The organism is Corynebacterium pseudodiphtheriticum DSM 44287 (assembly GCF_000688415.1).
GTDB classification, from domain to species: domain Bacteria; phylum Actinomycetota; class Actinomycetes; order Mycobacteriales; family Mycobacteriaceae; genus Corynebacterium; species Corynebacterium pseudodiphtheriticum.
In genome coordinates this window covers 57,672-115,342 of the sequence record NZ_JIAH01000011.1, presented here as the reverse complement: position 1 = coordinate 115,342, position 57,671 = coordinate 57,672, and the positions used below count along the sequence as shown (strand labels likewise).

Genomic DNA, 57,671 nt, shown 5'->3' with positions numbered 1-57,671 from the left:
GGACGTTCTGATGAGGTTGACCGCCAGACCGTTACCGCGTTGCTGAATGACGCTTGGCAGACTTCCACCCTCGGTCGTCGTAAAGCACTGCAGGGGCTGCTTGGCGGCGCGGGTATCCTTGCAGGTCTTGTAGTGATTGCACCACTGGGCGGAGCTATCCGCAATCCTTGGAAGCCACGCCACGAGCTCAACTACAACGGAGACGGAACTCTGTGGACATCAGGGTGGACGCTTCACGATAAAGGCGTAAAGCTTTACCTTGCCCGGGATACCGGAGCGATTGCCGAATACCACGAAGGGCAGGCCGGGAACCACTGGGAGACTAAAGGCGTTACCCGCCTAGTCCGCGTTCGGCCCGAAGACCTGTCTGCAGCCGCGATGGAAACCGTTTTCCCATTGGCAGAAGACGATGTGAACGATGGAGATCGTTACGATCCACAGCGCGACGTATACGAAAACCATATGCATTCTATCCATGGACCACGTAACGCCGTTATGCTCATTCGTTTGCGCCATGACGATGCCAAAGCTGTTGTCGAGCGCGAAAACCAGGAAGATTTCCACTACGGCGATTACTACGCGTACTCCAAGATCTGTACGCACGTTGGTTGTCCAACCTCTCTATTTGAGGCACAGACTAACCGCATCCTGTGCCCGTGCCACCAATCGCAGTTCGACGCTATGCAATACGCAAAGCCTGTTTTCGGACCTGCGGCCCGTGCGTTGCCACAGTTGCCCATCACCGTTGACGAAGAGGGCTACCTCATCGCTCGCGGTAACTTCATCGAGCCAGTTGGCCCGGCTTTCTGGGAGCGTGAATCCTAATGAGCAATAAACTCGGACAAATAGCAGACAATGTTGATTCGCGCTACACCATCTCGGGGATGGTGCGCACCCAGATCAACAAAGTCTTCCCAACCCACTGGTCCTTCATGTTGGGTGAGATTGCCTTGTACAGCTTCATTATCTTGCTGCTTACAGGCGTGTACCTAACTCTGTTTTTCGACCCATCAATCACCAAAGTGATCTACGACGGTGGATACCTGCCGTTGAATGGCGTCGAGATGTCACGCGCATACGCAACCGCACTTGATATTTCTTTTGAGGTGCGCGGTGGCCTGTTCGTGCGTCAGATGCACCACTGGGCAGCGCTTATGTTCATGATGTCGATGGTTGCTCACATGCTCCGCGTGTTCTTCACTGGCGCATTCCGCCGCCCTCGTGAAGCTAACTGGATCATCGGTTGCGCATTGATCATGCTCGGCATGGTTGAAGGCTTCATGGGTTACTCTCTGCCGGATGACCTGCTCTCCGGTGTCGGTTTGCGCATTATGTCGGCCATCATCCTCGGTGTCCCTATCATCGGAACTTGGATCCACTGGGCCATCTTCGACGGGGACTTCCCATCGGACCTGATGCTAGACCGTTTCTATGTGCTGCACGTCCTTATTATCCCAGGAATTATTCTCGCGCTAATTGCTGCCCACTTGATGCTAGTTTGGTACCAAAAGCACACCCAATTACCTGGGCCGGGCCGCACTGAAAACAATGTTGTAGGCGTCCGCATTATGCCAGTATTCGCTACTAAGGCGATTGGCATGGGTTTGATCGTTGCCGGTGTTCTCGCATTGATGGCGGGGCTACTGACCATCAACGGTTTCTGGACTATTGGACCTTACAACCCATCTCAGGTGTCCGCAGGTTCGCAGCCTGACGTTTATATGTTGTGGACCGACGGCGTTGCCCGCATTATGCCAGCTTGGGAACTGTACATCGCTGGCTACACGATCCCATCAGCATTCTGGGTCGCGTTGATGTGTGGTGTGATGGTAATGCTGCTCTTCGCTTACCCTGCCTTGGAAAAGAAGGCAACTGGCGACGACGCGCACCATAACCTGCTGCAACGTCCACGCGACGTTCCAGCGCGAACCGCGATCGGCGCAATGGCGATCACGTTCTTCCTGCTGGTAACAATTTCCGGTGGTAACGACCACATCGCCCACTTCTTCAACATCTCGTTGAATGCCATGACCTGGTTCGGCCGCATCGGCTTGGTTGTGCTCCCACCGTTGGTTTACTTCTTGACCTACCGCATTTGTGTCTCGTTGCAGCGCTCTGACCGCGAGGTGCTGGAACACGGCATCGAAACCGGCACAATCAAGCAGCTGCCGAATGGTGCATTCATCGAAGTACACCAGCCACTTGGACCGGTCGACGATCATGGTCATCCTATTCCGCTGGAGTACGCCGGCGCGGCCGTGCCGAAACAGCTGAATAACTTGGGTTATGCCGATCAGAATGCGTCCGGCGTCTTTAGTCCGGATTCAGATGACGTAGCATCTCGTCGACGTCAGATCGAACATGACAACCATGCTGAAGAGGTTGAAATGCTGCGTCGCCTCAATGAGGCCAATCGCGAGGCTGACCGTCGCAAAGGCCACTTAGACTAAGGCAAAAGACACTTAGACCAAGTGAGCGCACAATCTGGCCTCGAAAGCTAGATGCGACGCCTTAATCAAGTAGCAAAGGCTCGGTATTGGATAAACCAGTACCGAGCCTTTGGCATTTCAAGGTGTAATCTTCTGGCCGCTAGGAGATCATTGGCTACGTAGGCCCAAGTCGATTTCTGGTTCCTGCCTAACATCGAGCACATCTAGAGTAGGTCCGTTGTCTAAGTGGGCCTCAATTAAGGATTCATCGTCGTTTCTGTCCCGGCTTAGTTTTAGCGTTGAGCTTTCCCAGCCCTGTGGTTTATGGGCGGGAATTTAGCAACCACCTGGTTCCTGTGTTTGATTTCACATATGACTAGTTTTTTCAGTCTCTGCTCGACTCCTAGGCGCTTGCGCTTTCACTGTAACGGGCATCCTTCCCTCTGAAACGCCAGGCAAGAGACGGTTTCTTGGGTGCTGTAGTGATCTTCATAGTATCGGCGGCTTGCGAACAAGTCGTTGATGTATATCTGACAACAGCAAGATAACGGGTAGATAACGGAAGTAATCACAGGCCTTGATTCGACAACGTTTGTTGTCATTTCGTAACCTATTTGAGACATTGCGTCGCACCAGTTGCATGAGTTCAGGCGGACTCGGTCGGTACGGGGCAAACTACGAAAACTGTAGTGCATACTCAATCTGATTTGGAGAAGATTTCGTGGCTAAACACCGTAAGCAGAATGTGTCCACCAAGCGCCGCGTCGCTGCAGCCTCCGCTGCTGTTGTTGGTTCGACGATGATGGCCCCGGGCATGGCGTCCGCAGCCCAATTCACAATTCCAAACACAAACTTCACCGTTGACGTTCCTGGCGTGGAAAACATCCCTGGGGCGGATCAACTACTCGGTAGCTCCCAGGCGCCCGCACCTCATGCAAACCCAGTACAGGTGGCTCACGCTCCCGTGGCATCGAAGGGACAGCAGATCGTAGATGCCGCTCGTTCAGCAATCGGCAGCCCTTACGCATGGGGAGCGGCAGGGCCAGGCTCTTTTGATTGCTCTGGTTTGACGAGTTGGGCTTACCAGCAGGCTGGCGTGAATATCCCGCGCACGTCACAAGCTCAGGCAGCTGGCGGTACGCGTGTGTCGCTCGACGCCTTGCAACCAGGCGATATTATTGCCTACTACGGCGGTGCATCTCACGTCGGAATCTACACTGGGCATGGCACTATCATTGACGCCCTAAACGCCGGCAGCCCAGTCGGTGAACGCCCACTGCATTTCCAGCCAATCCATTCTGCAGTCCGTTTTTAGCTCTTTTGGGGCAGGACTAGCCAATTCACTGTGTAGGGCGCTAGTATTGCCGTTGGTCTACTCGCTTCATCCAGAAAGTCATTTCCACGCATGTCTTCCGCCGCTTTTCGGTCGCGCCAGCGCTTCCTAGCTATCGTCACCTCCAGTGCACTTGTTTTTGGTGCGATTGGTGTCAACCCCTCCATTGCCTCGGCAGATGATGTTGAGATCGCTACTCAGCAGATTCAAGAGTCCGGCTTTGAGATGTCCCGTAAACACGAAGAGCTGAAGAATATCGAGGAGAAGCTGAATAAACGCGCCCAGAATGTTGCGCATCTCGACGTCCTCAGCACTGATGCCAACCACAAGGCTGCTAACGCAGCTGAAGCACGCGCGCAGCTGCAAGCCACCGTGGACCAATTAGCGAAAGCTCAGTACACCGGAACGGGCTTGGATAAAGCCGCCTCTGTCATGTCGTCGGGAAGCCCACAGGAGCTTATCGACCGGCAATCGTTCATGGGGGCGCTTTCTCGTGATGCCGAGGCTGATATCGTCCGTCTACAGCAGGAGGTCCGCGAGTCCGCTCGTGCAGCCAGCAAGGCGAATGCGTTGTTGCAAGAGGCGATCTTCCACAAAACCGATTTGGAAATTCAGCGCACTAAACTGCAGGAAGAACGTGACGCCCTTGAGGCAAAAATCGGCGACCTTGAAGCCCGCGTCGAAGCGCTAAGCGATGAGGAGCGCATTTCTTTGGCAGGCGGTGCTCCTGCGGACTTTGCTAAAATCGGCGATGCGTTGCTTAGCGCAGCGGGTTCAGGCGCTTCCGGTGCGGCCTTAACTCGGCTGGGTATGCCTTATAACTGGGGGGCTGCGGGGCCAGATTCCTTCGACTGCTCGGGTCTTATGCACTGGGCTTATCAGCAGCAAGGGAAGAGTATCCCGCGCACTTCACAAGCGCAGCTAGCCGGTGGCACTCCGGTTTCCCTGAATGCTTTGCAGCCCGGAGATATTATTGGTTATTACCCTGGCACCACTCACGTAGGTATGTACATCGGTGATGGCAAAGTAGTCCATGCTTCGACCTATGGCGTGCCCGTGCAGGTTGTCCCTTATGATTCGATGCCTATCACTGGTGCTTCTCGGTATTAAATAGCCGTCTACCGCACGGAACCCAACCCGCGTCTCAACATGAGCCGCGGGTTTACTGGTGCCATGCCTAACAACCAAAGCGATATTTAGTTCGGCGACCATAATTCAGGTGGCGGTAAAGCATTTCGGAACGCACCGTAGCATAGGCAAGTGGATGGAGTATAGTAACTACGTTATGTCTATTGCCCCTAATGCCTTGACGATCGGTGTGGATATTGGTGGCACCAATATGCGTGCGGCTGTCGTTGACACGCACGGTGAAATCCTCGATCGTGCAGCCACACTCACACCAAACAGTGAAGACGTTCTGGTCGACAAATTGGTCGCACTTGTCAACACCCTTCGGGACCGTCATGAAATTGCAGCTGTCGGACTGGCAGTCGCGGGCTTTTTGGACCCTGACTGCACTACCGTTCGCTTCGCACCGCATTTGCCTTGGCGCGATGCCCCTGTTCGAGAGATCATGACTGATCGTTTGCAACTTCCCGTGCGCTTAGAACACGATGCCAATTCTGCAGCGTGGGGAGAGTACGTTTTCGGCCAAGCACGGGAAGCCGGAACCTGGGTGTATTTTTCGGTAGGTACCGGTATCGGGGCAACAATTATGCACCGCGGAGAAATCTTCCGTGGTTCTTTTGGTATGGCGCCAGAATTCGGTCACGTCACGGTAGTGCCTGGTGGTAGGCAATGCTCGTGTGGGAAGCGGGGATGTCTGGAGCGTTATGCGTCCGGTACGGCATTGGCGGACACAGTCCTGGAACTCGCTGACGACTGCCCGGAGTATCGCAGAAGTCCTTTGCTGCATACCGCGTCAACAGGCGAAGAGATCATGAACGCCGCGCGTGATGGTGATGCGCTTGGGCAGGCGGTGGTTGGTGAGTTTGCACGTTGGCTTGGGATCGGCCTGTCGTTCGTTGCGGATGTCATTGACCCGGAATTAATTGTCCTCGGAGGTGGGGTAGTTGGTAATCACGATTTATTTTTGCCAGCTGCAGACCGGGTACTCAGACAATCAATGGTGGCTGCGACACATCGGCCACACCCAGAGGTTTCTGTCGCGAAACTAGGTTCTGCGGCAGGTATGGTCGGAGTTGCACATTTATCGCGTTATGCTGAGAATTTTCCTAATTAGGCGTCTCCATAAATCAAGCTAGGAAGGCTGGTTAAGGGCTGTGGCACACGTAGAAACCAAGAGCATGAACAACGGCTGGTACCACTTTTTCAAATACGTTTTGATTGGCCCATGGTTACGGTTGTGGAATCGCCCTTTTACGGAAGGTTTAGGCAATGTTCCGGAGCAAGGGGCTGCGATGGTCGTCTCGAATCACCAAGCGGTGATGGATTCATTCTATTTGCCCTTGGTTTGCTCTCGACAATTTACATTTCCGGCGAAAAAAGAGTACTTCACAGGTAAAGGAATTGTCGGTTCTCTGCAGCGTTTCTTTTTCACCTCTGTCGGCCAGGTCCCTATTGACCGTAAGGCGAAAGACGCGGGTGGAGCGCTCGTAGACACTGCAAAGAGCGTCTTTGCAAGGGGAGATCTACTAGGTATTTACCCAGAAGGTACCCGTAGTCCTGATGGCCGGGTGTACCGGGGCCGCACTGGCATGGCACGCATTGCTATGGAAACTGACGTGCCTGTTATCCCTGTCGCGATGATTAATGTCGCCAAAGCGAACCCCATCGGTACCTGGATTCCGCGCCCAGTTAAGGTCGGAGTTCGCTTTGGCACACCTGTTTCTCCCCACGAATGGGCGCGGAACCGTGGCTTAGACCCGAAAGAACACCAAACGATGCGTGATTTTACGGACTTCATCATGCATGAGCTTGCGGAATTAACCGGAGTTGAATACGTCGATCATTATGCCTCTGAGGTGAAAGAGTCGCTAGCTGCCGGAAATGGATACCCGGAAGGTGCCGAGCCAAACCAGACATAATTGCAGGAGTATCGTGGCGCAGCAAAGACTCAAGTGGCCCGATATCGCCCGGGGTGTATCGATTCTAGGCGTGATCATTCTGCACGTATCGCTGGCAGTTCCTGAGGCACGTGATACCTGGCTTTCTCAAGCAAATGAATTTCTGGATCCACTGCGCATGCCGCTATTCTTTTTAGTCAGCGGGTTGTTCTCGGCGAAAGTATTCCGGTTTAGTTTTCAACAACTTTTCACGCGTAGACTGTGGTTTCTCCTGGTCCCTTATATCTTTTGGGTGCCACTCGAACTAGCGGCATACCAGGTCGTACTCGTTAATGATTATGGTGCGGAGTGGCCACCTGCACAATACTTTCTCAAACAGGTAATCACAGGTTCAACTTTGATCTGGTTTTTGTACGCGTTGGTGCTTTTTAACATCGCTTTGTGGGCACTTCGCGCATTGCCAGGCTGGGTAGCAGTTCTAGTGTCTTTCATCGTGCCGGTGTTATTGCTTCCGTTTCACGAGCACTGGCATATGATCGCTAAGTCGGTTATATATCTGCCGGTATTCGTTTTTGCCGCATATTTTGCATCCTCCATCCACCGCTTTACCGCTCATGCGAAGCGCATTCCGGTGGTAATCAGTGCTCTGGTGGCTTATTTGCTTGGTTATGCCGGGGCACAGTTGTGGGAAAGCGTACGCGGTGAACAGGCTTACTGGAGTGGTCCGGGGTCTATTGAGTTTGGACCTTTTGAGTTGGATTTGTTCTTCCGCATTATCCAGCATGCGTTTTCTTTGCCTGCCGCGATAGTGTTGTCGGTATTACTGACCTATCTTCCGCGAGTCAGCACCGTGTTATTAAAACTTGGTCGGAATACTCTGCCACTGTATATCGGCCACCACTTCGGCATCATGGCGCTGTTTCACTATCAGCGCTTGTGGGTGGTGGATGTCGAATTGGAAGATATCACCCGCTTTGGCCGTTTTCCGTTTGAAAACTCTCTGTTCTGGGCATTTTGCGGTCTGCTCGGTGCTTTAGCTACGGGTGCGGTGCTGAAATATCTCACACGCGCCAAATTTTTGCGGTGGTTGTTATACCCGCCCCCGTTGTCAGCCCTAGGTAGGCGCGAGTAAGATCAGTGCCGAATGCGCAGGACGCTAAGCAGAAAGAAGCTTTTCGTGGATAAACTCACCATTTTTCGACTGGTTGCGGTCACTGCCAGTATCGTTGGCTACGTCGTTTTAGCATCGATTGGTGTAGACGCCACCATCGTCGGTCCCATCTCGGTGGTGTTGATTCTCCTGCTGTTGTTCGTTCCGTTACGCCGCCGTTGACTAGGCTGCCGTCGATATTGATTTAGGAAGAAGCAAGCATTTCGTGCGCTATTTTTATGACACCGAATTCATCGAAGACGGCACCACCATTCAGCTGGTCTCGATCGGCATTGTCTCAGAACGCGGTGAAGAATACTATGCCGTGTCTACAGATTTTGAACCGCAACGTGCAAATTCTTGGGTGCGTAAAAATGTTCTGAGTAAGTTGCCACCCCGCAACGCCAGTGTCTGGAAAACCAATTCGCAGATTCGTCGGGAGGTTCTTCAATTCCTTACTGCGGAGGGGCGCCCAGACCTTTGGGCGTGGGTCGGTGCGTATGATCATGTGGTGCTTGTGCAGTTATGGGGTGATATGAGTGGATTACCACAAGCAATTCCGAGGTTTACCCATGAGCTGAAACAGTTGTGGGAAATGGTCGGAAGGCCGAAATTACCGGATGTGCCGAAAGGTAACCATGACGCGCTTGTCGACGCCCGGCACAACCTGGAAAAATTCAAGGTTTGCCAAAAACTGGCCCGTTTAGATCGGGATAATCGAGGGCAAAGAATGCTATCTTAGCTCTCTTCAATTACTTCTGCTTTAATGGAAGTGTGAGTTGGACAGTAGATATCCCCAAAGACGCGCTACCTGATCTTCCACCGCTTCCGGATGGCATCCGTGAGCGGTTTGAAGATGTCATTGCTCGTCCAGCCTTTCAGCAGCCCACGTGGGACCGTGCGCAAGCCGATAACGTACGCAAAATTTTGGAATCGGTCCCACCGATTGTTCTGCCACCAGAGGTTTACAACCTGAAGTCGCAGTTGGCTCAGGTTGCTAACGGCGAAGCTTTCTTACTGCAGGGTGGAGACTGTGCGGAATCGTTTGAAACCAATACCGAACCGCATATCCGGGGCAATATCAAGACTTTGCTGCAAATGGCAGTGGTGCTGACTTATGGGGCCTCGACGCCCGTCGTCAAGCTTGCTCGTATTGCCGGCCAGTACGCCAAACCGCGTTCATCAGATCGAGACGGCAATGGTCTGCTGAATTATCGCGGTGACATCGTGAATGGCGTCGAGCCGACCGAAGAAGCTCGTAGGCACGACCCGGCTCGTATGATTCGCGCTTATGCTAACTCCTCAGCCGCGATGAACCTCGTTCGTTCACTTACTTCATCGGGGACCGCCGATCTGCACCGATTGAATGAATGGAACCGTAAGTTTGTCGCCACGTCTTCCGCCGGGGCACGTTACCAGGCTTTGGCAAACGAGATTTCGCGTGGTCTGCGTTTCATGGATGCGTGCGGCGTCAATGACAGTGTGCTGAAGACTGCCGATATCTACTGTTCGCACGAGGCTCTGCTTGTTGACTATGAACGTGGCATGCTGCGTTTGGGGCAAGACGAAAATGGCGAAACCAAGCTGTACGATTTATCGGCGCATCAGGTTTGGATCGGTGAGCGCACACGTGGCTTGAACGATTTCCACGTTAATTTCTGCTCGTTGATTGCGAACCCAGTGGGAATCAAGATCGGCCCATCGGTTACCCCAGAAGAGGCACTAGCTTATGCCGAGAAACTGGATCCGAATAAGGAACCAGGTCGGCTGACTTTCGTCGCACGCATGGGGCATGACAAGATTCGCAGCGTTTTGCCGGGTGTGATTAAGGCAGTGGAGGAAGCTGGACACAAGGTTGTTTGGCAGTCCGATCCGATGCATGGCAACACATTTACTTCTTCCAATGGCTATAAAACCCGCCATTTCGACAAAATCATTGACGAAGTGCAGGGATTTTTCGAAGTACACCGCGCGCTGGGGACTCACCCGGGCGGTATTCACATTGAGCTGACCGGCGAAGATGTCACCGAGTGTCTCGGTGGTGCAGAGGATATTACGGATGTCGATTTGCCTGGACGTTATGAATCAAAGGTTGATCCACGTCTGAATACGCAACAGTCTTTAGAGCTGGCGTTTCTGGTCGCTGAAATGCTTCGTAATTAGTACAAGCCGATCCCAACCAACATTAGATCTGGTTGGGATGTCTCCCTGCGTGCGTGCTGTAGGAGCGCGACGTGATACTGCTGCCGTGCTCCGTATTCGGCAACTAAAAGCAGGAATGTGTGTATTTGAGCTTCCATGGCGGAGCACAGCGCACCACGCGGAACGTCAGAGCCATAATTGCGGCATATAACCGTAGCCACCCGAACCAAACCACCAGCTGGCTACAGCGACGGCTCCGGTTGCCAATGCCATCAAGAAAACCACCAGAAACAGCTTTACTCGAGAGCGGTTGCTGAGCGGTTTTTCCTTTGGTGCAGGGCTTGCCGACGCAGGTGGTTGCATCGCCGGGGCTGCGGGCGGTCTTGGTCCAGTAACTGGTGCAATAGGTGCTGAAGGCGCTGCTGGTGTAGGCATTGCGATTGCTGGTTCAACGGCTCCCGGGTTAGCGGATACAGACGGAATGGCGATGTCGGCGGAGTCAGCAATGGTGCCGTCGGCTAGCGTTTCCGGTGCTTCTTCGCGCTCGGAATCGCTAGCTGCCGGTGCCCCGGAAGCTTCGTCCATCACAGGTAAATGGGCAGTAGCTTCGGGGAGCGGAGATTCTGCGAATGGTGCTAGTACTGCAGCCCGATGCGCGGCAGCATTCTCGGGCACGGGCACGGCGATGTGCGGCAGTAGGAGCTCACTGGCGACGTCGTCCAGAGCATCCAAAAATTCTTGTGCATCGCGGAAGCGCTCGTCGGGATTGCGGGTGGTTGCCGAGGCTACCAATGCATCAAATAGCGGCGGGATACCATCGATCAGATCTGATGGCGCTGGAACATCATTATGCAGGCGAGCGAGCGCCCGGCCGAGGGAAGTTTCCCCCTCAAAGGGAACCTTGCCGGTTAATAGCTCAAACAATACGATTCCGGCGGAGTACACGTCGGTTGCCGGTGTGATGCGGCCACCGTCGACCTGTTCTGGGGAAATATACGAGACAGTGCCGACGATTTGGTTGGAGGTTTTCTGTGGGTTGTTCATCGCCCGCACCAAACCAAAATCGGCGAGTTTGATGCCACCATCGGCGTCGATAAGCACGTTGTGGGGCTTGATATCACGATGCACCAGGCCTTTGTCGTGCGCCACCACCAGGCCCTGCAACACGGAGCGCAGCAAAACCGTGGCGGTGGCCGGATCCAAGGGGCCAGTTTCGGCTAAGAGTTCACCTAAAGTACCGCCGGTTATCAGCTCTGTGATTAAGAAGATGTGTTCGCCCGCGGAAGAAAAATCATAAACGCCCAGGATATTGGGATGGCGCAGTTGTGCCATTGCGCGAGCTTCGCGGGTGAAACGGTCCCTGGAAATAGGATCGTCAAGGTAATCGCCATCCATGACTTTTGCTGCGACTGCGCGCCCAAGCCGGAGGTCTAGACAGCGGTAGACGGTGGACATGCCGCCACGAGCAATCGTGCGGTCTATGCGGTAGCGGTCCTCAAGTACCTCACCTGGTTCCAGCCTTGTCATGGTTTCCAGTATGACTGATGAGCCGGAATAAGTGTGTACAGGGCGCGGGAAAATCTTGTCAGTGAAACTCTTAACTGAAACTCTTAGCTGAAATTCTTAGCTACGCGCTTCGATCGTCGGCCTGGGTAGTAGAGTGGTGGGGTGTTGGATAATGAAGAACAGTTGAGTGAAAGAGCACTAGCCCAGTTGCTTGCCGACGATGAGCTGCTAACGCTGCCGCAGGTTGCAGAAAAACTCGGGCTGCGCATCACGCGTGTGCATGACTTATTGTCTGCAAAGCAGATCATCGCGGTAGAGCTCGAAGGCCACCGCTATGTCCCAGCAGCCTTTTTTAATGACAAGGGCGCGATCAGCAAACATGTCTCTGGCGTGATTACCGTGCTTTCCGACGGAGGGTTTAGTAACAGCGAGATTTTCGCACACCTGTTTACCGCTGATGAGACTCTGCCGGGCCGTCCGATTGACGCGCTGCACGGGCACCTGGCGCGGGAGGTTATTCGCCGCGCGCAGGCTCTAGCATTTTAGCACTGTGCTCGGGCTTTCTGGGGTGCGCTTTCGTTAGCGCTTGCCCCGCCAGGGGTATTACCAGGATAGTTAACTCGGGTTCCGAGTGGGAATACCAGGATGGTCAGTGCCCAGGCAACAGCGCCCGTCGCCAATACCCATACCAGGTTGTAAAATTGGTGGTTTCCCCCTGCTGCAAAGCCGAGCGCGATAAACACCGAACCGCCCGTCGCTAGTTTCCATACCCACATTGGCGGGCGCCCCACCCCAACTAACGAGATGAGTGAGGCGTAATACCAGGGTAGGGTGACTGAGTTCGCGACAAACGCGACGGAGTACGCCGCGGCAATTCCATGTACAGAGGCTCGCTGTGTTTTTCGGAATACCAACCAGGTAACCGCCAACCCAGTCAGCATGAGCACTGAGCCAACTGTTCGAGTTAGTGTCAAAACTTGGTTATAGGTGAGGTCGATATCGGCGAGCCCCAAAACCCCACTGACGAGCACGTCGGTTACCAGCGTTGGCAATGCCAAAGGGTTTACCACCTTCGAATTGCCGGTTATCTCTGTCAGCCAGCCCCAGGAAGAGCCAGACGCTAGCGTGACCGCTGCAATCACTAGGATCGTTTCTACAACCGCACTGATGCCCAGCACCAGCAAAGCCACCTGGCGCCGCCACACTGGATCGTGCAGCGCGGCGTAGTGACGCAGCATCATCCAAACAACGAATGGCAGCGCGATTCCCGCCGTTGCTTTTAGCGATACTGCGACCGCGATCAGGGCAATTCCAGAAACAAAGCGTTTGCGCAGAGACAACAGCAGGCCCAGCGAAACCAGGCCGACCATCACTGATTCGTTGTGCATGCCCCCAATCAGATGCAAAATCAACACCGGGTTCGCGACACCAATCCATAGCGCAAGTTCGGGGTTGCCACCGAGGTACTGAGCGATCCGCGGTACCGCATAGACGATGCCGGCGAAACCCAACACCGATAGCAACTTGTAAACAACGATGCCCGCTGTGACGTTATCGCCCACGAGACCAGTAATGATTTCCCCTGTCCATAAATGCAGCGGGCCATACGGGGTAGTGGTATTGCGCCAGTCATGGGAAACCTCCAGCAAATACGGTCCTGGGTTGACTGCCGCACCGTCGTTGTAAGGGTCGAAGCCATCGCGAAGCATCGCGCCCTGCATTAAATAGGAATACACATCCCGTGATGCCAGCGGCCCTGCGAATAATAGAGGCGCGGCCCAAACCACAATGTGCTTGCCGACGGAACTTCCGGTTTGTGAAAGATCACTCTTCTGCTTTTCGACGAGCTGACGCCCCAGAAGCGCCCAGGCTGTTACCAGCAAGAATAGCGCTATCCAGTAGATTACGCTTGCGAGTCCGCGTGCGTGGCCGAAGCTGAGAAAACTCAACCCGAGGTCATGTAATATTCCGCCGCGGTTTCGGACAGCACCCGCACCGAAGGACGAGAGAGTCAGTAGCACAGTTGCGGCTAGTCCGAGCCATAACGGGCGAGGGGCGTGCAGTTGAACCGTCATCAGCTATGACGCCTCGTGGCTTTGAGCGCAAGTGCTTCCAGATTGTTCCGCACGTCGTCGGCAAGGGGTACCGCATGGAGGTGTGCTAACCCAGACTCATACAGATTGTCGATGGTGCTTTCTATTTCTTCAACTGCACCAGACTTGGTGATTATTTCTCGCATGTGATTGATCTCGTCTGGGTCAGCAGTATTACCCAGCAGCTTCCGAAGATCGGCCGCTGCTGATTGATCATGTTTATCAGTGCGGGTGAGCGTAAGGGCGATAAGCTCGGTGCGTTTGCCTTCGCGGAGGTCGTCGCCAGCGGGTTTGCCTGTGATCGCCGGATCGCCGAAGACTCCGAGTAGATCGTCGCGCAACTGGAAAGCGATACCAATATCGTGTCCATATCCGCGGAAAGCTGAAATGAGTTCCTCGGAACCGCCACCGATAGCTGCCCCCAAATGCAGTGGACGCTCAATTGTATAGGCGGCAGTTTTGAAGCGGTTTACATTGGCGGCCAAAGCGCGGGATTCGTCGGCATGAGCTTCGATGGAAATATCAAGCATCTGTCCACCGATGACTTCTTGGCGCATATGGTGCCAAGGTTTTTGTGAGCGTATTAAAGCGTGCGCGCTGATTCCTGATTCGTGGAACATATCATCGGCCCAAGCCAATGCCATATCGCCCAGCAAAATCGCGACGGAAGTCCCGAAATGCTGCCCGTCGCCGAGCAAGTCCTGCACTTGGTGGCGTTGTGCGACCTGCCGGTGTACAGCAGGCTTACCGCGTCGGGTTTCTGAAGCATCGAGAATGTCGTCGTGTATCAGAGCGCAGGCTTGGATGAGTTCCAAAGAGGCAGCGGCCCGAATGACGGCAGCATGATCTTCGAGGGAGGTTGATTCTGCGGTGGCCCCACAAAAGCCTGCCCACAAGTAGAGCGGGCGGATTCGCTTGCCACCTTCGAGGACGAAGCGTTCCAGGTATTCGGCGGCTTCCGTCACGGGGGTGCCAATACTGCTGAGCTCACTACGTCGAGAAGCAAAAAATTCTTCTAGTGCACGCTGTACGGCGCCGGGAAGTTCTTCGAGGGGTAGCAATGGCTCGTTGTGATCACGCAATTCGAATGCCACGGAAAAGTCCTTGCATGGGTGGTTGGGAAGCTTGTAGTACCTGTGAGCCTACTGGGTTTCGGTTCCAGGTAGCGGTAGTGGGGCTGCCAAAATCGCATAATCGCGACGATCGCCAGGGTAGTGGACGTGCCTGGCGACATCGCGGAACCCTAAGGAACGGTACAGACCAAAAGCACGATTGGCTTCACCAGCAACTTCGGGGGTGGAAAGCAATAAATAATCAGCAGGCAGGTTCCAGGCCAGTTGGGTGAGCAGATGCTTGCCGACGCCGTGTCCTTGCATCTGTGGCAAGACATGCAGTTCAGCCAGTTCTATATAGCTGGCGAGTTTTTCGTGGTGTTCGTCAGTGGTGCCGGCCTGTTCTAGAAAAGCGCGTAAATGGTTGTCCCACCAATATCCGCGGTGTCCCAAAAAACCGTACGCAACCCCAATGATTGTGTCTCCGAAGACTGCAATGATGGCACTGAAACCCGGATGAAAAATATCGTGTCGCCAGGAGTTTATTCGACTGCTGGCGATGTTCGCTGGGTAGTCCATAGCGCGCAAGTAGATGTTCACTAAATCGGGCACCAAAAGAGAAAATTCCTGTGGCGATAGGCGTCGGTATTCAATCTTCATGCAGGTCACCGTCATTCTTTCGAACTAATTTTCGTTTAATCTGGGGCGGGTGTGAGTTTCTAGGCGTAGTTTCAAATTCCACACGCTGAATGCAGTGCTAAAAGCGGCGAGAGCGCAAAGCGATGGCAGTCCGCAAAGTTGCTGTGGGGCAGTGGGGTAATTGGATAAACGAGACAATCGGAAACGAAACAATCGGAAACGAAAACGAGGTAGATGATGACGTCACAGGTTATTTCTGCAACAACTAAATTTAACCACACGGCTGATGTCTCGCGTGTACGTCATCAGAAGTTGTTGGATAGTGCTGTGTTGCTTGTAGAGCAGGCGCGCGAACAATTCCGTGCAGGGGAAGATGTGCGCGCTCTTGAGCTTGCTTATATGGCTGGTTTGCGTCTGGCTGGAGCTCGGGTGGCGCTTTCTCCCGTGGAGCGCAAGAGGCGTAAGCCATCTAGTGCTTGGGGTCAGTTGGCGCTTGTTGATGCTGAGGCCGAGCGGTGGGCGCAGCGGTTTCAGCAATTTTCTGGAATCCGCCGAGATATAGACCTCGGTCAGGCAGTGGAGGTTTCCCAATTGCAGGTCATTTCTCTAATAAAACTAGTTTCGGAATTTTTGGCTGAAGTGTCTTCTGTTGCTCTGGTTGCGCGCAGTGCGGCTTAATTGTTTCTGAGGGCTTACGTCTAGGACGACTTGTTTGCTGGGCGAAGACAAAAGTAGAAATTCCGGGAACAATAGCGATACTCTGGGCGTTGATTAGATAGAAAACAAGTGAGAAGTGTCCATGCGCGCTGTTGGCAGGCCGTGTGGGATGCCAATTGCCCCACCAGGAGGAATCGCCGTGTCGCTGTCTGAGCAAGAGCAGCAAGCACTCCGTCAGATTGAGGAGTCGCTGCTTGCTGAAGACCCTAAGTTTGGCTCTTCAGTTTCCGAAGATGACTCGTCCTTCACTGGTTTCGGTGAAGGTGGGGGAATCACCTTGCGTGGAGTCGCAGTAGTTGGGTTGGTGGCGGTTATCGGTGGCGCCGCGGCTGCGCAATTCAGTCTTTGGTATATCGCTATCAGCATTGTCGGTTTCTTGGTTATGTTTGGCGCCGGTGTTTGGATGCTCCGGGGTGATGGAAATTCCAGTGGTCAGCTTTCGTCGGCTTCGCTTACGAACACTGTTTCCTCGCCCTCTGCACGCGGGAAATCTTCTAATGCTTTCAAGTCCTCTCGTGGTAACGATGGCAAGCGCACATTGGGGGACAAGATGGAGGAGCGATTCCGCTCACGCTTCGATGAGAATTAGTCCTGGGGCGTTCGCCCGTAAATAGCTCTATTAACCCCATGGTGGTCCTTGTGATCACCATGGGGTTTCTTGCATTGTGCATCCCCCACTTTGCCCCACCTTTGGGTGCAATCTCCTAGAGGGTTTAATTTTCCAGGTATTCCGATAGGCAAATTCGAGTTGAGGGCCGGGAAATAGGCTGGCAGGTAGTGGAATGACGTCACGATAGGTTGATTTTAGTGTTGGAAATCTGAGCTCTCTGGAAAAATCTCCCACCCGTTTTCATGTGTTTTACCTGCATGAATGTTCTATCTGTGGTGGTGTGTTGCTTTCTGGCGTGGTGTTTGGGGTTGATTGTGGGGCAAAGTGGGGTAGAGTGGGCTTAGCCGACATGACAGGTCTTGTGTATCCGCAAGGCTGACGTGGTGGCACAGAGAAAACCCGTGTACCGGAGGAGTTGAGCGACAGGAGGTCACCGAGAATGTTTCTCGGCACGTACACTCCCAAGCTCGATGACAAAGGGCGCCTGACACTCCCGGCGAAATTTCGCGATGAACTTGCTGGTGGGTTGATGGTAACGAAGGGGCAAGATCACTCTTTGGCGGTCTACCCCCGGGAGGAGTTCGCTGCGCGCGCTCGCAAAGCGGCGGCGGTCTCACGTACCAATCCGGAAGCCCGTGCATTCATTCGCAACTTGGCAGCAAGTGCAGATGAGCAGCGGCCAGATGGTAACGGTCGTATTACCTTGTCAGTGGCGCACCGCGAGTACGCAAACCTTTCGAAGGAATGCGTCGTCGTTGGTTCCGTGGATTTTCTCGAAATCTGGGACAAAGAGTCCTGGGCCGCATACCAAGAACAGACCGAAGCTGCATACTCTGCAGCCGACGCTGATGAAGTGCTGGCTGGCCTTCTCTAAGGCAGCGCACGGAGTGTGTATAAGGACTCTGTTTGAGGCGGATGCCTCTGGTGTACTTCCCCGACATCAGAAACCTGCCTCAAACAGAGCCCTATATACACCCCATCACCACAGAGCTTTTTGCGCGAGGGGAGGACAGTCGCCATGGCAAACCCGACAGAACCAGTGGACGCAGCACAATCCACTTCGGAACAGTCGCAGCACGGGCACGTCCCAGTGATGCGCGATCGGATGGCTGAGCTTTTGGCGCCAGCTGTAGAAGCAGCGGGGGCACCCGGAATTCTTGTCGACGGCACCCTGGGTGCTGGCGGGCACACCGAGTATTTTTTGCAACGCTTTCCTGACGTCCGCGTGATCGGTCTCGATCGAGATAGCAACGCACTGCGGTCCGCGACTAAACGTTTAGCCTCGTATCGAGATCGGTTTTGCGCAGTGCAGTGCCGGTTTGATGAATTCGCAGACAAACTGGCTACCAGTGTTGCAACTGCGGCAGTGTCTAGTGCGGATGCCGATGGTGTCGATGCCCCGAAGTCCCAACTTGTAGATGCTGAGACCTGGAATGCAGAGTCCCAGACCGTTGCGTATTTTGGAAACACTGAGATTCTTGCCGACGCTTTTCATGCCGGTATAAGTGGCGCATTGTTCGATCTTGGGGTGTCTTCGATGCAGCTGGACCAACTTGAGCGTGGTTTTGCGTACAAGGCAGACGCTCCGTTGGATATGCGCATGGATAGTGCAGCACCGATCACAGCGGCAGATATCCTGAACACCTATTCCCACGGGGATCTTGCGCGAGTTTTGAAGACTTATGGTGATGAGAAATTCGCTGGAAAAATTGCTTCGGCGGTGTTGCGCGAACGTGAAAAGCAACCTTTTTCTACTTCGCAGCGGTTAGTAGAGCTTTTGTATGCCACCATTCCGGCTCCAGCGCGTCGTAGTGGCGGACACCCAGCGAAGCGCACATTTCAAGCGCTGCGCATTGAGGTTAATCAAGAACTCGCTGCGATAGAGAATGCGTTGCCGATGATCACGAACATGCTGCGTGACGGTGGACGAGCGGTGTTCATGAGCTATCAGTCCTTGGAAGACCGGCTGGTCAAAAAGCACTTCCGCGATATTTCACAGTCGAAAACACCGGCGGGTCTGCCAATGGATTTGCCTGGTACTGCTGCCAAATTTCGCGTTATCACCCGTGGCGCGGAACAAGCGAGCGAAGAAGAGATCGTGGAAAATCCTCGTGCCGCATCGGTGCGAGTGCGCGCCGTTGAAAAGTTGCAAGAAGAAAAGACCGCATGTGCGGTGGACTCGGAAGGTCGTAGCTAGAGATGTACACCAGCACTGATGAGCGCCAGCGCCGTACCACGAATTTCAGCCAGGCCAACACCACCAGCAATGGCACCACAACGCTACCGCGGCGCGCCGAATACACCCGTTCGGGAAATCAACCGGGTGCCGGTGGTGGAGTACGGCAATCTTCTGTTCCCCATAACTTCCGTGAGCGCCAGCACCCAGGTGACGGTACCCACGGCTACGCTGCCCCCTCGCGGCGCAGTGGTGGCTACAAGGCAACACACGCTGGAAAAGGCCCGCACCGTTTGGGATCGCAACAGGTGGTCAGCGTGCGCGGTCGCCGGGTTAACCCGGTTAAGCGGGTGACAACCCGGGCACGATTGTCTGTTCTCGCGATCATGATGATGATTGGCGGTATCGTGTTTGCCATCTGGCTGTCGGGTATTGCCACCCAACAGACCTTTCGAGTACAGGTGCTGACGGCGGAAGAAAGCCAGTTGAATAATGAGCTGGAAACGCTACATCGCGATTTGGAAAACGTGCGCTCAGCTGCGGAAGTAGCAGGCCATGCGGTTGCTGAAGGTATGCAAATTCCGGTGGAACCGGGAATTCTTCGGCGTGAAGAAAATGGCGACATCGTGGAAGATCGCCCAGCTTCGTCAGAAACGCGGCCTATTATTGATGTGAACGGAGAGCCTGTTCGCCCGGGGCAGGCCTCCAGTGACCCAGATGGTATCGGTGAGCTGCGCCATCGTCTGGAATCGATTCCGGAAGGTCGCCGAGGTATTCCGTATCCGCATGCTGGCGGACCACAGGCTCCAGAAAGCGCAGCTTCTGAGGTCGGTGAACGACCTGCTTCGGCTCCGGAAGGTGCTGCGGGTAGCCCTGCACCGCACGCCGGCGAGCCAGGATCCGTGGACTCTGAACCAGCCGGTCCGGATGCCAACCCGGACGCGGTGGCCCCGCAAAATAACCAAGTCCCGTTACAGGCGCCGTACCAGCCCAATCTTCGCTAATTAGGAAGGTGACATTCCCACCGTGACATCTTCTGCTCAGCGCGGTCCACGTGGTTCGGCACGACCGCAGACTCCACGCACGCCACACCAGGAACAGCGAATGCTGATGCATAAACGCCTCCGGCTTATCGCTGCGCTGCTGCTAGTTTTTTCGGTGGTGCTCGCAGGACGGCTTGCATGGGTGCAAGTGGTGTGGGGGCCAGATCTCTCCGCACGTGCAGAAGACCAGCGCGCCCGCATTTATGTTGATCCAGCCCGGCGGGGCGGTGTAGTGGACCGTGAAGGCAAACAGATCGCCTACACGATGCAAGCACGATCGTTGACAGTATCGCCCACAACCCTACGAAAAGAACTTCGTGAACAGGCACAGCTGGAATCAGATGAACGACTGGACGACGAGCAAAAAGACGAATACGTCGATGCCACATTGTTGAAGATGTCGCGAGAAATCCCGAAGATGATCGAGGAAGCTTCGGAAGACAAACAGGACCTAAAATCGAAGGATCTGCTAGATAAGCTACGTGCCGATACACAATACGAGGTACTGGTGCGGAACGTCGATCCTGATATTGCCGCAGAAATTTCTGAACGGTTCCACGGCGTTGCAGCCGACCACCAGGACATCCGCCAATATCCCAACGGGGCGATCGGCGAAAATATTGTTGGTCGCGTGTCGATGGATGGCACAGGGCAGTTCGGCCTGGAAGCTTCTCGCGACTCCACCCTTTCGGGAATCAATGGTCGCTCCACTGAAGATGTTTCTACTAATGGTCAAGTTATCCCTGGGACGTTGCGCGATGAAACCCCGGCTGTCGATGGCAAAGATATCCAGTTGACTCTGGATTTGGACTTGCAGACTTTCGTGCAGCAGCAACTTGAACAAGCCAAAAACAATTCGCGAGCAGAGTCTGCTGAGGCCGTAGTACTCGACGCCACCACGGGGGAAGTGTTGGCTATGGCAAATACCGATACGATTGACCCAAACGGAGATATCGCAAAACAATTAGAGGACGGCAAACACTTTGACAACCGTTCCATCTCGTTTCCTTATGAACCAGGTTCTGTAGCCAAGATCATTACCGCAGCTGCGGCGATTGAAGAAGGCATTACCACCGCAGATGAGGTACATACAGTGCCTGGCAGCATTCAAATCGCTGATGTCACCGTTAATGATGCATGGCCGCACGGTCCGTTGCCGTATACCACTGCTGGTATTTTCGGCAAGTCTTCCAACGTCGGTACGCTGCAATTGGCGGAAAAACTGGGGCAAGACAAGTTTGACGAATATCTGAATAAATTCGGTATCGGCGCCACAACTGGAATCGAGTTGCCTAACGAATCTTCGGGGCTGCGTCCGGCACGCTCGCAGTGGTCAGGCTCGACGTTTGCCAATCTGCCAATCGGGCAGGGTATGTCGTGGACGACGTTGCAGATGGCTTCAGTTTTCCAGACGTTGGCGAATGGTGGAGAGCGCGTAGAACCACGCATCATCAAATCCAGCGCGGAAGACGATGCGAAGAAGAACGCTGGTGAAGGTAACGGAGCCAACGACAATAAAGTCAAAGACAGCCACGACGCGGATGGGGCTGGAGCTAGCGACGATGAACCAGAAAAAACGCGGGTGGTAAGTAAAGAAACTGCCAAGACCGTCGTCGACATGTTCCGTGCCACCGTGCAAGCAGACCCGGTGGGAGTGAATAACGGTACCGCCCCGGATGCGAACATCGAAGGCTACAACATCAGCGGTAAGACTGGCACCGCCCAGAAAGTGGATCCGAATACCGGGGCGTACTCCAATTCAGCGTATTGGATTACCTTCGCAGGTATCGCCCCCGTCGACGATCCACGTTTTGTCGTCGCCATTATGTTAGACGAACCAGAGCGTGGCGTCCTTGACGGTGGTGGCGGAGGCGGTAGCGCCGGGCCACTGTTCCACCAGATCGCATCGTGGTTGCTGGACCGGGATAATGTGCCGCCATCGCCGCCTGCACCTGAGCTAACTTTGCAAGCACCGTAACCATGGTGTCTGCCTTTTCGACGCCAACTACTGGTGCTGATTCTTTGCCATAGACCCTTTGCCACCGACCATTAGCCGACCAACACTTTGCCACCGACCTTTAGACAAGGAGCATGTTCCTATGAGCACAACACTGGCCACACTGCTGGAAGAATTTGGTGGTGAGCTTGCTGGCGCTATGAGCAGCTCGACAAGCGGTATCACGATCTCCGGAATTGGGTTAGATTCTCAGCACATAAAGCCGGGAGAAATCTTTGCCGCATTGCCAGGCAATCGGGCGCATGGAGCGGAATTTGCCGAAAAGACTGTAGCCACAGCGATCCTGACGGATACCGCTGGTGCAAGCATTCTCAAGGACCGTGGCGAACAGCGTCCCGTCTGGGTGATAGACGACTTGCGAAGCGTGTTGGGGCTGATTGCCGCAGAAATCTACGATCATCCTTCGCAGAAAATGCAGGTTATTGGCATAACTGGCACTTCTGGGAAAACTACGACGAGTTATATTTTAGAAGCTGGCCTGCGCGAAACCGGTGCCAAAGTCGGCATCATCGGTACCACCGGTACGCGGATCAACGGGACCAAGGTTCCCACCAGTTTGACCACCCCAGAAGCACCAAAGCTGCAAGAGCTTTTCGCGATGATGGTGGAACAGGGAGTCAGCCACGTCGTCATGGAAGTCTCCTCCCATGCTCTGGAACTAGGACGGGTTACAGGTACGCGTTTTGCGGTCGCAGGTTTTAGCAACTTATCCCAGGATCATTTGGACTTCCATCCGACCATGCAAGATTATTTCCAGGCGAAGGCACGGTTATTCCGGGGAGAGCTAGCTGCGCGCAATGCAGCAGTTGTTATCGATGATCATTGGGGCCAAGAGATGGCCGATATTGCAGAAGGTAATACGCAGGAATGCTGGCGAGTCCGTACGCATCTTGCCGACGTTGACAGCTCTTCCCAGCAAGCCAACGCCGTGGATAAGGCCACTGGCGCCGAAGTTGTCGTCACTGCTGCGCAACTTGCGCCGAGCGGTAACCAGCAGGTGCATGTGCAGATAACTGGAGAAAAAGTAGAGATAGATTTGCCGTTACCGGGCAGCTTCAATGTCGCAAACGCAGCCCTAGCCTGTGCAATGGCGAAGCTCGCTGGTGCGGAACTGAGCGCATTTATACGCGGCGTGGAAAAAGTTGCTGTGCCAGGCCGGATGGAATCGTTGGCACAAGGCCAGGATTTTGTGGCTGTGGTTGACTACGCGCACAAGCCTGGTGCGCTGGAGGCGGTACTCGCAACACTGCGTGGCCAGGTCAGCGGAAGAGTCGGTGTGGTCGTTGGCTGCGGCGGTGATCGTGATTCTTCGAAACGTGCCATTATGGGGCGGATTGCAGCCGAACAAGCCGATTATGTCGTCATCACGGATGACAACCCGCGTACGGAAGATCCAGCACCGATCCGCGCAGCAATGATGGAGGGTGCGCGTGCGGAGTTGCTAAAAGCAGCCAGGGAGGCTGGCCTAGCGGATGAATCTGCCCATTTGGTGGAGGAAGGTGATCGTGCGCAGGCTATCAAGCTTTTGGTCGAGTGGGCACGCCCTGGCGATGCCATCGTTGTGGCTGGAAAAGGGCATGAAACTGGGCAAATAGTAGGGGATACGGTGTACGAGTTTGATGACCGGAAAGTTCTTGCCGAAGCACTCGCTGGAAAAGGGGCGAAATAATGATTCAACTGACTATCGCAGAGATTGCTGAGATTGTCGGGGGGCGGCTAGACAACGTTGCAAACCCGCAAGCCAAGGTTATCGGCACCGTCGAATTTGATTCCCGACAGATTAACCCTGGAAGTCTGTTTCTCGCGTTGCCGGGCGCCAAGGTCGATGGCCATGACTTTGCAGAAAAAGCCCATGCAGCAGGGGCAGTGGTTACACTTGCAGCCCGCCCGGTAGGGACCCCGGCGATTATCGTGCCTAGCCAGGCCAAAGCTGAAGCTGGTTCGCAAGCCTATGTGTTCGCGCACGACGAAGATGGTTCCGTACGTGCGCTGTTAACTGCGCTCGCGAAACTTGCACGCGCTGTGGTCACGAGGCTGACCAGCAGGTGGGGGCTCAGCGTGGTTGGGGTGACTGGTTCAGCCGGCAAGACCTCAACGAAGGATATGTTGGCGGCGCTTTTGTCGACGGCAGGGCCGACAGTTGCACCCCCGGGGTCGTTTAACAATGAAATTGGCCATCCTTATACCGCGCTTCGTTGCCACGAAGATACGCAATTCTTGGTGACCGAACTTTCAGCTCGCGGCCTTGGACATATCGCACAGTTGGCGGAGATCGCGCCTCCGCAAATCGGTGCGGTGCTTAACGTGGGCACTGCGCACCTGGGTGAGTTCGGCTCAAAAGACACCATCGCCCAAGCGAAAGGTGAGCTAATAGAAGCTGTGCCGGAAGCTAGCGCAGGTGGTGTCGCGGTGCTTAATGCCGATGACCCCGCTGTTGTGCAGATGGCCACGCGTACGCAGGGCAAGATCGTGACGTTTTCGGCGAATGGGGACACTCAGGCTGATTATTATGCGACTGATGTCAGACTTGACGAGCTTGCACGCGCGTCATTCCTGCTCCATAGCCCGGAAGCGCAGCCAGTTCAGGTTCGGTTGCAGGTGGCGGGCAAACATCAGATCGCTAATGCCTTGGCTGCTGCAGCGGTGGCTGCTGCTGCCGGTGTGCCATTGGAAACCATTGGAACGACGCTTTGTGATTACGTTGCAGTGTCCGCGCATCGGATGGATATAAGGCAGCGTGGTGCGAATGTCACCATCATCAACGACGCGTATAACGCGAATCCAGAATCGATGCGCGCAGGTCTTGCGGCTTTAGCCGCGAGCGCCGGCACTACCACGCAGTTGGAAGACACGCAGCTGGAAGATTCCGGACAGGCCGTCGCGGTGCTAGGCGAGATGAGTGAATTAGGCACCGACGCTGTTGCTGCGCATCGGGAGTTGGGCACGCAATTGGCAGCCTATGGCGTACATACGCTTGTGGCCGTCGGCAAGACTGACAATATTGCTGCGCTCACGGAAGGTGCCCAGGAAGTAGGCGTTCTTACCCACCATGTTGCGGATGTGACTGGTGCGACGCGTACAGTGGAAGAGATCCTAGGTTCGGCACAGCGCCGCGTGGTTGTCTTGGTGAAAGCCTCGAACGCGTGGAGGCTGTGGCGAGTCGCTGAGCAGCTCGTGAATTCTGAGCTGTAGTGTGCGGATGCTCGCAGTAAACCGAAGCGCTTTCGATTAAAAGTATTGAGAAAAAGCATAAGGAATAGTAACCAGTGACTCAGATTATTCTCTCCGGCGTTATCAGCTTCCTGGTCGCAATCTTCACGACTCCGGTGCTGGTTCGGTATTTTACCAACGTGGGCCGGGGCCAGGAGATCCGCGAAGATGGGCCACGTTCGCATATGCGTAAACGTGGTACGCCCACCATGGGCGGTATCGCGATCGTGCTGGGGATCACGATTGCTTATGTCTTGGTCAACATATACGGCTGGCTGACTAATGCGGGCTCCTTCACTGCATCCGGTTTATTAGTTCTTGGCTTGATGCTTGGCCTCGCCGGTCTTGGCTTTATGGACGACTCAATCAAGCTGTTTAAGTCGCGGAACTTAGGGCTAAATAAGACCGGCAAGCTCGTCGGGCAGTTATTTTTAGCGATCGCCTTCGCTGTTTTGGTGCTGCAGTTTCCGAACGATGAGGGGCTGACTCCAGGCACCACCAATCTGTCATTTATCCGCGATATTGAGACTTTCGACATCGCAGCCGGCGGGATCATCATCGGAACGATTGCTTTTGTGATCTTCATGTATATCCTGATCTCCGCGTGGTCCAACGCAGTGAACTTCACTGATGGTTTGGATGGGCTGGCTGCGGGTTCCACCGCACTGGTGATGGGCGGATACACGCTGATTACCTTCTGGCAATTCCGAAATTCTTGCGCCCATGCGGTCGACGCCGCTTGTTACCAGGTGCGTGATCCACTCGATATTGCGATTTTGGCCGCTGCAGGATTAGGCGCGAGTTTGGGCTTTTTGTGGTGGAATGCAGCCCCGGCGAAGATTTTCATGGGGGATACTGGATCGCTCGCCCTGGGTGGATTGGTGGCTGGCATTTCGGTCACCACACGGACTGAATTGTTGATGATTATCATCGGTTCTATTTTCGTCATCGAAGCAGCATCGGTGGTTATCCAGATAGTGGTCTTCCGTACCACCGGCAAACGCTTCTTCCGTATGGCACCAATCCATCACCACTTCGAAAATGGTGGCTGGGCCGAAACCTCGGTGGTTATCCGATTCTGGTTGCTCTCCGCCATGGCAGTGATTTTTGGTACCTCGCTGTTCTACGGCGAATGGCTGCTTCTGACAGGTTAGGACGCTAATGAAAACGCAACTCAAGCGCGTGCTCGTCGCGGGTGCAGGTGTCTCGGGTGCTGGTTGTGCACGTGCCCTGGTGCAACTCGGCGCAGACGTGATCATCGCCGATAACAATCTGGCTGCAGCTTCTGCGCTTGCTGAGGAGTTGAAACAATTTCTCACACTTGACAAAGGGGTACATGGCTCTGCAGACCGCGCACCACGGGTGATACCGGTTGCAGCTACTGCAGTAGATTTCGAAGATGATCGCGAACTTGCTGCTTTAGATCTCGTCGTCACTAGCCCTGGTTGGCCCCCACATGCGCCGCTATTGATTGCTGCGAAACGGGCGGGCTTAGAGGTCATTGGCGACGTCGAACTTGGTTTCCGGTTGGACCGAGCCGGAGTTTATGGGCCCTGCCGTGATTGGTTAGTGGTCACCGGGACCAATGGCAAGACAACTACTACTGGGATGCTGAGCTCCATCATGGATGCTCATGGTGCGCGCGTCGGTAAGCGCGCGATGGCCACCGGCAATATTGGTGCTTCTGTTTTCGAAGCACTGGCAGCTCGCCCGCGCGTAGACATCCTGGTGCTGGAAGCGTCTAGTTTCCAGCTCCATTGGGCGCCAACCCTGATTCCAGATGTGGGGGTGTTGCTGAATATTGCAGATGACCACATTGATTGGCATGGCAGTTTCGCCGCTTATGCTGCAGACAAAGCTACCGTTTTGCGTGCTGCCAAGCGCGTGGTGGGCATTGATGACGCGGTAGCGCGCCGCATTTCCGATGAGCGAGATGCTGCAGCCGAGGACGGCGGGACTGGGACCACCCGTGGTTTCACCCAATATGCGCCGATAACTGGGCAGGTAGGAGTACGGGACCGCGCTTTAGTTCTGGCAGAAGAGGTTTTAGTCGGAGAAGGCCTAGATAGCGAGAACGCTCAAGAATCCACCATGACGGAATTAGCCCAAATCGAAGGTTTGCAACCACCAGGGGCTGCCGGAATCTTGGACGCTGGAGCTGCTGCAGCAGCGGCGTATGACTATGGAGTGGCACCGCACGATATTGCGGCTGGACTGGCACGATACCGGGTGGCTGCCCACCGCGGAGCTGTGGTCGCCACTATTGCAGGAATCGACTATATCGATAACTCCAAAGCTACGAACCCGCACGCAGCCCAAGCTGCCATGGCTGGGTTGGAGTCTATTATCTGGGTTGCTGGCGGCCAGTTAAAAGGAGCCAGTGTGGAGGAGCTCGTGCGTGCAGAAGCGCACCGGCTGAAAGCAGTGGTGCTCATTGGTGTTGATAGGCACGCCATCGCTGAGACATTGCACAGGCAAGCGCCGGGTATTCCGGTAGAGCTAATTTCCGAGCAGGATCCGCAACGTTGTATGGAATTGGCTGTTGCCGCAGCGCATAAGCAGGCGAGTGCTGGGGATACTGTACTGCTTGCTCCAGCCGCAGCCTCCCTCGACATGTTTTCTGGGATGGCACAGCGTGGCGATCTGTTTGCTCGTGCCACATCCGACTACTCTGGTTAACTATGGCCACACAGACCCCGCAACGCCGTCGACGTTTATTGCGTAACTGGAAATTCAGCATGCCTAAGCATCCAGGCTTGGATTATTTAATGCTGCGTATTTCCATTTTCGTGTTGGTGGGCATCGGAGTCGTCATGGCGTTCTCTGCGACCATGACGTGGTCTGTCATTGAAGGCAATACTGTCTGGGCGCAAGCGATAAGGCAAACCTTTTATGTGGTGTTGGGGCTGGCGGTTTTCTGGGCTGCATTGCGCACGCCTTTTGCTAAGGTGAAGAAGCTCACGCCATGGTTTCTAGCTTTCGCAGCCATTTTGACCATGTTGGTCTTCGTTCCCGGCATTGGCGTTGGACGTAATGAGGTTGGCTCGCAGTCTTGGATCGTGTTGGGACCGATTCGCCTGCAACCGTCGGAGATTGCTCGTATTGCCGTAGCAATGTTTGGCGCGTTGAGTCTGGCAAACAAACGACCACCGCGCAATCTGAACGAAGTGAAGCTCACTAACCCGTTTGTGATTTACATCTTGGTCTCTGTGTTGTTTTTCGGTGCCATGCTTGCCGAAGGAAACCTGGGCGTAGCGATGACGTTCGCCGTCATCGTCGGTTTCACTCTGTTTTTTGCGGGAATTAACTGGCGGGTGATTGCTCTGGCGGTCCTCGGCCTTGTGGTTGGGCTAGTTTTCGTCTTTCTTGGTGGGGGCTACCGAAGTGATCGCTTTACGACGTTCTTCGGGGCATTCACGGGTAACTTCTCAGATACTCGGGGCTCGGCGTTTCAGACTTACCAGGGCTTCTTGTCGCTTGCCGACGGCTCTATGACAGGTGTTGGAATCGGCCAGTCGCGCGCTAAGTGGTTCTATTTGCCGGAAGCCAAAAATGACTTCGTGTTTGCCATTATCGGCGAAGAACTCGGATTGTTTGGCGGAGTTTTGGTCATCATGATGTTCGTGTTGCTGGGAATTTTTGGCCTGCGCACCGCCATGCGTGCCCAAAATCAGTTTCAGTCGCTGCTGGCAGCAACGTTGACGGCTACCGTCGTCTCACAGGCGTTTTATAACGTCTCCTATGTCATTGGCTTGATGCCGATGACTGGTGTGCAGCTGCCACTGATTTCTTCCGGCGGTACCTCAACCGTCGTTACGCTTGGTGCCATGGGGCTGCTTGCTTCTGTGGCGCGGCATGAGCCGGAAGCAGTGTCGTATATGCAAAGCTATGGGCGACCGTTGTTTGACCGCGTGTTTATGATTCCAGAACCAACTGTCGACGTTCGATCTTCTCGCGCCGCAGCTGGTGGCCAACGTTCGCGTGAGCGCGCCGGTCGGCGCCAGCCCGCACGCGGACCGGAAAAATCGCGCCCGGAACGTCGACGGACGGAGCAGCGTCGTACAGAACAGCGCTTCGGCGCTGCAGTAACGTCGCGTTCGCGGAGTGTGACACGTGCAGCGCACACGGCCGTAAGCTCGAAACACGGTATGCACGATAATCTAAATTCGTACCCGAACCAGAAAGGCCAATCAGGAACATGGCGTCAACCACCGATTCGGCACTGACCATTGTCCTCGCTGGAGGGGGAACCGCCGGGCACATTGAGCCGGCCTTGGCCGTTGGTGAGGTGTTGCGAAACCGTTACGGCGCGCAGGTTCTGGCATTAGGTACCTCGCGGGGGCTAGAAAGCGATATCATTCCGGCGCGCGGTTTTGATCTGGAATTGATTACACCCGTGCCGGTGCCGCGCCGGATTAACGCCGACTTGTTTGCACTGCCGTTTAAGGTAGTGCGTTCCATCCGGCAAGCCCGAAAGATTTTGAAGAAAAACCGTGCGGATGCTGTGTTTGGCACTGGTGGTTACGTTTCTGCATCAGCTTATTTAGCTGCGAAATCGCTTGGTATTCCGTTTTATGTCCTAGAGACCAATGCTTTGGCGGGCATGGCCAACAAAATGGGGGTGCGGCTGGGCGGAACCGGTTTTAACGCGATTGCTGGATCTGGGATGCCAGGCGACATCGTCGGTGTTCCCGTGCGTCCACAGCTGGCTGGGGGAGATCCGAACGGCGAAAAAACCGCCCGGGCCCGGGAGATTTTTGGTCTTGTCGAAGACCGGCCGACCATTTTGGTTACCGGGGGCTCCCAGGGAGCTGCTTCGATAAATGCTGCGGTAGCTGGGAGCGTCGACAGGCTTGTCGACGCGGGCTACCAGATTTTGCACGCCTATGGAAAGAAAAACCAGCCACCGCATGAACACCCGCACTATGTGTCTCTGCCGTATATCGAAGACATGGCTGCTGCGTTGGCTGTAGCGGACTTGGTCGTATGTCGTTCCGGCGCGATGACCGTCGCTGAAGTCTCTGCTAGCGGTTTACCTGCTGTCTATGTTCCGCTGCCGCATGGTAATGGCGAACAAGGCTTGAATTGCGAAGCCGTGGTAGCGGAAGGTGCAGCGCGTAAGATTGACGACGCTAAATTCTCTCCAGATACGATGTACAACGAGGTGTCTTCCATTCTGGGCGATAGTGGCACCTACCAGCGGATGTGCACCGCGGCTGCTGCCAGCCAACAAGGTGATGCTGCGTGGCGACTAGCTGAGCGTATCATTTTCGATAATTCGGTTAATCCTTCTCCTTTTACCTCCGCGGAAGGTACTAGCCACGAAGCCAGCAGCACATAAGAATCTCAGAGCTAGGAGACTGTCGTGTCAGAACAGCACGCTGAATTGAATACTGATCCGGATACGGTTGATTTGTCGCGAGTGCACTTAGTCGGCATCGGCGGCGCGGGAATGTCGGGTGTGGCTCGAATCCTCTTGGCGCGTGGGGCGAAAGTGTCTGGTTCCGATGTGAAAGACTCGCGTCCAGTGCGTGCGCTGCGCTCAATGGGGGCTGAGATCGCAGTAGGCCACAAGGCAGAAAATTTACAGTTAACGGGTAGCTTGCCGACGGTGGTGGTTACCTCATTCGCTGCAATTCCGAAAGAAAACCCGGAGTTGCAGGCTGCAGCCGAACATGGAATTCCAGTCATCCGGCGTTCAGATCTGCTAGCCGAGCTTATGGAAGGCTATACCCAGGTACTGATCGCGGGCACACACGGTAAGACTTCGACTACGTCGATGGCTGTTACTGCTTTGCAGGGTGCCGGTGCTGACCCTTCCTTTGCAATCGGGGGCCAGCTTAATCGTGCCGGCACCAACGCCCATCACGGTAGTGGAGACATTTTTGTCGCGGAAGCGGATGAATCCGACGCCTCGCTACTTCGTTACCGCCCGTCTATCGCGGTAGTAACCAACATAGAGCCGGATCATTTGGATTATTTTGGCAGCCCGGAAAATTATTTCCAGGTCTTTCAAGACTTTGCTGAGCTCATCGAAAACGACGGAGTGTTAGTGGCTTGCCTGGACGATAAGCACACCGCTGACCTGGCAGTAGCATGCGCGCGTCGTGGAATCACGGTTTTGGGGTACGGAACTTCCTCACAAACCAGAGCGCCAGAAGTGGCAGATTTGCTGGTGGCAGAGGTAACCGGAACACAAGTTTTGGCCGCCGGTACTCGCGTGTGGGTGCAGGTGCGTGTCCCCGACGCTGTAGCACTTCAGAACAACCAGTTTGTAGCAGCGCAACGGGATATTGCGTTGGATTATTTAGTGCAGACACCCGGATATCACATGGTGTTGAATTCGGTTGCAGCGGTGTTGGCTGGTGCCGCTGCAGGTGCGGACCCGCAAAAATTGGCAGAAGGTGTTGCTAGTTTCGCGGGCGTCCGTCGTCGTTTCGAATACCATGGCGATGTGTCTTCCGGTGCGTTGCATGGTGCGAAGGTGTACGACGATTATGCGCATCACCCGACCGAGGTTATGGCGGTGCTTACAGCTGCTCGTGAACAGGTCTTAGCGGAGGCTAATGGCGGGAAAGTCATTGCTTGTTTCCAGCCTCACTTGTATTCGCGTACTAAAGAGTTCTATCAAGAATTTGCACAGGCGCTTTCGCTGGCCGACGCATGCGTGGTTCTCGATATCTTCGGTGCGCGTGAAACTCCGGTGGAAGGGTTGACCTCAAGGATCATTACCAACGCCATGGAAGAATCGGTCACGGTGCGTTATGAACCAGACATGGCGGCGGCACCGGCGACAGTCGCATCGTTGGCTGGGCCTCATGATCTGGTGTTGACAATGGGTGCCGGTTCCGTGACCGTACTTGCTCCTGAGATTTTGCAGCATTTGCGGCTGGTTAGCGCTGGCGAGGCTGTGGAACCTCATGGTGAAGAGCTCAAGCCCCACGCTGTCGAGGATCAGGCCGGGCGCTAACCGTGGCAACGAAACCGATCACGATTACTACAGCCGCGATCGTCGTGGTACTCGCCCTCACGGCAGCTGTTTTTTGGTTTATTCCTGTACTGCGCGTCAGTTCGGTCGAAATTAGTGGTACCGAACGTGTTGCAGAGGCGAGTATCTTGGACGACAGTGCTATTCAGGAGGGCGACAACCTGTTACGAATAGACGCTTCTGGGGCCGCCGCTCGTATAGCGAAGCAGCCTTGGGTCCGTGGGGTTACTGTTTCCCGGCATCTTCCGTCGACTGTGGAAATTGAGATCACGGAGCGGGAAGTTGTGGGCTTTATTGAGCATGATGATGGCCCACATTTGATTGATCACCAGGGGCATGCCTTTTTTATTGACACTCCGCCGGACGAAGCCGTAGAAATCTCCGGTGCAATCGAAGATGAAGGGGCTGTGAATGCAGCCGTATCGGCGATTGCGACCATACCTGCCGAAATGCGACGTGACATTGCATCCGTCGAGGTGAAAGCGTCTCATGCGATGGAGTTACACTTGCATGATGGGCGCACGATTTACTGGGGCGTCGACGAAATCAATGAACAGAAAGCTGCCGCGTTGGAGCATGTTCTCCACCGAGACGGGCAGCATTGGGATATTTCGAATCCAGGGCTGGTTACCGTCCGCTAACTCGGGGGTAATCCCGGGGGTGATCACCTGAACGTTTGGGTTAAAAGCCCAGTTCAATACCCTAAAGTAAAGGTTTAGGTGTTCGACACGCGCGCGGATATGCGCCAAAATTACACAAGTGTCACTCAAGATAGTCGAGTAACGCGCCCGCGAAAGTCGACAAGCAGAACAAGCAGAACCTGAAAGGCCGGAATTCCTCTTATGACCTCACCTAACAATCACCTTGCTGATATCAAGGTCGTTGGCGTTGGCGGCGGCGGCGTCAACGCAGTGAACCGCATGATCGAAGAGGGCCTTAAGGGGGTCCAATTCGTTGCGATTAACACGGACTCGCAGGCACTTCTGTTTTCGGACGCTGACGTCAAACATGACATCGGCCGTGAAGCGACCCGTGGCCTGGGTGCCGGAGCCAACCCGGAAGTTGGCCGCACCTCCGCCGAAGATTCCAAGTCAGAGTTGGAAGAAACCCTTCGTGGTGCTGACATGGTATTTGTCACCGCTGGAGAGGGCGGCGGGACAGGTACCGGGGCAGCTCCAGTGGTGGCCAATATCGCTAAAAAGATGGGTGCACTGACCGTCGGTGTTGTCACCCGTCCGTTCAAGTTCGAAGGCGCACGTCGCTCCCGCCAGGCAGAAGCAGGTATCGCAGAGCTGCGGGAAGTCTGCGATACCTTGATTGTCATTCCCAACGACCGTCTCTTGCAGCTGGGTGATGCAAATCTATCCATGATGGAGGCATTCCGGGCAGCCGACGAGGTTCTGCACAATGGTGTGCAGGGTATCACTAACCTGATCACCATTCCGGGCATGATCAATGTCGACTTTGCTGACGTTCGCTCGGTTATGGCAGAAGCGGGCTCAGCATTGATGGGCGTTGGCTCTGCACGTGGCGATGACCGCGTCATGTCCGCTGCTGAGCAAGCCATAAATTCGCCATTGCTTGAATCGACGATGGAAGGCGCAAAGGGCGTGTTGTTGTCGATTGCCGGTGGTTCTGATCTTGGACTGCAAGAGGTTTACCAGGCTTCGACCATGGTGGAAGAAAAAGCTGATCCTGACGCCAACATCATCTTCGGCACGATCATCGACGACAACCTCGGTGATGAAGTGCGCGTGACTATCATTGCAACTGGTTTCGATGCGCAAGCTAACTTGCAAGACGAATACGGCTCACATGCTGCGCAAACCGAAGGGCAGGGGCAGTCTGCACAGTCAGCGCAGCGCGGTCCTGCTGCAGAAAGTGCAGCGCGCGCCCAGCGAGCTGAGCCTCGTGCTCCACGCACTGAACGCGGATCGTTGTTTAGTGAGCGCGAAAAACCTCGTACGCCTAGCAGCCGCTCGGGTGGTTTGTTTACTACCTCGGACAGGTTCCAGGAGGCACCAGAACCACGTCAGCCGCACCGCGATACGGATCCGGATGATGACCTCGACGTGCCAGATTTCATGCGCTAAGACCTGAATATGGCTTCTACAGAATCTCCGCATTCACCGGTCGGAGCCGGAGCTGCGGGCGGCAGCAACGTCGACAAGCGCCGTGTGCGCATGGTGTTTACCACGCGCAAAGGTGGGGAATCGCAAGCACCATATGATTCCTTTAACTTGGCGAACCACGTTGGTGATGACTCGCTAGCGGTCGCGCACAACCGAGAGCGGTTGGAGCGCGTGTTGGGGTTGCAAAAAATTCAGTGGATGGAACAGCTCCATACGAATACGGTCACCGTAGTGACTGCCCCCAGCGAAAGTCCGGTTGAAGCTACCGATGCTTTAGTGACTACGTTGCCAGGCCTGGCACTAGGGGTCCTAGTGGCAGATTGCGTACCGGTTTTGTTAGCTGATACCAGTGCCGGGGTCTGTGCAGCGGTACACGCCGGCCGCATCGGGGCGCGCAACGGGATCGTCCCGCGAACCGTCAAAGCCATGGTCGAACTCGGTGCGCAGCCTAATAAGATACAGGCACTGCTGGGGCCGGCAGCTAGTGGAAAAAATTATGAGGTACCTGACGCCATGGCGATGGACGTCGAACGGCACCTTCCAGGTTCCCGAACCAAAACTGCGAATGGCACTGCGGGCCTGGATATTCGGGCCGGGCTAGTTCGCCAACTTATGGCGTTGGGAGTAACCGCAATTGAAGCCGACCCGCGGTGCACGATCGATGATGAAGAATTCTTTTCCTACCGCCGAGAAGGTACTACCGGACGTCAAGCAGGCGTTATCTGGTTGACCGGGCAATAACAGGGCAGGGAGTATGGCTGACAATAAACCTTCTGCGCACCAGGAGGATTCGCAAAAACTTCCTTCGCAGGCCGGGGTATCCAAACGCGATGGTTCCGGATTAAGCGAAGACGAGTCCGTGCATGTTTTGCGCCGGAATCTTCAGAAAACCACACAGCGTATAGCGACAGCTGCCAGGGCCGCTGGGCGTGATCCTGAAGAAATTACATTGCTCCCGGTGACCAAGTTTCATCCAGTAGAGTCGATCTCCAGCCTGGCCGACCTTGGTGTGACAGATGTGGCCGAAAATAGAGAACAGGAAGCACGCGATAAAGCGGAGAAACTTCCGGGGATGCGGTTCCACATGATTGGCCAGGTGCAAACGAAGAAAGCCAACGCGGTAGCTCGTTGGGCATCGAGTGTGCATTCGGTGGATTCGCGTAAGCTTGCCGACGCCCTCGACCGAGGGATCGCACTGGCAATTGAGCGTGAACAACGAACCGAAGGCTATCCGCTGCCGGTGTTCCTGCAGTATTCCGCCGATGGAGATACCTCGCGTGGCGGAATCCAGGGCGATGCATTGATGCAACTTGCCGAACACGTCGAAACGCTGAAGAACGTAACCTTGGCCGGGGTGATGGTTGTGCCTCCTTTGGATTCTGCAGCGGAGCCGGTGTTTCGGCATGCTCGTATGATGTGCGATTCCCTTGCCGAACGTGTAGGTAGACGGCTGCAGCTGTCGGCCGGAATGTCAGCTGACCTGGAGAAAGCCGTCGCCGCAGGCAGTGATATCGTGCGTGTCGGTACCGATATAATGGGCCCGCGACCAGTAGCTTTTTAAACAACTACTTAGTGCTGAAGTTTTATACCAATTACAACTAATTCAAGGGGAAGCCAATGTCTATCATGCGTTCTGCCAGAGAATTTTTCTTTGGGCCAGATGACGAGGCATATTACGAATACGACGAGGCCTCGGACTACGACCGTCGCGAAGGTTACCGTGAACCAGGCGCGCGTGATGACGTTCGCGATGGGGGATACCGGGATCTCCCGCCGCGTCGCGAAGCTGTTGCGGCCCGCGATTACGGCTATGATCGTGAGCCACTGCGTGAGACTGGCGGAGCCCGTGGGCGTGAGTACGACGGCTATCAGGCTGCAGTCGCTCCACAGGTAGCCTCGGCACCTGCAGTGAACCCGAATCCTACGGTGGTAGCTTTGTCTCTGGTCAGCTATGACGAGGCCCGCAAGATGGGTGAGGCTTTCCGCGACGGCGATGTTGTGGTTTTTGAAATCACCGATGCAGAGCGGAGCGTGGCCAAGCGCATTATTGATTTCTCTGCGGGGCTGTGCTTTGCCCTTCGTGGGCAGATGAAAAATGTGACCGCTAAAATCGATACGGACCGTAAGATTTTCGCGATTGTTCCCGAACATGCTCAAGTTACTAGAATTGATCTGGAACGTGCAGCAGGTTTGCGCTAACCACGGTTGTGGGGATCAGGTAAGGTAGACGCCCGTGAGTATGCTCGGAGTAATTCTTCTCGTTGCCATTCGCTTGTACACTCTCGTACTTGTGGGGCGGATCATTATTGAGATGATTCAGTCCTTTGGCCGTACCTTCCAGCCTCCGCGGTGGTTCATCATGATCGCCGAAGTGCTGTTCATGTTGACAGATCCGCCAGTGAAAGCGCTGCGCCGGGTTATCCCGCCGCTGCGGACCGGCGGTGTGGCTGTTGATATGTCCGTACTGGTGCTGTTTTTGCTGCTCATGGTGGCCGGCATGTTGGTCCGTGCGGTTTTCCTATAGTCGCCGCTCCCATCGAAGCGACTGGCTCGCGGGGCTTAATCGCCCCCGAGGCTAATCGGTGGCTATAGGTGACTGTGGGCAAAGATTGATAGAAGACTGCAAGTCAGATAAATTTAATACCGTTAATACAACGCGTGAGATTTTCGTAACTAACAGGTCTCGCCCGCATACGCGGGGCCGTCACTTGACTAAGAAGGGGAGTGCCAATGTCACTTTCACCAGCAGACGTCCATAACGTCGCGTTTAACAAGCCTCCTATTGGTAAACGGGGCTATAACGAGGACGAGGTGGATCAGTTCCTCGACTTAGTTGAAGACACTCTTGCACAGCTGCAAGATGAAAACGATGAGTTGCGTGCTCTTCTAGATGAAGCCGAGACCCAGGGGTCTTCGGCGAACACTTCGAGCGCAACTGGTGCTTCCGCGCAGTCTGCTTCGGTGGATGAATCTAAGCTCCGTTCGGAAATCGAATCTGATCTGCGCGCGAAGATTGAAAAAGAAATTCGCGCAGAATACGACGAAAAGCTTAACGAGTCCCGCAAGGCCGCTTCCAAGGCGCAGAGCGAGGCAAACCAGGCTAAAGCTGAGCACGAGTCGACCAAGAAAGAACTGGCACAGGCTCGTCAGTCTGCGGAATCGAGCGCGAAGAAGGCAGACACTAGCAAGTCCGCAGGCTCGGCAGCCGCCACGGCGGCTCCTGCTGCTAATGCTCCAGCTCAGGCCACCGCAGATGCCAGCGGCATGGCTACCCCTGCCACCCACATGCAAGCAGCTAAGGTCTTGGGCTTGGCCCAGGAGATGGCGGACCGTTTGACCGCCGACGCACAGGCAGAATCCAAGGCTATGTTGGATGATGCCCGGTCCACTTCGGAAAAGCAGCTTAGCGATGCACAATCCGAAGCTAAACGTCTGGTCGATGACGCTGAACAGAAGTCTTCGAAGCAATTGCAGGATGCTGAGACTCGTTCGCGCACCATGATTCAGGATGCAGAGAAGAAGGCTGCACAGACCACTTCGGATGCGGAATCCCGCGCGGAAGCTCAGGTGCGACAGGCCAACGAAAAGGCAGCTTCGCTGCGCGCTGACGCTGAGAAGAAGCACACCGAAGTTATGAACACCGTGAAGCAACAGCAGGCAGCTCTGGAAGCACGGATCGAAGATCTTCGTACTTACGAGCGTGAGTACCGTACCCGCTTGCGCACCATGCTGGAATCCCAGTTGGAAGAGCTGGAAGCACGTGGTTCCGCTGCCCCGAGCGGCGATATTAAAGGCACTAACAAATAGTTCGAAGGACACCATCTGCCGCGTTGTTTAGCGCTCTGCGCTGATGGCAGCGCAGTGAAAGTTAAGTCCAGAAAACGCCTGCAGGAGCAATTCCTGCAGGCGTTTTCGTCTTTGGACTGGGTTTTCAGAGAGCGTGCTGTATTAGGGCTAGCAGGTGCTGCGGATTTTTTGTCTGAATCTGCCACACGAAAAAGGGGTTAGGATGGTATGTGATCTACTAGCGATGCAGACCACATACCAGCCTAACCCGCAATTAGGAAGCGCCTGTGAAGGGCTAATAATTGGATGGGAAAGTTGTCTGGTGGGGTTATGTGGCGACGATGATGATGTCTAAACGCCGCGGTCCATGGACGCCTTCGACGCGCTCAAGCTCGATATCTGATGTCGCTGACGGGCCGGAGATCATGGTGATGGGCTGGGTACTTTCAATAGCTTCGAGCGCCTGCGGCACCAAATCCACAACGTCCTTTTCGAAGACGACGCACACGTGGTGGTCCGGGACCAATGTTATCGCGCGGCGGCCCTCGTTTGGTTGTGCAGATAGGAATATGGTTCCGGTATCTGCGCAAGCGACGGTGGAACCAGTAAGAACTGCATCGATGGAATCGAGGTCAGAGATGGTTAGGGGTTGATCATCGAGATCCACAATGAAGTCGCGATCCGGTAACCATTTTTCATAAAGCCCGGATGGGATAACACAGCTGCGCTCTTCCAACAGAGCGCCGATGCGTTCTGGCAAGGAGTCTAGGTTTTCACGGTAGACGTTGGCTTTGTAGTCTTCCAAGCGGTCAATCAGTACGTCAACGACTTCCGCTCCGGTTCGTCCGCCGACACGTCGGTATTCACGCGGCACGGCGGGCGGGGTGGGGTGGTCGCTCAATGAATTGCGCAGGCGTGCGAAGATCTCTGTCTTCGCGTCATCGTATTGGTATTTCTGGTCCATTAGGAATCCGCCTTTGTAGTGTTTCCGCGGTTTTTCGCCCACCAATGACGGAAGGCTTGCTTCGGTGGTTTCGGAATATCGCGTTGTGAGGTCCATGCACCCGCGATGCCTGGTAGCCAACCGATGGTTCCGGAACGGCCGGCGACAATCCGGCTCAGCGGCAATCCGCGCTCTACGAGCTTCATAACTTGACCCGACCCCATGACAAAGCTAGCGGCTTTCATCAGCGCGGCCATCTGTGAAGGCCCAGATTGTTCGTCTACAGCCTTGGAACGCAAATGCACCAAGATGTCAGGAATATTGATTTTCACAGGGCAGACGTCGTAGCAGGCGTTGCACAGGGAAGAAGCGAAAGGCAGGGTCGCGTTTTGTTCTGAAGTGATACCGGTGAGCTGTGGTGACAGGATGGCGCCAATAGGTCCTGGATAGACCGAGCCATAGGAGTGGCCGCCGGCTTGCTCGTAAACAGGGCAGACGTTCAAACAAGCAGAACAACGGATGCAGTGCAGCGCAGAACGGCCATCTTCGTCGTCTAATACCGCGGAGCGACCATTGTCTAGCAACACTACATGCACGTTTTTGGGCCCGTCGCCCTCAAATGCGCCGGTCCACAAAGAGGTGTACGGGTTCATGCGTTCTCCGGTGGAAGAACGGGGAAGCAATTGTAAAAAGACTTCGAGGTCAGAGAACGTCGGGATGAGTTTTTCGATACCCATCACGGTGATGAGAGTTTCCGGCAGGCTTAGGCACATGCGACCATTGCCTTCGGATTCTACGACAGACAGCGTCCCGGTATCGGCGACACCGAAGTTGGCGCCAGAGACCGCGACCTTGCGTGATAGGAAGCGCGTGCGCAGGTGACGACGGGCAGCTTCAGCTAGCACGGCTGGCTCAGAGGTGAGGTCATCGCCGGCTTCTGGCATAGTCTTTTTGAAAATCTCGCGAATCTCATCGCGGTTGCGGTGGATTGCAGGAACCAGAATGTGCGAAGGTTTGTCCTCGCCAAGCTGCACGATCAGTTCAGCTAAGTCGGTTTCTGTAGCGGTGATTCCTTGTTCTTCCAAGTACTCATCCAGGCCGATTTCCTGGGTAGCCATGGATTTGATCTTGTTTACTTCGGTTTCACCGGTCTCACGAATGAGCTCCGTGACTATTTTATTTGCTTCCTTAGCATCCCGTGCCCAGTGCACGTGGCCGCCCGCTGCTTCGAAGTTATGCGCAAATTGCTCCAGCAGTTCCGGAAGGTTCGCCATGACGTTGGATTTGATCGCGGAACCGGCGTTGCGCAGCTGTTCCCAATCTGGAACTTCGCCGACGACGTTATTGCGTTTGGCGCGAATCGCGTGGGTGGCATGGTGAATGTTTTTGCGCATCTGCTTGTTTTGCATTTGCTGCTTAGCAGAGGCCGGGAATGGGGTGGATAGGTTGATGTTGCCCTGGCCATAGGCGGGCATTCCCAAAGCGACGGTGCTCATTATTTCGCCTCCTGCGGGATGGAAAGTTCGTCGGCAGTTTCTGGATTCCACGGATTTTCGCGGGTAGATGCCAGAATTTCCGCTAAGTGCAGCGTGCGAGTCTTCGAACCTTGGCGGTGCAAGATGCCACCGAGGTGCATAAGGCAAGATGCGTCGCCGCCGGTGCACATTTCCGCGCCAGTGGACTCGATATTGCGTACTTTTTGTTCACCCATGGCACCGGAAACACCGGGGTCTTTAATGGAGAATGTACCTCCGAAGCCGCAGCATTCTTCTTTATCCGGTAGCTCTACCATGTTGATGCCGCCGACGGTTTCGAGCAGGTCGGGTTGGCGGGTGCCCAAGCGTAGTAGGCGCATGCCGTGGCAAGACGGGTGGTAAGTCACGGTGTGTGGGAAATAGGAGCCGAGTTGTTCGGCAGCGTTGGTGATGCCTTCGATATCGCGTAGGAACTGCGAGAGCTCGTAAGTGTTACCGGCGATTTCGCTAGCGTGCTTCGCGAGTTTCGGGTCACCATTTTTCTGCGCAACCATGGGCTGTTGGTGCCGCAGGGAGGCTACGCAGGAACCGGATGGAGCCACGGCGACGTCGTAGTCTGCCTTGCTGAACGCAGAGACGTGGTTACGGACCACGGGTAGAGCGTCTTTGAGATAGCCACTATTGACGTGCATCTGGGAGCAGCATGCTTGGCCTTCGGGGAAAATAACCTCGTGGCCGAGTCGTTCCAAGATGTTTGCCGTCGCTAGTGCCACTCGCGGATACATCGCGTCGACGATGCAAGTAGCAAATAATGCAATTTTCATGGGAATTGTCCTTAGTGACGCAGTGACGCAAAAATAAGATCGTATAAAATTATCGGACCGCCGGGGCGATTTCTGCAAAACTGCTGGTCTGGTCTAGAGCGCTGCGATGGTGCGCGTGTAATTACACGGTGCCATAACAACGTCTCGGTGGCATAATGGAGTTATTGCTAAAAAAGTCACACAGGTAATGCTTAGTAAGCAGGAAGGTCGGGGTTACAGACACCATGATGCTCGCGGTGCTTATATTGGCGTTTCTTGCTTTCCTGGGGCTCGTATTGTTTTTGTCGACGGGCGCGGCTGGCTGGTTGACATTGCTGTTTGGGGGAGCCGGTGTGGCGTTGGTGCTGTTGCTTGTCGACGTTGTCCGTAAAAAATAGTAGGCTTAGTTTTCGTTGCTATGATCCGGCCATCACCGGGGAGCTTTCCGGAAGAACGGCGCTTATTTTTCTTATAGAAGATACGGGCGCTCATTAGAACCGGGCCACAAGGTGAAACCTTCACCACAATGAAGTGGGAAGCGTAGTTGGTGTTGATCAGCTCCGCCTCCAAGCAGGGTGGTACCGCGCTATCAGCGTCCCTGCGTCGCGAACATTCGTGTGTGAAGGAGATTAACCGTGGCTGCGAGAAACCAGGATGCAAAAGGCCGAGCTGTAGAGAGCCAGACAGAGGCAATTCCTGCTAATGACCACACCGCTGTCGGTAGCGTCTACCCGAAGGTCGACATGACCGATGGCACTAATAGTTTCCCGGCGATGGAATCCATCGTTCAGGATTATTGGAATAAGGACCAGACTTTCCAGGCTTCGCTGGACCAGCGTAAAGACGCTCCGGAATATATTTTTTATGATGGTCCTCCGTTTGCCAATGGTCTACCGCATTACGGGCACCTGCTCACCGGCTATGTGAAAGATATCGTCCCGCGGTACCGCACCATGGCTGGTAACTATGTCCCTCGCGTTTTTGGCTGGGATTGCCATGGCTTGCCTGCCGAGCTGGAAGCTGAAAAACAGTTGGGCATTAACCAGCGCCATGAGGTTGAGGAAATGGGGCTGGAGAAGTTCAATGAGGTTTGCGCTACGTCTGTGTTGAAATACGCCGATGAGTGGGAAGCCTACGTTAACCGGCAGGCTCGTTGGGTCGATTTCTCGAACGGCTACAAGACTATGGACATCGAGTTCATGGAATCTGTCATGTGGGCGTTCAAGGAACTGTATGACAAGGGCTTGATTTATCAGGGCTTCCGTGTCTTGCCGTATTCCTGGGCTGAGCACACTTCGTTGTCTAACCAAGAGACACGCTTGGATGATTCTTATAAGGAGCGCCAGGATCCGTCGTTGACGGTTTCTTTCCCGCTGACTGGTGCGCGCTCGGGCTCGGCTGCAGAAAAAACTCTGCAAGAAAACCCGCTCTTCGGCGATGTTGAGGCCGTTGCCTGGACGACGACGCCGTGGACGTTGCCCTCGAACTCGGCGTTAGCGGTAAACCCGAAGGTCACCTACACGGTTGTGCGGGTAGGAGAGAGTGGTGCTGATGGTTTTGCGGGCAAGCTGTTGTTGCTTGCCGACGACCTCCGCGATGCTTATCTCAAGGAGCTGGGCAAAGACCACGAGGTGGTGCTGTCTCTGCCGGGCGCTGACTTGGTGGGCTTCACCTATGAGCCAATCTTTGGCTACTTCCCGGAATTGAAAAACGGCTACCAGATCTTGGCTGCTGATTACGTCACCACCGACGGCGGTACTGGCGTGGTTCACCAAGCGCCTGCTTTTGGTGAAGACGATATGGCTACCTGTCAGGAAGCCGATATTGAGCTGGTTATTCCGGTGGATGCCGATGGTGAATTCACCGCGGATGTCCCGGATTATCAAGGCCAGTTGGTTTTTGATGCCAACAAGAACATCATCCGTGACCTGAAACAGACGGGCCGGGTTCTGCGGCACCAAGTTATTGTCCACTCCTATCCCCACTCTTGGCGTTCTGGCCAACCACTGATTTATCGCGCGATGCCAGCGTGGTTCGTCGCTGTGACCAAGATTCGTGATCGCATGGTGGAGCTGAACCACAACGAGATTGAGTGGATTCCTGAGCATATCCGTGATGGCCAGTTTGGCAAGTGGCTAGAAGGCGCTCGGGACTGGAATATTTCGCGGTCCCGTTACTGGGGTGCGCCGATTCCGGTGTGGATCTCTGACAATGAGGAATACCCGCGTATCGACGTCTACGGTTCGCTGGACGAGCTGGAACGTGACTTTGGTGTGCGTCCTACCTCGCTGCACCGCCCGGATATTGACGAGTTGACGCGTCCGAACCCTGATGACCCAAGTGGTCAGTCCACCATGCGTCGTGTTCCGGACGTGCTGGACTGCTGGTTTGAGTCCGGCTCCATGCCGTTTGCGCAGAAGCATTACCCATTCGAGAACAAGGACTGGTTTGAATCGCACAACCCAGCGGACTTCATCGTTGAGTATTCCGGCCAGACCCGTGGTTGGTTCTATCTGTTGCATGTACTGTCTACGGCACTGTTTGATCGCCCGGCGTTTAAGAAGGTGGTTGCGCACGGCATCGTCCTGGGCGATGATGGGCTGAAGATGTCGAAGTCCAAGGGCAACTACCCGGACGTTAATGAGGTCTTTGACCGCGACGGCTCGGATGCGATGCGTTGGTTCTTGATGTCTAGCCCGATCCTGCGTGGCGGCAACCTCATTGTCACTGAGCAAGGCATTCGCGATGGTGTGCGGCAGGCAATCTTGCCAATCTGGAATGCGTATACCTTCTTGCAGCTGTATTCCAGCAAGCCAGCACAGTGGTCGGTGGATTCTACCGATGTGCGGGACCGCTACATCTTGGCTAAGACCCACGATCTTGTCGACGCCGTCGACACGGCATTGGCTAATACCAACATTGCCGATGCCACCGAGGCCGTGCGTGTCTACGCCGATGCGCTGACCAACTGGTATGTGCGCCGTTCTCGCGAACGTTTTTGGGAGGGCGACGAGGCGAACCCGGAAGCTTTCAACACCTTGTACACGGTGTTGGAGATCGTTTCCCGCACGGTAGCCCCGCTTTTGCCGCATGTTGCGGAGGTCATTTACCGCGGTCTGACTGGTGAGCGTTCGGTGCACCTGGCTGATTTCCCGGCTGCCAGTGATCTGCCTGCTGACGACGAGCTGGTGCACGCCATGGACTACACCCGTGCGGTGTGTTCGGCTGCATCGTCGGTACGCAAGGCGAATAAGCTGCGTAACCGTTTGCCATTGCCGAAGCTGCTGGTGGCTATGCCGGAGTCTGCACAACTGGCAGATTTTGCGGACATCATTCGTGATGAGGTGAACGTCAACGAAGTTGAGCTGACAGATGATGTGGATTCGGTGGGGCGTTTCGAGGTCGTCGTCAACGCTAAGGTGGCAGGCCCTCGTTTGGGTAAGGACGTGCAACGCGCAATCAAGGCTGTGAAATCCGGTAATTACGAGCGCTCAGGCGACCTGGTGCTTGCCGACGGTGTCGAGCTGCGTGAAGGCGAATACACCGAACGTTTGGTCGCTGCGGATGCAGATTCTACTGCACAGATTGCTGGCCGAGAGGGCTTGGTAGTGCTGGATATGACCGTGACTGAGGCGCTGGAAGCCAAAGGCTGGGCAGCTGATGTGATCCGCGGTATCCAGGATGCGCGTAAGGTGGCTGATTTTGCGGTGAGTGATCGCATTACCGCCACGTTGTCGGTCCCCGCGGACAAAGAAGAGTGGGCGAAGCGCCATCGCGAACACATTGCAGCTGAGGTATTGGCAACGGATCTGCAGGTGGTCACCGAGCCACAGGAAGGCGACAATGTCTACCGCGTGCTCGATGGCGTGAGCGTTGCTGTGCAGCTTGTTTAGGTAAACAACGCGCCCGCAAACGCTTGCCAAACTGAGATAGCCCTGGTTACCTTCCCGGTAAATTGGGTCTGAGTGCTAGTGGTTTACCGCAGACGGTGAAACTTCCCGGAGCGCCTCATTGAATGGGGCGCTCCGGTTTTGTGTTTTTTGGGGAGGGTGCGCCGGGGTGTCCCATTTTGTGTGGTTGCTTAACTTCTCCGACGGTTCAGTAAACCCCAAGCTTAACGATGGAGTTTTAATGAACTATTCAGATTATTTTTAGCAACAAAAGCACTGGTAGTGACCTTGTTTTGACAACCAAACAAATAACGGACTAGTTTTCTGCGATCGATCAACCAAGTGATTCGATGACAATGCCTTCTGGCAGAAGCCTGGGAATATCTGAGTCCAGTGCTCGCGCTAGCGGAATCGAACTTTGACGATCAGTTTCCGTTTTGTTGTTTACTGTGAAAGGCCCTCTCATGCTTAACAAGCGCGTTCTGGCTACAGCTATCTTGTCCCTGTCCATCGTGGCACCCACTGTCTCCACTCTTTCGCCAATTGCCCAGGCAGCGCCGTCGCACCTGGGATGCGGCAAGCAGGTCGTCGAAGACGCAGGTTTCAAGGGGGACGTCTCGATTGTCGTCGCCAAGCATTTGAAGGTCTCGTGTGGGTTGTCGGTCCAGCAAATTGCTCAACTGTCGGATAGCGACTTGACGCAGGTTATCGAAGAATTAGGTATCTCCAAAGCCGGGCTCAACCTAGCTTTGGTGCGAGCTGCAGCTGGCACCATTGACCAAAACACTGATAAGCCAGGAAACGGTGGAGGAACGGGCGACCTGGATCGTAACTACCAGACCGGCGTGAGCGTAGACCGCATCAAAGCTGGGGCCCGGACCGTGACCGGTACGGTGTATCTCCAGGCAGACCAGGACGAGCAGAAAATTAGCGCAGCACTTCCGCGCCGTAACTTTGTCACGGTTACTGCGAAGAAGAAAAACCCGGGCAAAGCTGAATTGGTGAAATTCGAAATCCCGGTTCCGGACGGCCTGCAACTGCGGGAACACCACCAGGTGTTTGTATACACGGGGGAGGGCGCACCGACGCCACAGCGCATACGTAACGGTGGTGCTATGTTGCTGGTGGAAGCGGAAGGCTCAGGTGGCGGGGAAGGTAGCGCGGATGGCGCAGATAATGGTGCACAAACGCAGCAGACACAGATTCTTGTCGACGAGATTGCTGCTGGAGCTCAGACAATAACCGGGAAAGTGAAACTGCCCGAGGATGTTTCGGAGCAGAAGATTGCAGCCTTCTTCCCCCGGTCGCTGTTTGCGCAGGTGAGTGTGCAGAGCGCACAGAAGGATGCACAAGGTTTTGTGAATTTCGAGATTACGGTGCCGGAGAGCCTGAAACTACAGGTAGGCGAGCAAGTCAAGATCGGACCGGTCGGCAAGTTGGCGGAAATCCAAACCGTCGTGGTGAAGGCTTAAGTTAAAAATTCGCCAGATTGTCGGAAGGCAAGGCCGTTGGCGGTGTCGGAGCAGCCAGCTAAACACGCTAGCGGTCGAAAACCATATTGGGACGTTAACCCCAGAATTCTCCCACCCTTTTTCAAGCAGTTATTACAAATTTCGGTTAAAGATAAAACCAAATATTTTGTCCCGCCGTTTTCTGAAAGGCCTTTTACTATGCTTAACAAGCGCGTAGTTGTTGCTATCGCGGCCCTGGGGTCGCTCGCTATTCCTTCTGTTTCTACTATTTCGCCTGTTGCGCACGCGCAAGAAATCGCACCGGTTGTTGCCGATGATGCTTCCAAGCAGGTTATTGTTGATCAACCTCGGGTTGGTGATGCGAAGATCACCGGCAAAGTTCTGTTGGAGGATGGCCGAAATACGCAATCCGTTACAGTTCTTTTCCCTCAACGCTTGCACAGTGAACAAGTGCAAGTAACGCGGGAAGGTACCGCGGGAACGGATCTGGTTGCATTTGAATATACTGTTCCGACTTTGCGCCCTCTGCAGGAAGGCGAAACGGTTACCGTTGGTATTGCAGGCAAGACAAATACCTTCCGAACCGTCACTGTGCAAAAAGCACTAACGCCGGAAACGAACCCAGCACCAGTTCCGGATTCGGGGAATGAGCACAAGCCAGAAGTAGAGCAACCGGCACCACAACCGCAGGATAAAGAACAGCAGCCGGAGGGCGGGAACAAACCAGGGGAGGGCCAGCAGTCCCCGATGCCGGAAGATGGTAAAAAACCGGAGGGCGAGGCGAAGCCAGAAGGCGAGCAGCAAGTCCCGAATCCTGAAACAGAGAAGAAACCAGAGGCTGATGAACAAAAGCCTGCTGGAGATGCTGAAGACACGAAACCTGGCGATAAGGATAAACAGCCAGGAGGCAAAGAACAGCAGCCGGAAAAACCGGGAATGTCCGAGAACAAGCCGGCAGATCCTAAGACTCCTGAAAACGAAGGCATGAAGCCTGGCGAAAACCAGCCAGAAGATCAAAAGCCTAGTGAAGAAAAGAAGCCAGAGGCGCCGAAGGCACCAGAAAAGAAGCCAGAGGCTCCAAAACTTCCTGGTGAAGGCGGTAAAAAACCAGAGATTGACAAAGGTGCGTTGCAGGGAAGCTCGAATATTGGTGACTTCTTCAAGACCCTCGCAGCCGTCGGTGGAGTAGTTGGAGTTGTGTCTGGCGTCGTTAAGCTATTCACCCAAGGTTTCAGTGATGCACACTTCCTACAACCACTGCGTGGTTTCCTTGCGCAGTTCAACATCAAGATTTAACTTGCGGTCCGCGATTCTCCTGAAAGGAATTCTGCATGAACAACCAGCGTGTATTCGCAGCGGCACTAGTTTCAGTTTCTCTCGCTATTCCGGCGGTGGCTTCGCTGGCTACTGAAGCACAAGCGCAACCTGTGGCGTCCGTACAGAACGAGGCATCTGATGCGACGAAGCAGGTCATTGTTAATCCGGTGAAAGTCGGCGACACGAAGCTCACCGGCAAGGTATTGCTGGAGGCGGGACGTAAATCGCAGTACGTTTCTATTCTGTTTAACGACCGCACCCACCAACAGACAGTGCTTGCTTCCCGCCAAGAAGCTTTTGGCTCGGATCTCGTATCGTTCGAGTACGCCATCCCAACGCTGTATCAGCTGCGTGTGGGCGAGACCATTACGGTGGGCATCGCCGGTAAGCCGGAGACATTCCAACAAATTCGGGTCGGAGAGGCTGATGCGCCCGCGCCGGGTGGTGCACCCGAGAAGATGCCAGATCACAAACCGGGTACTGAAGATGGCCACAGGCCAGCCCCAGGCCAGAGTCCTGAGGATGCCAAACCGGACGAGGCCCCAAAGCCTCCGCAGCGCCCAGGCCTGGGCAACGGAGGATTGTTGAGTTCTAGTTCATCGAACCTGTTTAGTTAAAGCGCGGGGTGGGGCTGGGACCACTGAACTAAAATCCTGGGCAGGCTTGTATAGAGCGTAATTCCGTAAGACCGGAGCAAACCGAGTAAGCATGATTATTCATCGTGCGACCGGTTTGCTCCGGTCTTCTCGTCTCTAGGCAGAAAATATGAAAAATCAGAACCGGTCTGAGTTTTGGCAGCTGCTTTCGAGTTCTGAACAGTGCCACTGCAATGGCTCGTGTCCTAAGTCTCAAATTGTATAGAAACAAGGTTCGAAAAAGCGCGATATTTCACCGATGGTGATGTTAGTCCCTTGCGGCGTTGTGACAGGGTTGACAATATTTCGATGTCTTAGATGGATTTTTGTGGTCCAGGTTATTCCCAGGAATATGTTGATCTGTCATTATTCAAATCTGCAGTTGAACGTACTTTTTTGGGAAAATCTCAGCTATTTCCAGGATTTTTTATGGAATAAATTAAAGTTATTGCAATGTTTCTACCCCCGTTAGTGGTTAGCTAATGTGTGGGTGATATATAAGCCTGCTCTATAGGTCCAGCTAGTTAGATGCCAGTTATGGAGGAGTTAAATAGAAAATTTTTTCGGCAAGCTGTGAGTTAACAAAAACTTATTACTTGAATAGAATAGGCTTCATGAACGCGACACAGACGACAAAGGCTACAAGCCGGAAACATGCTCCGGTTAAGCCTGTAAAACAAGGCAAAGCCGTCCTGATTCTCGCCATTGGTACCGCCCTGTTGGCCTTCACCCCAATCTGGGTCAAGGCTTCCAATATGGACCCGGCAACTCAGGCATTCCTGCGTGTGTCCATCGGTTTCCTAGCTCTGCTGCCGATTGGTCTCCGCGAAATCAAAAATAAAGGTTCGTTGCCGCGGAAGGGCATCATCATGTCCGTTGTGGCGGGCCTGTTCCTGGGTGTGGACTTCACCGCATGGAACTACTCAATTTTCTACGTTGGTGCCGGTATTGCAGCAATTCTGCTGAACCTTCAGGTCATCATCGTTCCGATGCTGACAGCGATCTTCGATAAATATAAGATCCCACCGGTGTTCCTGATTCTGGTGCCGATCATGATCGTCGGTGTTGCGTTGACCGGTGGCGTCTTCGAGCCATCAGAATCCACAGGCCCATCCTCAATCTATGGCGTTAGTACCCCATTGTTGGGAACCCTGCTTGGCTTGACCTCCGGTATCTGCTACTCGTTCTACCTGTACTTCTCGCGTAAAGCTGGTACTACCGCTCCTCGTAAGGACCTGTATGTACAGCCAATGATGTACACCGCGGCCGCGCAGATGGTTGCTCCGTTCGTCTGGGCTCACACTGGTTCTTCTCGCGGTGGATTCGACTTCACCCATGGTGTGCTTGTCGACGGCCAGCTGCCTCTGGAAAACCCAGAAACCGCCTTGGGTGATCCACTGACCGCGACCAACTGGCTGATGCTGCTGATGCTGGCCACCCTTGGTCAAGCTGTTGCTTGGACGTTCGTTCAGTGGGGTTCGGTCTGGCTGGATCCAACTCTGTCCGCTGGTATCCTGCTGCTCTCGCCAGTGTCCTCGGTTGTCATTGCCTGGCCACTGTTCGGTGAAGTTCCATCCGCCTTGCAGTTCCTCGGTATCTTGATGATCCTCGGAACGGTGATGTATCAGAATGGGCTGTTCGATAAATTCATAGGCAAGAAGAATAAACCGCCGAAAGGTAAGGCAGGTAAAGATGATCCAAATGAGCTTGTCGACATCGGTATGGGCGGAAAAGGCCTGAAGGATGAGCCTGAGCCGGTGAAAGATCCGGGCGAAGGCCCGTGGCGACCAGCTTAACCACACACTCAGTGGCGCCGAAGGAGGCTGTTACCCTCGGCGCCCTCGACCATATCCGGTCTCAATGCCTTAATCACTAACTAGTTCTTGGAGGAAATCAATGCACTTGACAGAGCGTGAACAAGACAAACTGATGATTGTCGTCGCAGGCGACCTAGCTCGCCGACGTAAAGAACGCGGTCTCAAGCTGAATCGACCAGAAGCAGTCGCCTATATCACCGCCGAACTACTCGAGGGTGCACGCGACGGTAAATCCGTAGCGGACCTGATGAGTGAAGGTGTCACCTACCTCAGCCGCGAAGATGTCATGGAAGGCGTCCCGGAAATGATTTCCGATGTGCAGGTTGAAGCGACCTTCCGCGACGGAACCAAACTGGTCACCGTGCACCGCCCAATCCGCTAGACCATCGTCCCCGAACTGATTGCATAACTACAAAGGAGAAAAACCTTGATTCCTGGTGAATTCTTTATCTCAGAAGATGGTCCCATCACATTGAATGAAGGCCGTGAGGCGATAACTCTGGAAGTCACCAACTCCGGTGACCGTCCCGTCCAGGTTGGCTCGCACTTCCACTTCGCTGAAGCCAATGCAGAGCTGGACTTCGACCGTGAGGCTGCCCATGGTAAGCGCCTCGATATTCCGGCAGGAACCGCAATCCGTCTAGAACCCGGCGATTCCCGCACTGTTAACCTGATCGATTTCGCAGGCGACCGTGAGATTCACGGCTTCAACGGCAAAGTCAACGGCAAGCTCGACTAGTCCCAAACTCTCGTCGCAATACCTAAAACACCCAGCTAGAGGAGTAATACACCATGTCTTTTCAGATGGATCGACGCCAATATATTGAGCTTCATGGCCCAACGACAGGCGACGGCATTCGTCTCGCCGATACCAACCTTATTGCCCGTGTGGAAAAAGATTTCACTAAATACGGCGAGGAAGTATCCTTCGGCGGCGGCAAGGTAATTCGCGATGGTATGGGGCAGAACTCGCGCATGCGCGGTAATGATATGGTTCCGGACCTCGTCATTACCAACGGAACGGTCATTGACCACACAGGTATCTTCACCGCTGATATCGCGATAAAAGACGGCAAGATCATGAAGATCGGCAACGCCGGTAACCCAGACATCATGGACGATGTCGACGTCATGATCGGTGTGGGCACCGAAGTTATTGGCGGTGAAGGAAAGATCATCACCGCTGGTGCTATTGACACCCACGTGCACTTCATCTCACCAGAGCAGGTAGAAGCAGCTCTCGACAACGGCACCACCACGCTGATTGGCGGCGGAACCGGCCCGGTCGATTCCACGAACGCAACCACGGTTACCGCTGGCGCCGATAACATCACCCACATGATTCGTGCGACGGAAAACTTCTCTGTCAACGTTGGTTTCTTGGGTAAAGGCCACGCTTCGGATGCTAACCCGCTGCGTGAGCAAATCAAGGCCGGAGCCATTGGCCTGAAGATTCACGAGGACTGGGGCGCTACTGCCAACACCATCGACCAGGCACTTACGGTCGCCGATGAGATGGATATCCAAGTCGCTATCCATACAGACACTCTGAACGAAGGTGGCTTTGCCGATAACACCATCGCTGCTTTCAAGGACCGCGTAATCCATACTTTCCACACGGAAGGCGCCGGCGGTGGGCACGCACCAGACATCTTGAAGGTTGCTGGCCTGGATAACGTTTTGCCTGCGTCTACCAACCCGACACTGCCTTATACCGTCAACACGATGGATGAGCACCTGGACATGATCATGGTGTGTCACCACTTGAACCCAGATCTTCCAGAAGACGTTGCGTTCGCTGATTCGCGTATCCGCAAAGAAACGATTGCCGCAGAAGACGTTTTGCATGACCGCGGAATTTTGTCCATCACGTCCTCTGACTCGCAGGCAATGGGCCGCGTCGGCGAAGTCGTTTTGCGTACCTGGCAGGTCGCACACCGTATGAAGGAACAATTTGGTTCTTTGGCTGGCGACTCGGAAAACAACGATAACGAGCGCATCAAGCGTTACATCGCGAAGTACACGATCAACCCAGCTATTGCTTCTGGTATCTCGCACTCCGTTGGATCGGTAGAAGAAGGCAAACTGGCGGACCTCGTCATCTGGGATCCGAAGAACTTTGGCGTGAAGCCAAGCATGGTTCTGAAGTCTGGCTACGTCGTACGTTCGATCATGGGTGATGCTAACGCGTCTATCCCGACCCCACAGCCTCGCACCATGCGTTACTCCTACGGTGCTTTGGGCCACGCATCCCGCCGTAACTCGGTCACCTTCTTGTCGACGGCCGCCATGGAAGCTGGCGTGCCAGAAACATTGCGCATTGCTCGTCGTTTCGTCGAAGCCAAGAATATGCGCGAGATTTCGAAGAAGGACATGCGCCTGAACGACGCTACGCCAGAGATTAAGGTGGATCCAGAGACCTACGAGTTGTCCGTCGATGGTGAAATCATCACTGCAGAGCCAGCAACGGAACTGCCGATGACGCAGCGTTACTTCTTGTTCTAATCACAACAGGTCCCTGTTTTCAGCCCGACTACTGCAAGAAAGGTAGATATGATTATCACCGAAATTCCCGGGAACCTGGAGAATTTGCCAGATGGTGGCTCTGAGCGCACCATCGACTGGGTGGAATTCGACAACGAAACCCGCTTGAAGCGTGTACAGCGCGCTCGCGCTAATTCCGGTGCAGAAGTTGCCCTGCGTTTTTCCAGTGACTTCACGGAGCTGAAAGACGGGGACGTTCTTTACGACGACGGCGAGAAGCTGTTCGTCGTCAAGATCAAGCCGACTGATGTTTTGGTTATCACGCCAGCATCTGTGCAAGAAGCACTGCGAGTTGCACATACCCTCGGGAATCGTCACCTACAGGCACAGTTCTTCGGTACTGATAGCCAGTTCGGTGCCGAGGTGATGGTGGTGCGCTACGACCATACGGTTGAGCATCACCTGGACCATGTCGGTGTGTCCTACGAGCGCACCGAACACGTAATGCCGGAGGCGTTCCGCCATGCCGAACACACCCACTAAGGCCGTGAACTCTGCTGATATAAGCAACCGTGGCTATGCACAACTAGTGCTGTGGCACCTGACTGACTCCGCGTTACCCACCGGTGGCTTTGCCCACTCTGCGGGTATGGAGGTCTCGGTGCAATCCGGTGAGATCGATTCCCCGGACACCTACGGAAGGTGGCTCCACGGCTATCTGCGACAGGCAAGCTATTCTGAAGCTCTCGCTGTCCGCTTCGCTGTCGAACTGCAGCAAGCTGACCTCAGCGTCGAAGAGAAGCAAGAACAATTGCATTCTCTAGATCAGTTGGTGCATGCCTGTCAGACCCCCAAGCAGGTCCGTACTTCGATGAACTCGATGGGCAAGCGGATGTCCCGAGTCGCTGCAATCATCGCCCCGGAGGACGCGCTGGTATCGCACTATAAAAAGAGCCTCACCGACCGCAGCTTGCACGGAAATCCAGGGATCGCCGCGGGGCTCGTCCTTGGTTCCGTTGGGGTCGGCGCGCGGGAAGCTGTCACCGCCTACCTCATGCAGATGGCGAATTCAATGACGCAAAACGCGATCCGTGCTATCCCATTGGGACAAGATGCGGGCCAGCGCGTGCTTGTACAGGCGTACCCAGCGATCACGCAGGCTGCGGAAATGACGATGGAGCATGACGTCAGCGATCTTGGGGTCGTGGCACCACGTCTCGAGGTTGCGCAGATGGCTCACGAGAGCTTGATCTCTCGAATGTTCATGTCCTAGATCTCTAACTAATCTGCTGCCGAGAAGCGGTGTAGCGTGTAGCGCTACACCAGTAGTACACAAACGAAAGGAACTTGTTCCGTGAGCATTATTAAAATCGGAGTTGGTGGCCCAGTTGGTTCGGGTAAAACCGCGCTAATCGAACGCATTACCCGCGCCCTGGACGGCGAAGTGTCTATGGCTGCGATCACCAACGATATTTACACGACGGAAGATGCAAAGATCCTCGCCCGCGATGGCCTGCTACCTGTAGATCGCATCATTGGTGTGGAGACCGGTGGTTGCCCACATACCGCAATTCGTGAAGACACCTCCATGAACGAAGATGCCATCGAAGAACTTATGAACCGTCACTCGGATCTAGAGTTGGTGTTCGTGGAATCCGGCGGAGATAATCTCTCTGCGACGTTCTCGCCAGAACTGGTCGATTTCTCGATCTACATTATTGACGTGGCGCAAGGTGAGAAGATTCCTCGCAAGGCTGGCCAGGGCATGATTAAATCCGACATGTTCGTGATCAACAAGACTGACTTGGCCCCACACGTGGGCGCTGATCTGCAAGTGATGACGGATGATTCCAAGGTCTTCCGTGGCGATAAACCATTTGTCCTGACGAACCTCAAATCTGACGAAGGCCTGGACAAGCTCGTCGAATGGATTCGCCATGACGTGTTGATGCAGGATCTGGCTGATTAGTATGTGGAAGCTCCCGCAAGACCGTTTTTTGCATGATCCGCCACGCAAAGAAATGGGCGAGCTGGAACTCGGCATAGCCTTAAGCGATGGCAAATCAGTAGCAACCAAGCAATACCACACCCGGGCTCTGAAAGTGATCCGCCCGCATTACCTAGATGATTCCGGGCAGGTTTACTACATCATCGTGAACCCGGGTGGAGGATATGTCGGTGGTGATGCGTACCGCATCGCTCTGGACGTCGACAAGAATGCGTCTATGTTGATCACCGATCAGTCGGCGGCGAAGGTGTACCGCACACCTGATGAGTATGTGGTACAAAATATGTCCTTCTCCGTTGCAGAAGGCGCGGTATTGGAATACATTCCGGATCAGCTTATTCTGTACCGGGACGCGGATTTCCGCCAGCACATCACTGCTAAAGTGCACCCCACCGGCAGTTTGTTCATGTCGGATATCGTTACCCCTGGATGGTCGCCTGACGGGGGACAATTCCAGTACACCCAGGCACATCTGCGTAATATCGTGGAAATTGACGGCGAGACCGCTCTGATCGATAACCTCCGGCTATGTCCGCAGGAAACAGAGTTTGACGAAAATCTCGATTTTGCTATGGGCGGGCGAACCCACGTTGCGACCGCCATTTGCTTCGACCCTGCCGTTGACGATGATTTACTGGCTGCCGTTCGTAAAGTGGTGGCAGAACACGCCGACGCGGACGACTCCATGGAAGCTGCGATCACCGCCACTGAACGCCCGGGTTTTGTTTTGCGTGCAATCGGCAAACGAACAGAAGAGCTCTTGTCATTGGTTCTGGCGGTTGCTGGGGTGGTTCGCGCTACCCGCGGCCAAGGCCCGATTAATCTGCGTCAGTACTAGTTGCTTGCTGAGCAGTGATCGCGAGGTCTTGCGCCAGCGATCGGTGCCCAGCAGTTTTCATGGGCGGGGTTAGCCTTCGTGCTCGCTGCCCATGAAATGCAGTAGCTTATGTGCATTTTCATCTTTGATCGCATAAAACATTGAACGTCCCTCGCGTCTGTAGGCGACTGTGCCGTTGAGCTCCATGGCGCGCAGTGCGGCAGAGCAGGTAGCTACGCGCACTCCTGTCGTTTCCGCAAGCTCACTGACGGTGAGAACATACGGTCCTGCGAAATGCAGGGCCGTTAGTATTTTCAAGCGTGTGATATCCCCGAGAATGCGGAAAGTGGTGCACCAGTTTTCGGCGCGGTCCAGGTTTTTTTCGAGTTCGGACATTCCTGCTCCTGAGAATATTTTGTGTACTCCGTATTTCAGCTTAGCGCTAACTGTAGATAATTTCTTATTCAATTGAATGGTTGATAGATCAAACCTGTGAAAACCGGTCATTCTGAAGCTCAGCTCGCTTCACAAGAAGAAGTGCAACGTGAGAATGCTGAACCTGACAGTACTAGCAGCGTAGGTAGTGCCGACTCAGACGTTCTCGGCTTCAGTGCACAGGCTCGCCGCACCAAAATTTGGTCGATGTTGCTTGTGTTTTTGCTCGTCGGTGTCTTTGCTCGCGGCATAATTATCGGTCCGACACCAATGAGTTTATCGGACGTGCGCATTGCCTTAGCGCACAATATCTTCGGTGCGGAAGTACCCGCCTCCGCATCTTCCGCGAATGCCGTTATTTGGGACATTCGTATTCCGCGTCTGATTTTGGGGGCAGCAGTAGGGGCGGGTCTCGCCGTCGCAGGTGCGATCTTGCAGACGGTGGTGCGAAACGCTCTGGCAGACCCATATATTTTGGGTATTAACTCTGGTGCCAGTACCGGTGCAGCGCTGGCCATCCTCTTTGGTGTAAGCGCAGGCTTCGCTGATGTCTTGCAAAGGGCGGCCTTTATCGGTGCACTTGTGGCGTCGGCCGTGATGTTCTTCATCGCCCGCTCGGCAGGAAGATTGACTTCCGTCCGACTCCTCATGGCGGGTATTGCTGTGGGGTGTGCCTTGTCTGCCGTGACTTCTTTTTTGATCTTTGCTTCCGATTCCGCGGAAGGCTCTCGCTCTGTGATGTTCTGGCTGCTCGGTTCCCTGGGCCTTAGCCGCTGGGGGCTGCTGTTGCTGGTGAGCGTGCTCGTCGTGGTGGCTGTGACAATCGTTTTTTGGTCCATGGGGCGCCGCATTGATGCCTTGACCGTTGGCGACGACGCAGCATTGACTATGGGCTAAATCCAGACCGCATGCGCATCATCCTGGTGGTGTTGACCTGTATTCTCGTCGGCTCTGTCGTGGCCATGGCTGGCTCGATTGGTTTCGTCGGTTTGGTGATTCCGCACGCTGCCCGCCGTTTGGTGGGTGGTTCACACCGCCACATGATTCCGGTCGCCGCATTACTGGGAGCTAGTTTGCTGATCGCCGCGGATATTGGGGCGCGCACGCTGCTGGCACCGCAAGAAATTCCCATCGGCATCTTGACCTCCCTGGTCGGCGCACCATTTTTGATTTTGCTGGTTCGCCGGATGGGAGTTTTAAAATGATTGCTGTTGAGAACGTTTCTTATCAGGAGATCATCAAGGATATTTCCTTCGAAATTCCCGAACACGGTGTTGTCGGCCTAGTGGGGCCGAATGGTTCAGGTAAAGGACCTTCTGGCGGAATTATTCTCACCAGGGATGTGCCATCCGTACGTCGAAGAAAAGTTAGATCCGAAGGTGAAGGGATCCAACTGATCTGATCGTCCCCGACGATGTACTTTCGGGTTACTACGGCATGAGTAGGTGGCAGCCAGTCCTCGAAAACTTCTTCCACACGGTTTCTGCTTGATGCCCAGATTCTTGCACTCGACTGTTTGAAGATGA

At 54.6% G+C, this 57,671-nt stretch carries 53 protein-coding genes and 1 pseudogene (1 of these 54 only partly in view); 46 read left to right on the top strand and 8 right to left on the bottom strand.

The window, feature by feature from the left end:
* The 10 genes from qcrA to O146_RS0109495 all read left to right on the top strand — a co-directional run.
* On the top strand, positions 1-825 hold the 3' portion of the coding sequence (gene qcrA, locus O146_RS0109540; protein ID WP_027018322.1) for a cytochrome bc1 complex Rieske iron-sulfur subunit. It extends 396 nt beyond the left edge of the window; 825 of the gene's 1,221 nt are visible here — the last part of the coding sequence; the start codon falls outside the window, past its left edge; it ends in the stop codon at positions 823-825.
* Positions 825-2,450 (top strand): cytochrome bc1 complex cytochrome b subunit, encoded by a 1,626-nt coding sequence (qcrB, locus tag O146_RS0109535; protein ID WP_027018321.1) that lies wholly within the window; start codon positions 825-827, stop codon positions 2,448-2,450. The genes qcrA and qcrB overlap by 1 nt, the downstream gene beginning before the upstream one ends.
* 700 nt (positions 2,451-3,150) lie before the next feature.
* The gene (locus tag O146_RS0109530; protein WP_027018320.1) at positions 3,151-3,744 is read left to right on the top strand and encodes a C40 family peptidase; all 594 of its coding nucleotides are present in this window, start codon (positions 3,151-3,153) and stop codon (positions 3,742-3,744) included.
* Between the two features lie 90 nt (positions 3,745-3,834).
* The gene (locus tag O146_RS0109525) at positions 3,835-4,872 is read left to right on the top strand and encodes a C40 family peptidase (RefSeq protein WP_027018319.1); all 1,038 of its coding nucleotides are present in this window, start codon (positions 3,835-3,837) and stop codon (positions 4,870-4,872) included.
* A 175-nt stretch (positions 4,873-5,047) separates the two neighbouring features.
* Positions 5,048-6,004 carry an ROK family protein gene (locus tag O146_RS0109520; protein WP_027018318.1) on the top strand — a complete coding sequence of 319 codons (957 nt, stop codon included), beginning with the start codon at positions 5,048-5,050 and terminating at the stop codon, positions 6,002-6,004.
* Between the two features lie 64 nt (positions 6,005-6,068).
* On the top strand, positions 6,069-6,809 hold the full coding sequence (locus O146_RS0109515; RefSeq protein WP_027018317.1) for a lysophospholipid acyltransferase family protein: 741 nt from the start codon (positions 6,069-6,071) through the stop codon (positions 6,807-6,809).
* A 13-nt stretch (positions 6,810-6,822) separates the two neighbouring features.
* Positions 6,823-7,920 carry an acyltransferase family protein gene (locus O146_RS11845; protein WP_035000787.1) on the top strand — a complete coding sequence of 366 codons (1,098 nt, stop codon included), beginning with the start codon at positions 6,823-6,825 and terminating at the stop codon, positions 7,918-7,920.
* 45 nt (positions 7,921-7,965) lie between these two features.
* Positions 7,966-8,121, top strand: coding sequence for a hypothetical protein (locus tag O146_RS12685; protein WP_021353821.1), 156 nt, complete (start codon positions 7,966-7,968; stop codon positions 8,119-8,121).
* A 43-nt stretch (positions 8,122-8,164) separates the two neighbouring features.
* Positions 8,165-8,680, top strand: coding sequence for a polyadenylate-specific 3'-exoribonuclease AS (locus tag O146_RS0109500; protein WP_021353822.1), 516 nt, complete (start codon positions 8,165-8,167; stop codon positions 8,678-8,680).
* A gap of 32 nt (positions 8,681-8,712) precedes the next feature.
* On the top strand, positions 8,713-10,101 hold the full coding sequence (locus tag O146_RS0109495) for a class II 3-deoxy-7-phosphoheptulonate synthase (protein ID WP_027018316.1): 1,389 nt from the start codon (positions 8,713-8,715) through the stop codon (positions 10,099-10,101).
* A 165-nt stretch (positions 10,102-10,266) separates the two neighbouring features.
* Here the strand turns inward: O146_RS0109495 and O146_RS0109490 are convergent, their stop codons facing one another.
* Positions 10,267-11,607 carry a protein kinase domain-containing protein gene (locus O146_RS0109490; protein WP_027018315.1) on the bottom strand — a complete coding sequence of 447 codons (1,341 nt, stop codon included), beginning with the start codon at positions 11,605-11,607 and terminating at the stop codon, positions 10,267-10,269.
* A 141-nt stretch (positions 11,608-11,748) separates the two neighbouring features.
* Here O146_RS0109490 and O146_RS0109485 point away from each other — a divergent pair, with 141 nt between their 5' ends.
* Entirely contained in the window at positions 11,749-12,132 is a 384-nt protein-coding gene (locus O146_RS0109485; protein WP_051619384.1) for an Rv2175c family DNA-binding protein, read from the top strand.
* Here the strand turns inward: O146_RS0109485 and O146_RS11840 are convergent.
* From O146_RS11840 to O146_RS0109470, 3 genes are read right to left on the bottom strand one after another with little or no spacing between them, the layout of a single operon-like run.
* Positions 12,129-13,661 carry an alpha-(1->6)-mannopyranosyltransferase A gene (locus tag O146_RS11840; protein ID WP_081820633.1) on the bottom strand — a complete coding sequence of 511 codons (1,533 nt, stop codon included), beginning with the start codon at positions 13,659-13,661 and terminating at the stop codon, positions 12,129-12,131. The genes O146_RS0109485 and O146_RS11840 overlap by 4 nt on opposite strands.
* Positions 13,661-14,773 (bottom strand): polyprenyl synthetase family protein, encoded by a 1,113-nt coding sequence (locus O146_RS0109475; RefSeq protein WP_081820632.1) that lies wholly within the window; start codon positions 14,771-14,773, stop codon positions 13,661-13,663. Before O146_RS0109475 ends, O146_RS11840 begins: the two co-directional genes overlap by 1 nt.
* Before the next feature lie 48 nt (positions 14,774-14,821).
* Entirely contained in the window at positions 14,822-15,391 is a 570-nt protein-coding gene (locus tag O146_RS0109470) for a GNAT family N-acetyltransferase (protein WP_027018312.1), read from the bottom strand.
* A 213-nt stretch (positions 15,392-15,604) separates the two neighbouring features.
* Here O146_RS0109470 and O146_RS0109465 point away from each other — a divergent pair, with 213 nt between their 5' ends.
* The 20 genes from O146_RS0109465 to O146_RS0109370 all read left to right on the top strand — a co-directional run bounded on the left by O146_RS0109465 (position 15,605) and on the right by O146_RS0109370 (position 38,070).
* Complete coding sequence (locus tag O146_RS0109465) at positions 15,605-16,048, top strand: SAV_6107 family HEPN domain-containing protein (RefSeq protein WP_027018311.1); 444 nt, start codon at positions 15,605-15,607, stop codon at positions 16,046-16,048.
* A gap of 178 nt (positions 16,049-16,226) precedes the next feature.
* Complete coding sequence (locus O146_RS0109460) at positions 16,227-16,676, top strand: DUF3040 domain-containing protein (protein WP_027018310.1); 450 nt, start codon at positions 16,227-16,229, stop codon at positions 16,674-16,676.
* Positions 16,677-17,136: 460 nt separating this feature from the next.
* Positions 17,137-17,571: a division/cell wall cluster transcriptional repressor MraZ gene (gene mraZ / locus O146_RS0109455; RefSeq protein ID WP_021353831.1), complete on the top strand. Its 435-nt coding sequence runs from the start codon at positions 17,137-17,139 to the stop codon at positions 17,569-17,571.
* 144 nt (positions 17,572-17,715) lie between these two features.
* On the top strand, positions 17,716-18,894 hold the full coding sequence (rsmH, locus tag O146_RS0109450) for a 16S rRNA (cytosine(1402)-N(4))-methyltransferase RsmH (RefSeq protein WP_027018309.1): 1,179 nt from the start codon (positions 17,716-17,718) through the stop codon (positions 18,892-18,894).
* Positions 18,895-18,896: 2 nt separating this feature from the next.
* On the top strand, positions 18,897-19,877 hold the full coding sequence (gene ftsL, locus O146_RS12255) for a cell division protein FtsL (RefSeq protein WP_051619383.1): 981 nt from the start codon (positions 18,897-18,899) through the stop codon (positions 19,875-19,877).
* A 106-nt stretch (positions 19,878-19,983) separates the two neighbouring features.
* A complete protein-coding gene (locus O146_RS0109440) occupies positions 19,984-21,894 on the top strand; it encodes a peptidoglycan D,D-transpeptidase FtsI family protein (RefSeq protein WP_035000784.1) in 1,911 nt (636 codons plus the stop codon).
* A 121-nt stretch (positions 21,895-22,015) separates the two neighbouring features.
* Complete coding sequence (locus tag O146_RS0109435) at positions 22,016-23,602, top strand: UDP-N-acetylmuramoyl-L-alanyl-D-glutamate--2,6-diaminopimelate ligase (protein ID WP_027018307.1); 1,587 nt, start codon at positions 22,016-22,018, stop codon at positions 23,600-23,602.
* Positions 23,602-25,125, top strand: a complete 1,524-nt coding sequence (locus O146_RS0109430) for a UDP-N-acetylmuramoyl-tripeptide--D-alanyl-D-alanine ligase (RefSeq protein ID WP_027018306.1) — start codon at positions 23,602-23,604, stop codon at positions 25,123-25,125. Before O146_RS0109435 ends, O146_RS0109430 begins: the two co-directional genes overlap by 1 nt.
* A gap of 74 nt (positions 25,126-25,199) precedes the next feature.
* Complete coding sequence (gene mraY, locus O146_RS0109425; protein WP_021353838.1) at positions 25,200-26,297, top strand: phospho-N-acetylmuramoyl-pentapeptide-transferase; 1,098 nt, start codon at positions 25,200-25,202, stop codon at positions 26,295-26,297.
* Between the two features lie 7 nt (positions 26,298-26,304).
* Positions 26,305-27,822 (top strand): UDP-N-acetylmuramoyl-L-alanine--D-glutamate ligase, encoded by a 1,518-nt coding sequence (murD, locus tag O146_RS0109420; RefSeq protein WP_027018305.1) that lies wholly within the window; start codon positions 26,305-26,307, stop codon positions 27,820-27,822.
* Between the two features lie 2 nt (positions 27,823-27,824).
* A complete protein-coding gene (locus O146_RS0109415) occupies positions 27,825-29,369 on the top strand; it encodes an FtsW/RodA/SpoVE family cell cycle protein (protein WP_244266838.1) in 1,545 nt (514 codons plus the stop codon).
* Positions 29,342-30,484, top strand: coding sequence for a UDP-N-acetylglucosamine--N-acetylmuramyl-(pentapeptide) pyrophosphoryl-undecaprenol N-acetylglucosamine transferase (locus O146_RS11830; RefSeq protein WP_035000767.1), 1,143 nt, complete (start codon positions 29,342-29,344; stop codon positions 30,482-30,484). Before O146_RS0109415 ends, O146_RS11830 begins: the two co-directional genes overlap by 28 nt.
* Positions 30,485-30,595: 111 nt before the next feature.
* On the top strand, positions 30,596-32,113 hold the full coding sequence (murC, locus tag O146_RS11825) for a UDP-N-acetylmuramate--L-alanine ligase (protein ID WP_231892402.1): 1,518 nt from the start codon (positions 30,596-30,598) through the stop codon (positions 32,111-32,113).
* Between the two features lie 2 nt (positions 32,114-32,115).
* Positions 32,116-32,772: a cell division protein FtsQ/DivIB gene (locus O146_RS0109400; RefSeq protein ID WP_021353844.1), complete on the top strand. Its 657-nt coding sequence runs from the start codon at positions 32,116-32,118 to the stop codon at positions 32,770-32,772.
* A gap of 201 nt (positions 32,773-32,973) precedes the next feature.
* Complete coding sequence (ftsZ, locus tag O146_RS0109395) at positions 32,974-34,224, top strand: cell division protein FtsZ (RefSeq protein ID WP_027018302.1); 1,251 nt, start codon at positions 32,974-32,976, stop codon at positions 34,222-34,224.
* A gap of 90 nt (positions 34,225-34,314) precedes the next feature.
* On the top strand, positions 34,315-35,004 hold the full coding sequence (gene pgeF, locus O146_RS0109390) for a peptidoglycan editing factor PgeF (RefSeq protein WP_035000779.1): 690 nt from the start codon (positions 34,315-34,317) through the stop codon (positions 35,002-35,004).
* 13 nt (positions 35,005-35,017) lie between these two features.
* Positions 35,018-35,824 (top strand): YggS family pyridoxal phosphate-dependent enzyme, encoded by an 807-nt coding sequence (locus tag O146_RS0109385; protein WP_081820631.1) that lies wholly within the window; start codon positions 35,018-35,020, stop codon positions 35,822-35,824.
* A 56-nt stretch (positions 35,825-35,880) separates the two neighbouring features.
* A complete protein-coding gene (locus tag O146_RS0109380; RefSeq protein WP_027018299.1) occupies positions 35,881-36,462 on the top strand; it encodes a cell division protein SepF in 582 nt (193 codons plus the stop codon).
* Positions 36,463-36,496: 34 nt separating this feature from the next.
* A complete protein-coding gene (locus O146_RS0109375) occupies positions 36,497-36,787 on the top strand; it encodes a YggT family protein (protein ID WP_024272910.1) in 291 nt (96 codons plus the stop codon).
* A gap of 206 nt (positions 36,788-36,993) precedes the next feature.
* Positions 36,994-38,070: a DivIVA domain-containing protein gene (locus O146_RS0109370; protein WP_027018298.1), complete on the top strand. Its 1,077-nt coding sequence runs from the start codon at positions 36,994-36,996 to the stop codon at positions 38,068-38,070.
* 307 nt (positions 38,071-38,377) lie between these two features.
* On the opposite strand, the gene O146_RS0109365 is transcribed toward O146_RS0109370, so the two are convergent.
* From O146_RS0109365 to O146_RS0109355, 3 genes are read right to left on the bottom strand one after another with little or no spacing between them, the layout of a single operon-like run.
* On the bottom strand, positions 38,378-39,013 hold the full coding sequence (locus tag O146_RS0109365; protein ID WP_021353852.1) for a LutC/YkgG family protein: 636 nt from the start codon (positions 39,011-39,013) through the stop codon (positions 38,378-38,380).
* Entirely contained in the window at positions 39,013-40,488 is a 1,476-nt protein-coding gene (locus O146_RS0109360) for a LutB/LldF family L-lactate oxidation iron-sulfur protein (protein WP_023019229.1), read from the bottom strand. Before O146_RS0109360 ends, O146_RS0109365 begins: the two co-directional genes overlap by 1 nt.
* Positions 40,488-41,291: a (Fe-S)-binding protein gene (locus O146_RS0109355; RefSeq protein WP_021352257.1), complete on the bottom strand. Its 804-nt coding sequence runs from the start codon at positions 41,289-41,291 to the stop codon at positions 40,488-40,490. The genes O146_RS0109360 and O146_RS0109355 overlap by 1 nt, the downstream gene beginning before the upstream one ends.
* A 224-nt stretch (positions 41,292-41,515) precedes the next feature.
* On the opposite strand from O146_RS0109355, the gene O146_RS12680 reads away from it, so the two are divergent.
* The 13 genes from O146_RS12680 to O146_RS0109290 all read left to right on the top strand — a co-directional run bounded on the left by O146_RS12680 (position 41,516) and on the right by O146_RS0109290 (position 55,731).
* On the top strand, positions 41,516-41,668 hold the full coding sequence (locus O146_RS12680) for a hypothetical protein (RefSeq protein ID WP_021352258.1): 153 nt from the start codon (positions 41,516-41,518) through the stop codon (positions 41,666-41,668).
* A 345-nt stretch (positions 41,669-42,013) separates the two neighbouring features.
* Positions 42,014-45,163 carry an isoleucine--tRNA ligase gene (gene ileS / locus O146_RS0109345; RefSeq protein ID WP_051619387.1) on the top strand — a complete coding sequence of 1,050 codons (3,150 nt, stop codon included), beginning with the start codon at positions 42,014-42,016 and terminating at the stop codon, positions 45,161-45,163.
* A gap of 461 nt (positions 45,164-45,624) precedes the next feature.
* Complete coding sequence (locus tag O146_RS0109340) at positions 45,625-46,632, top strand: hypothetical protein (protein WP_027018296.1); 1,008 nt, start codon at positions 45,625-45,627, stop codon at positions 46,630-46,632.
* A 198-nt stretch (positions 46,633-46,830) separates the two neighbouring features.
* Positions 46,831-47,928: a hypothetical protein gene (locus O146_RS0109335; RefSeq protein WP_027018295.1), complete on the top strand. Its 1,098-nt coding sequence runs from the start codon at positions 46,831-46,833 to the stop codon at positions 47,926-47,928.
* A 35-nt stretch (positions 47,929-47,963) separates the two neighbouring features.
* Positions 47,964-48,566 (top strand): hypothetical protein, encoded by a 603-nt coding sequence (locus O146_RS0109330; RefSeq protein WP_027018294.1) that lies wholly within the window; start codon positions 47,964-47,966, stop codon positions 48,564-48,566.
* Positions 48,567-49,198: 632 nt separating this feature from the next.
* Positions 49,199-50,380, top strand: a complete 1,182-nt coding sequence (locus O146_RS0109325) for a DMT family transporter (protein WP_021352263.1) — start codon at positions 49,199-49,201, stop codon at positions 50,378-50,380.
* A 100-nt stretch (positions 50,381-50,480) separates the two neighbouring features.
* Complete coding sequence (locus tag O146_RS0109320; RefSeq protein WP_021352264.1) at positions 50,481-50,783, top strand: urease subunit gamma; 303 nt, start codon at positions 50,481-50,483, stop codon at positions 50,781-50,783.
* A gap of 45 nt (positions 50,784-50,828) precedes the next feature.
* Positions 50,829-51,140, top strand: coding sequence for an urease subunit beta (locus tag O146_RS0109315; protein ID WP_021352265.1), 312 nt, complete (start codon positions 50,829-50,831; stop codon positions 51,138-51,140).
* A 53-nt stretch (positions 51,141-51,193) separates the two neighbouring features.
* Entirely contained in the window at positions 51,194-52,906 is a 1,713-nt protein-coding gene (ureC, locus tag O146_RS0109310) for an urease subunit alpha (RefSeq protein ID WP_021352266.1), read from the top strand.
* Between the two features lie 48 nt (positions 52,907-52,954).
* On the top strand, positions 52,955-53,428 hold the full coding sequence (ureE, locus tag O146_RS0109305) for an urease accessory protein UreE (protein WP_023019234.1): 474 nt from the start codon (positions 52,955-52,957) through the stop codon (positions 53,426-53,428).
* A complete protein-coding gene (locus O146_RS0109300) occupies positions 53,409-54,158 on the top strand; it encodes an urease accessory protein UreF (protein ID WP_021352268.1) in 750 nt (249 codons plus the stop codon). The genes ureE and O146_RS0109300 overlap by 20 nt, the downstream gene beginning before the upstream one ends.
* A gap of 81 nt (positions 54,159-54,239) precedes the next feature.
* Positions 54,240-54,854 carry an urease accessory protein UreG gene (ureG, locus tag O146_RS0109295; RefSeq protein WP_021352269.1) on the top strand — a complete coding sequence of 205 codons (615 nt, stop codon included), beginning with the start codon at positions 54,240-54,242 and terminating at the stop codon, positions 54,852-54,854.
* Between the two features lies 1 nt (position 54,855).
* Positions 54,856-55,731 (top strand): urease accessory protein UreD, encoded by an 876-nt coding sequence (locus tag O146_RS0109290; protein ID WP_035000766.1) that lies wholly within the window; start codon positions 54,856-54,858, stop codon positions 55,729-55,731.
* A gap of 69 nt (positions 55,732-55,800) precedes the next feature.
* Here O146_RS0109290 and O146_RS0109285 read toward each other — a convergent pair whose 3' ends face one another.
* Positions 55,801-56,106 carry an ArsR/SmtB family transcription factor gene (locus tag O146_RS0109285; RefSeq protein WP_021352271.1) on the bottom strand — a complete coding sequence of 102 codons (306 nt, stop codon included), beginning with the start codon at positions 56,104-56,106 and terminating at the stop codon, positions 55,801-55,803.
* A gap of 246 nt (positions 56,107-56,352) precedes the next feature.
* On the opposite strand from O146_RS0109285, the pseudogene O146_RS11820 reads away from it, so the two are divergent.
* Positions 56,353-57,350: pseudogene (locus O146_RS11820) on the top strand (FecCD family ABC transporter permease).
* A complete protein-coding gene (locus O146_RS0109275) occupies positions 57,347-57,547 on the top strand; it encodes a hypothetical protein (RefSeq protein ID WP_027018291.1) in 201 nt (66 codons plus the stop codon). Before O146_RS11820 ends, O146_RS0109275 begins: the two are co-directional and overlap by 4 nt.
* The last annotated feature ends 124 nt before the right edge of the window (positions 57,548-57,671 follow it).

Coding starts and splice junctions, on each gene's coding strand:
- qcrB (WP_027018321.1), top strand. CDS start 825: ATGAGCAATAAACTCGGACAAATAGCAGACAATGTTGATTCGCGCTAC.
- O146_RS0109525 (WP_027018319.1), top strand. CDS start 3,835: ATGTCTTCCGCCGCTTTTCGGTCGCGCCAGCGCTTCCTAGCTATCGTC.
- O146_RS0109520 (WP_027018318.1), top strand. CDS start 5,048: ATGTCTATTGCCCCTAATGCCTTGACGATCGGTGTGGATATTGGTGGC.
- O146_RS0109515 (WP_027018317.1), top strand. CDS start 6,069: ATGAACAACGGCTGGTACCACTTTTTCAAATACGTTTTGATTGGCCCA.
- O146_RS0109490 (WP_027018315.1), bottom strand. CDS start 11,607: ATGACAAGGCTGGAACCAGGTGAGGTACTTGAGGACCGCTACCGCATA.
- O146_RS11840 (WP_081820633.1), bottom strand. CDS start 13,661: ATGACGGTTCAACTGCACGCCCCTCGCCCGTTATGGCTCGGACTAGCC.
- O146_RS0109470 (WP_027018312.1), bottom strand. CDS start 15,391: ATGAAGATTGAATACCGACGCCTATCGCCACAGGAATTTTCTCTTTTG.
- O146_RS0109465 (WP_027018311.1), top strand. CDS start 15,605: ATGATGACGTCACAGGTTATTTCTGCAACAACTAAATTTAACCACACG.
- mraZ (WP_021353831.1), top strand. CDS start 17,137: ATGTTTCTCGGCACGTACACTCCCAAGCTCGATGACAAAGGGCGCCTG.
- rsmH (WP_027018309.1), top strand. CDS start 17,716: ATGGCAAACCCGACAGAACCAGTGGACGCAGCACAATCCACTTCGGAA.
- ftsL (WP_051619383.1), top strand. CDS start 18,897: ATGTACACCAGCACTGATGAGCGCCAGCGCCGTACCACGAATTTCAGC.
- O146_RS0109440 (WP_035000784.1), top strand. CDS start 19,984: ATGCATAAACGCCTCCGGCTTATCGCTGCGCTGCTGCTAGTTTTTTCG.
- O146_RS0109435 (WP_027018307.1), top strand. CDS start 22,016: ATGAGCACAACACTGGCCACACTGCTGGAAGAATTTGGTGGTGAGCTT.
- O146_RS0109430 (WP_027018306.1), top strand. CDS start 23,602: ATGATTCAACTGACTATCGCAGAGATTGCTGAGATTGTCGGGGGGCGG.
- murD (WP_027018305.1), top strand. CDS start 26,305: ATGAAAACGCAACTCAAGCGCGTGCTCGTCGCGGGTGCAGGTGTCTCG.
- O146_RS0109415 (WP_244266838.1), top strand. CDS start 27,825: ATGGCCACACAGACCCCGCAACGCCGTCGACGTTTATTGCGTAACTGG.
- O146_RS11830 (WP_035000767.1), top strand. CDS start 29,342: ATGGCGTCAACCACCGATTCGGCACTGACCATTGTCCTCGCTGGAGGG.
- murC (WP_231892402.1), top strand. CDS start 30,596: ATGTCGGGTGTGGCTCGAATCCTCTTGGCGCGTGGGGCGAAAGTGTCT.
- ftsZ (WP_027018302.1), top strand. CDS start 32,974: ATGACCTCACCTAACAATCACCTTGCTGATATCAAGGTCGTTGGCGTT.
- pgeF (WP_035000779.1), top strand. CDS start 34,315: ATGGTGTTTACCACGCGCAAAGGTGGGGAATCGCAAGCACCATATGAT.
- O146_RS0109385 (WP_081820631.1), top strand. CDS start 35,018: ATGGCTGACAATAAACCTTCTGCGCACCAGGAGGATTCGCAAAAACTT.
- O146_RS0109380 (WP_027018299.1), top strand. CDS start 35,881: ATGTCTATCATGCGTTCTGCCAGAGAATTTTTCTTTGGGCCAGATGAC.
- O146_RS0109370 (WP_027018298.1), top strand. CDS start 36,994: ATGTCACTTTCACCAGCAGACGTCCATAACGTCGCGTTTAACAAGCCT.
- O146_RS0109365 (WP_021353852.1), bottom strand. CDS start 39,013: ATGGACCAGAAATACCAATACGATGACGCGAAGACAGAGATCTTCGCA.
- O146_RS0109360 (WP_023019229.1), bottom strand. CDS start 40,488: ATGAGCACCGTCGCTTTGGGAATGCCCGCCTATGGCCAGGGCAACATC.
- O146_RS0109355 (WP_021352257.1), bottom strand. CDS start 41,291: ATGAAAATTGCATTATTTGCTACTTGCATCGTCGACGCGATGTATCCG.
- O146_RS12680 (WP_021352258.1), top strand. CDS start 41,516: ATGATGCTCGCGGTGCTTATATTGGCGTTTCTTGCTTTCCTGGGGCTC.
- ileS (WP_051619387.1), top strand. CDS start 42,014: ATGACCGATGGCACTAATAGTTTCCCGGCGATGGAATCCATCGTTCAG.
- O146_RS0109340 (WP_027018296.1), top strand. CDS start 45,625: ATGCTTAACAAGCGCGTTCTGGCTACAGCTATCTTGTCCCTGTCCATC.
- O146_RS0109335 (WP_027018295.1), top strand. CDS start 46,831: ATGCTTAACAAGCGCGTAGTTGTTGCTATCGCGGCCCTGGGGTCGCTC.
- O146_RS0109330 (WP_027018294.1), top strand. CDS start 47,964: ATGAACAACCAGCGTGTATTCGCAGCGGCACTAGTTTCAGTTTCTCTC.
- O146_RS0109325 (WP_021352263.1), top strand. CDS start 49,199: ATGAACGCGACACAGACGACAAAGGCTACAAGCCGGAAACATGCTCCG.
- O146_RS0109320 (WP_021352264.1), top strand. CDS start 50,481: ATGCACTTGACAGAGCGTGAACAAGACAAACTGATGATTGTCGTCGCA.
- ureC (WP_021352266.1), top strand. CDS start 51,194: ATGTCTTTTCAGATGGATCGACGCCAATATATTGAGCTTCATGGCCCA.
- ureE (WP_023019234.1), top strand. CDS start 52,955: ATGATTATCACCGAAATTCCCGGGAACCTGGAGAATTTGCCAGATGGT.
- O146_RS0109300 (WP_021352268.1), top strand. CDS start 53,409: ATGCCGAACACACCCACTAAGGCCGTGAACTCTGCTGATATAAGCAAC.
- O146_RS0109290 (WP_035000766.1), top strand. CDS start 54,856: ATGTGGAAGCTCCCGCAAGACCGTTTTTTGCATGATCCGCCACGCAAA.
- O146_RS0109285 (WP_021352271.1), bottom strand. CDS start 56,106: ATGTCCGAACTCGAAAAAAACCTGGACCGCGCCGAAAACTGGTGCACC.
- O146_RS0109275 (WP_027018291.1), top strand. CDS start 57,347: ATGATTGCTGTTGAGAACGTTTCTTATCAGGAGATCATCAAGGATATT.